The following is a 56622-nucleotide window of genomic DNA, read 5'->3' on the forward strand; positions in this document are numbered from 1 at the left end:
AAGGAGACAAGCCGCATGACGAACACCTGGCTCATCACGAATGTCCGCCCGCATGCGGGCCCGCGCGCCGATGGCTGCGTCGATGTGTCGATCGCCGCTGGGCGGATCGCCGCGATCGGCCCCAACCTGCCGCGCGAGCCGGGTGTGACCGTCGAGGACGGCGCGGGTGCATTGCTGCTGCCGGGTTTCGTCGAAGGCCATACGCATCTGGACAAAACCCTGTGGGGGATGGACTGGTATCGCAACGAGGTCGGACCGAAGCTGACCGACCGGATCGAGAACGAGCGACGCTACCGCGCCGAAAGCGGCCACGATGCGGGCGCGCAATCGCTCGCGCTGGCTCGCGCGTTCCTGCAGGCGGGCACGACGCGCCTGCGGACCCATGTGGATATCGACACCGACGCTGGCCTGCGCTATCTGGACGGTGTGCTGGCAACGCGCGATGCGTTGCGCGACGTGCTCGACATGCAGATCGTCGCGTTTCCGCAATCCGGGGTGCTGCGCCGTCCGGGCACCGACGCGCTGCTCGCCCGTGCGTTGCAGGCGGGCGCCGACGTGCTCGGCGCGCTCGATCCGGCCTTGATCGACGGCGACCCGGTGGCGTCGCTCAACCTGAGTTTCGAGCTCGCGCAGCGCTACGACAAGCCGATCGACATCCATCTGCACGAGCCGGGCGAACTGGGCGCGTTCACGCTGGGACTTCTGCTCGACCGCGTCGAGGCGCTCGGCATGCAGGGCCGCGTGGTGGTGAGTCACGCGTTCTGTCTGGGCGCGCTGCCCGAGCCTGCACGCGATGCGCTGCTGGAGCGCCTCGCCGATCTGCGCGTGGCGCTGCTGACCACCGCGCCGTCATCCACCCCCGTGCCGCCGCTCAAAGCTTGCCTGCAAAGAGGCGTCACGCTGTTTGGCGGCAACGACGGGATTCGCGACACATGGACGCCTTACGGCTCACCGGACATGCTCGAACGCGCGATGCTGATCGCGATGCGCTACGGCCTGCGTCGCGACGACGATCTGGCGCTCGCGTTCGACTGCGTGAGCAGCGTCGCCGCCCACGCCTGCGGCTTCAGCGAATACGGCTTACACCAGGGCGCGCGCGCCGACCTCGTGCTGGTCGCCGCCGATACGCTGGCGCACGCGCTCGTCGCGAGGCCGCCGCGCAAGCTGGTGGTCGCGCATGGACGGATCGTCGCGCGCGATGGCGTATGCGTCGAAGACCTGATCGAGCACTGAGTTGACACCCGGATCGCCCGCCACGCTGCTTGGGCAGCGGCGCCGCAAGCCCTGCCGCGCAATGCGCGTTTCACGTCATCGGCCATAACGAACACGTTTTTTCTTTCACATGATCAATCTCTTCCAGGCCATGCAGGCTTTCGTCAAGGTCGCCGACGCGGGCAGCTTCGCGCAGGCCGCCGCGAATCTCGGGGTGTCGACGTCGGTCGTGACGCGCCATGTATCGAGCCTCGAACAGCATCTCGGCATCCGCCTGTTCCAGCGCACCACGCGCAAGGTCGTACTGACTGAAGCCGGCGCCGACTACGCCGGCGGCTGCCGGGTCCTGCTCGCCGAGCTCGAAGAAGTCGAGATGCGTGCGACCACCACGTCGAAGGAAGTCGCGGGCGATCTGCGCATCGTGGCACTCGGCAGCTTCTCGCTGTTTCGCCTCACCCCGCTATTCGCCGACTATCAGACCCGCTTTCCGCAAGTAAATCTGCGGGTCACGCTGACCGAAAAACGGGTCGATCTGCTGGAGGGCGGCTTCGATGTGGGCATCGTGACCGAGCACATGATCCGCTCGGAATCGCTAGTGGTGCGTCGGCTGATCAACTCGCATGCAGTGCCGGTGGCGGCGCCCGCATATCTCGCGCAGGCCAGCCATCCGCACCTACCCGCCGATCTGGCGCGGCACCGCGTGATTGCCGCGCCGCTCGACACCAGTCCGCACACGTGGGTGTTCAGCAAAGACTCGGGCGGCGACGAAAGCATCGCGCTGGATGCGTCGTTCACCGTGAACAGCATGATCATGCAGAAGCAGGCGGCGCTGGGTGCGATGGGGATTGCGTTGCTGCCGCTCGAAATGGTCGCCGACGAATTGCAGGCCGGCACGCTGCAACGCGTGCTCGGCGACTATGCGGTGCTCAATGGCGATGTCGCTGTGTCGCTGGTTTATCCGAGCCGGGAGTTCGTGCCGCGCAAAGTGCGCGAGTTCATCGATCTGGCGGTGGGCTATTTCAAATGAACTCGCGGACCGGGTCTGCGCGGCGTTTTTTCAAACCGCAGCGTAGACGCCGGCCATCGTAGTGAATCCTTCGACACGCTTGAGTCGCGTGCTCCAGCGTGACAGCGCCGGATAGTCGATCGATTCGATCTCCGCTTCGTCGAGCAACGCGACCGGCACGAAACACGCGACGTCGGCGATCGTCGGCGCTGAAGTCCCGCAGACGAATGGCGTGCCCGACGCTTCGTTGAACCAGCAGGTTTCGTCGAGGATTCGTAGCCGCTGTCTGGCTTCTTTCCTCGCTTCGTGAGACGGCTTCGGGTCTCGCGATTGCGCGCCCTGCAGTACCCGTGCCCGCGCTGCAAACACCACGCCGCTTAATTGCGCAGCGAAATCGAGCCACATCTGAATCTGCGCGAATTGCAGCGGATCGTCTGAAGGCAACCAGTGCAGGTGTTTCTCGCGGTTCCCTGCATAGCGTCGCGCAACGTACACGAGAATGGCGTGCGCACCGTGCAGCAGTACTCCGTCGGCGTCGAGCACCGGTAAGGTGCCGAGGGGATTCATCGCGAGAAAGCGGCGTGTGCGGTTCTGTTTCGACGGATAAAGCTCGATACGTACCCTCTCGTATTCCACATCGAGCAGGCCGAGCATCAGCCGGACCTTGTAGCTTTCTCCGCACAACTCGTCGTCGTAAAGTTTGAGCATCGCGGCCTCACAGATCCAGGGTCAGCGCTGCGCCGGCCGCACGCGACACGCACACCAGCATGCAGTCACCGGCGGCGCGTTCCTGCGGTGTCAGGAAGTCGTCGCGATGCAGCGGCGTTCCTTCCAGCACGCGTGTACGGCATGTACCGCAGACGCCCTGCTCGCAGGAAGTCGGCACGTCGACGTGATGGTCTCGCAAGGTTTGCAGCAGGTTTGCGTTGGCGGGCACGGTCAGCGTTTTTTCACTACGCGCCAGATGTACCGTGAACGCGTGATCTTCGACCTCGTCTGCCGTGGCGGAAATCACGAAACCCGCTGTCAATGGTCGAGCGGGAGACACGGGTCTGGATGCCGCCGGCTGGAAGAAAACCGGCTTTTCGCTTAGAAGCGCCGCAGGAATCGAAGGCGTTGGCTGACTCGTCACAGTGTCACTGCAGGGTGGCTCAACCTGCTTTTCCAGCGCATCGCGCAGCGCGTTAAGACGCTGTTGATGATGCCGCTGGACAGCCAGTCTCTCGCTACCATTGCGCGCCGACACCCCAAGCGCGACACCATGCAAACAGGTTCGCCCTTCACGCGTGGGCTGCACCAGAAACACCACACCTTGCTGCGCATCGTCCAGTTGCGTAACAACGACCGCGTGGGGGCCTGCATCGAACGCAACGCAACCGGTGTTGCTCCACGGGTCGAGCGTGACATGGTCGAATTCATACCCGGCAAGCGCACGTTGGACGGTTTCGCTGCACGCATCGATAGCGACCGTGCGCAAGCGAATCTGCTGACTCACGTCCACTTCGTTGTCGAGTTCATGGACGGGCGTGAACGGTGGCAATCCTTCATCCGGTTTCGCCAGCGCGGTCCACACAAAACCATGCCGCACTTCAACCGGCCACCTCTTCACCGACACCGCCGGCGGCGCCGCATCGGGATGCGCAGGCACGAAGCGGCACGCGCCGTCACCCGAACCGAATTGCCAGCCGTGATACTGACATTGCAACGCGTCGCCGCGATGATGTCCCATCGACAGCCGCACGCCGCGATGCGGACAACGGTTTTCCCACACGTTGATGGCACCGTCTTGCGCTCGCCACACCACGAGTTCATTGCCGGACAGTTCGGTGTGATAGATCGCGCGCTCACCCAGTTGATCGACATCGCACAGCGCAAACCAGCCGGATTCGATCGAGCTGTTATCGGCCATGAGTGGTTCCATAAGTAATGTGCTGGGCCGACAACCAGCGGCGATACGCGACCGACATCGCATCGGCCCGCACCGGATGTTCGATATCCGTGCCGAGCGGCAAACGCCTGGGCACCTGGTTCACCAGGATCTTGATGTCCTGCGCGAAGATGGTTTGCTGGAAGCCGCGCAATTCGTCATCGCTGCTGGCGTCGTCGAGATAGCTCATCACGGTGTGCGCGATGCACCAGTCTTCGTCGACCGGTTGCACGAACAACGCGATCACGTCGAAGCGTTCGGGTTGTGGCGGGCACGTCTTGTACAGAATCGCGCAATACGGACGCGCGACGCGATACACATACTGAACGTCGAGCGCGGCACCTGCGGTCATGGCTGCGCGCGGCTGATAGAAGCGGCAGTCGTGCGCGTACAGCTCGTCGTTGATCTCGTCGCGCTCGATGCGATAGGGCGCGACTTCCGTGTACGGTTCAACGCCGAGATAACCGGTATGCACGAACGGAAAATGCCCCATGTCGAGGAAGTTTTCGACCGCGCGCAAACCGCTCACATGCACGCGGAACGCCCCCGCGTGCAGCAGGCGGCGATCGGGTTCGTCGGCCTCGGGAATCGCGAGCAGATCGCGGCGCGGTTCGCCGAGACAGACCCACAGCACGCCGTAACGCGCGTGTGCACGGCAGGCAGTGAGTGTGTCGAGCCGCCATACGCGATACTGTTCCGGCGCACTGTGGCTGAGATTCACACCGGCTCGGCGAGGCTCGCTGCGGCGCTCGACGCCAACGCCGATATCGACGCCTAGCAGCCGCGTAGTCAACACCGCCGGTGACGCGCCCGGCGGGTCGAACGCATCGAGCGAATCGAACGAATCGAACGAATCGAGCGCCGCCACCGGATGCCAGTCATTCCACACGACCGGATCACGCATCGCGTCGTCCGTGGCCACTGCGTCCACTGCGCCCACCGCGCCCACTACCGTTGCCTCACTCATAGCCAGCGCTCCGTTATTGCGCGACGCTGCCCTGCACGCCGTCGACAAACCAGTTTATCCGGTTCGTATCGTCGGCGGACAGCACGGTGCCCGCGGGCACTCGCAGCTTGCCGCTCTGATCCTTCAGCGGACCCGCAAACGGATCGAGCCTGCCGGCCACCAGCGCCGCGCGCTTCTCGGCGAGCGCACGCTGCGCGTCCGCCGGCACCGCCGACGTGTTCACATGGACGAGGTCGGTAATGCCCTCCTTCACGCCCCAGTACACCGGCTGGTTGGTCCACGTGCCGCGTTTCACCTGGTCGATCACCTTGCTGTAATAGATGCCCCAGTCATACGCGACCGACCCGAGATGCGCATGCGGTCCCCACTGGCTCATATCCGAATCCCAACCGAATGCGTGCACCTTGTGCTGTTCGGCGACGGCCATTGTCGCGGTCGAATCGGTGTTCTGCATCAGCACATCGGCGCCGAGACCGATCAGGGTTTCAGCGGCCTGCCGCTCCTTGCCCGGATCGAACCAGCTATTGACCCACACCACCTTCACGGTCGTCTGCGGCGCGACCGACTTTGCGCCGAGCGCGAACGCGTCGATATTGCGAACCACTTCGGGAATCGGTACCGAGCCGACAAAGCCGAGCGTATGCGACTTCGACACGTAACCGGCGACCACCCCCGCCAGATAGGCGGACTCATACACCTTGCCGTTGAAGTTGCCCAGGTTAGGCGCGCTCTTGTAGCCGGAGCAATGCAGGAATACCGTGTCCGGATAGTCGTGCGCGACCTTCATCATCGAGTCCATGTAACCGAACGAGGTGCCGATCACGATCTTGTCGCCCTTCGCGGCGCGATCGCGGAACACGCGCGCCGCGTCTGCGTTTTCGGGGACGTCGTCGATTCGCGTCACCTTGATCTGCGAGCCAAGCTGTTTTTCCGCCGCGCCGATGCCGAGGTCATGCGCGTGGGTCCAGCCCGCGTCGCCAGGGTTGCCGAGGTAGACGATCGAGACGTCGAGCGGCGCAGCGGTGGCGGCGGCCGCTACGCCGCCAGACGTGGCGAACGTGCCGCATAAAGCCAGCAGCAGCGTGCCGCTTGCCAGCCGCGCCACGCGTGCGGACAAGCCTGCTGAAGGACCTGCGGAGAAAAATCGGCCAGCGCGAGGGAGTCGGGTCATGACGAGGTTCCAGTGGTGAGCGAAGGGAAAAGCGTGGTTCTTCATCATCGCGGCGGGCGCGACGCGGGGGTGTCACCGTCACCGCCGATGCCGATGCCGATTTCGGCCAGCGCATCGCACACCAGCGTCGCCAGTTCGGCGGGACGCGCGAGTTGCGGGACATGACCGCAATCGATCGAACGCACCAGCGCGCCGGGCACGAGCGCCTGCATCTTGCGTTGCAACGGCAGCAGCACCGACCGGTCGCGCAACGCTTCGACATAAATGCGCGGTATGCGGCCGAAACGCGCGGCGCTTAGCGTGGTCACCAGCGCCCGGCCGCTTTCCCGTTGCGGCGTGAGTTTCGCAGCGGCCTGCCCGGCCGCTTCATGCGGGCAATCGTGTAGAAAAATGTCCAGCGCGGCGGCGGCGGGTACGGCGGTGGTCGTGCCGTTGTCACGCCATTGCAGATACGGCGCGATGCCTGCGGCGTTGGGCACGTCGGCGGCGCTGGCGTCGACCAGCTCTGCGTAACCCATCCCCGCGGGCAGCATCATCCCGGCCACGTAGATAAGGCAGGCGACGCGCTCGGGCAACGTTTCGGCGAGTTGCGACGCAGGCACGCCCGCGCCGCTGTGCGCAACGACGACGACTGGCCCATCGAACGCGTTGATCGCTTCGCTCAGCGCATCGACATAGGTCTGCAGCGTGATTTCAACGCCCGCATCGCGTTCGGGATTCGCGCCATTGCCAGGCAGATCGACCGCGTTGCAGGTCCAGCCGCGCGCGGTCATTTCCGGCAGCCAGGCATCCCACGCCCAACTGCCCTGCCACGCGCCGTGAATCAGCAGCATGCCGGCCGCGCGAGTGGTGACAGCAGGAGCGGCGCTCATCCGTAGGTTCTCCGGTAGCACGCTTCGAGATGACCAGCGACCGAGATCGGCGGGTACTTCGGCCTCTCGCCGGGTTCGGTGCAGCCTGGCAGACACTCGACCACGTAATCCGGCCGTCCGGTGAAAAAGAACGGGATCGAGTAGCGCTCGCGGCCCGACGCATTGACCACGCGATGCATCGTCGAGCGATACCGGCCATTGGTCCAGCGCGCGATCATGTCGCCGAGATTCACGACGAAGCTGCCGGCGAGCGGCGGCACGTGAACCCAGCCACGGTCGCCGTCCTGAACCTGCAGGCCGCCGTTGCCGTCCTGCCAGAGCAACGTCAGGCAGCCGAAGTCGGTATGGGCGCCGCAGCCCTTCTGGTCCGGCAACGCCTGCGCCGGTTGCGGCGGATAGTGCAGCAGGCGCAACGTGGCCATGGCGTCGTCGCAGAACGCATCGAAATGATCTTCGGGCAGACCGAGCGACAGCGCGAGACCGCGCGTCAGTCGGATAGACAGGTCGTAGAGCGCGGCGAAATATGCGTCCATCGCCGGACGAAAACCCAGCGGCTGCGGCGGCCACTGGTTCGGCCCGCAATTGAACGCGCGAGCCACCACGTGCGGATGATCGAGCGGCAATTCGTTGCCGATATATAAACCTTCCTTCAGGTCGGGCGGCGTGCCCGCCTCCAGCACCTGTCCGCGCAACGGCTCGTAACCGCGATTACAGAACGACTTGGCTTTGTCGACGAGGCGCTTGTCCGCGTCGTCCAGTGCAAAAAAATGCTCGGATGCGGTGCGGGCCGCGTCGATCAGCGCGTCGCCGACGCCGTGATTGACGATATAGAAAAACCCTTTGTCGACACAGGCGGCGTGCAACGCAGCGCCCACCGCCGCGCGCTGCCGCGGATCTGCCGACGCCAGCCCGGCGACGTCGATGACGGGCAGGCTCGTATGCGGCACTGCTTTGGCTGATAGCACTTCGGACATTGCGCCTCCTTTGAACCGGCTGATTCCGTTTCAATCCAGTCTGGAGGATCGCGGGTGTCCAATAAAGCGCAGAAAAAAGTGCAGGCTGATGCCGAAACGGCATCAGGGCGACTGCGGGCGTTTCAGTTCAGATCGCATCGCCGCGCGCGCCCGCTCCGGTAGACTACGCTCACGCCAGAACTTGCCGCGACAGCATGGACACCCAGCTTTTAATCATTTGCGCGCTGACCTTCATCATTCATGTGATCGCGACGTTGGCCTACGCCGTGCGGATCGCGGGTGTACGCACGCGCCGTATCGCGGTGTCGTTTTCGTTATTCGGAATCATCGCGCTGGTATCGCGGACGGCAAACTCATTTCAGGGACCTTTCATCGCCAAGCGGGTCGAGCTGGATATCGCGAAGCACCTCGAGGGCGGCCTACTCGGCGACTTTCGGCTTTTCCTGCTGACGGCGACTGTGGCAACTGCCGTTGGAACATTTTTGATCCCGACGTTCCAGCGTTATTTCAGCCGGGCGGTCGAACACTTTCAGGTCAATCGCTCGATACCCCGTCTGCTTCTTCACGTCTTCAGTCGCGGCGGCGTCAACTACATCCGCGACGGCGCAAGGATTCCCTCCCGACAGAACGTCACGCAACTGACAAGCGGCGCTGGCGTTTCCTGGAAGGTCATCGCGCTGAACGTCATCGCGATGTCGATCTGGACAGTCGGCGTTTTTGCGTCACTTTATGCGGGCTACCTGAAGCCGGATTTGCGGGTGACGTGTGCGAATCTGTCGTCGGTCATTAATGGCTTTGCGACCGTCGTCCTCGCGGTCGTCATCGATCCCCAGGTGTCGGTGATGACGGACGATGTCATCGAAGGTCGAATTTCCGAGAACAGCTTCCGGCGCGCGATTACTACGCTGGCCGGCGCACGCGTTATAGGAACCCTGTGTGCGCAGGCCGTGCTGGTTCCAGCGGCGTTGATTATTGTCCGCGTCGCCGAACTGATATAGCGCGGGCTTCCGGGTCTGATGCGCATTTAAAAGGCAACCCGTTGCCCGTCATTGGACTGGCCGATCGCTTCCTGCCGCAAGACCTCGCATGCGTGAATTCTGCGCGCTCAGATCGCCGGTTCATCGTCCTCCCGGCCCGCCAGCGCTTCGGCGAGCAATCTGACGAAAGCGTCCAACGCGGGTGTCAACGTCCGCCCCGCCCGCGCGTAAGCGCCCAGTTCCGACACCAGCGGACGCGGCGAGCGCAGCGGAATATGCTTCAACGTGCCGTCGGCCAGATCGCGCTCCAACCCGAGTCGCGTCTGGAACCCAACGCCGCGTCCCCGAGCCGCCATACGCCGCATCAATTCGATCGAATCGCTTTCAAGCACCGTTTGCAGCGGCTTCGCGTAATACCGGATGAGCGGTTCGAGTAATCCGCTGATCGACAATTGCGCGTTACCCAGAATCAACGGATAGCGCGCGCACTGCGCGAACGTCACGCTGGACTCACCCGCAAGCGGATGATCGGCGGCAACGATAGCGCCTAACTGGAAACGTCCCACTGCAAGCTGCTGCAGATCACTGGTGCGCGGCAATGAAAACGCGAGACCGAGGTCGGCATCGCCATCGAGAATCGTGCGGGCAATCGTCGCCGATCCCGCCGTATGCACCTGAAAACGTATCGCCGGATATCGCGTTAGCATCCGTTCGACCAGATCCGGCAGAAAACTCGAATTGAGTCCTTCGACCGTCACGATACTGATCTCGCCGCGCCGAATCCCGCGCAGCGCATCCATTTCGCTTTCGAAACGGCGCGCGTCCTGCAGCACGGTAATCACATGCCGCGCGAAGACTTCACCCGCTGCGGTCAACGCCAGCCCCGACGAGAGCCGCTCGAACAGCGGTGTGCCGACTTCCGCTTCGAGCTTCAGCAATTGCCGGTTCACCGCCGACGACGCCACATGCATCTGACGCGCCGCTTCCCGGATCGAACCGCAGCGGCGGATAGCATCGAAATAGCGCAGCGACCGTGCGTGGATGTGCCAGGCGAGAGCAGCGGCGACGGTAGGTTTCGGCATGGTGGGTCGTGCAGTGGGTTGAATGGCTGATTAAGGTGCCGATGACGAACTGAACCTGCCGGCATGGCTGATTCATCGGCCCGACAGGATAGTACGTTTGCGCCAGCAACAAAAAAGCGCACGGTCAGATGACCTGTGCGCTTTTGCCAAACAACCATCACGTCAACCCTCGCGTTGACCTTTACGCGATCACGGCCGCTCACCGCGCGCGAGCCGCGCCTCGATGTCATACACCACCGGCATCAGATCAGCCACACTGTCGATCACATAATGCGCGCCCGCCGCCTGCAACTTGCTGATCGCCGCCTGGCGGCGCGCTGCGAACTCATCCGCCGACAGCGCCTTGACGTCCGCCTCGGCCATCCCGAACGCGTTGCCGCTGACCGCGACACCGACCGTCCACGTGCCGCCGTTAATGCCTTCCTCGATTCCGACCTCGGTGTCGTCGACCTTGATCGCATCGCGCGCGCGCCAGACGCCGAGCTCCGGCAACGCCTTGTAGATCATGTACGGCGACGGACGCCCCTCCGGCGTATCGCCGGTGCACACGATGCTGTCGGGCGAGAAACCCTGCGCCGCCGCGCCCGGCACGATCTCGGCCATGATTTCGCGGGTGTAGCCGGTGGTCGTGCCGATCCGGATATCGTCGTGACGCAGCGCGCTCGCGACCTCTGCGACACCCGGGATCACCGAGCTATAGCTCGCGGCCACGGCGATATTCTTCGGGACGAACACGTCATAGATCGCATCGATATCGGCTTCGCCAGGCACATGACCATACTTGTCGGCCCACGCCCGCGCCACCCGCGGCAGCGCCATCAGCGCCGCGATATGCGGGCGTTTGGCCATGCCCATCGGGCCGCGCGCTTCGTCGATCGTGATCGACACGCCGAACTGTTCGAAGGTCTCGACAAACGCCCCCATCGGCGCGAGCGAACCGTAGTCGACCACCGTGCCGGCCCAGTCGAAAATCACCGCTTTTACGTGTTTCATTGAGTTCGATCCTCAAGAGATTCAACAGCTCGCGCGATTGATCGCACGCTAGCATTCCTTCGTGACAGCTTGCAGGGTCCGCCGATGAACCTTTTTCAGGCCGCCTGCGCCAGCGTTTTGCGTTCTTCGAGCGCGGCTTGCGGCGGCGTAGCGTGCGCCACGCCCATCGCTTCGAGCGATTGGGCGCACGCGTTGACGACCCGCTGCATCACGTCCTGATCCACCTGACCGATGCAGCCGATACGGAAGCTATCCACCACCGTCAGCTTGCCCGGATAGATGATGAAACCCTGCTGCTTCATCAATTCATAGAAGCGCTCGAACCTGAACGACGGATGAGCGGGTGCAAAAAACGTCACGATGATCGGCGAGCGCCAACGCGCGTTCAGTAGCGGCTCGAAGCCGAGTTCATGCATGCCGGCCACCAGCACATCGCGGTTGTTCGCATAACGAGCGAGCCGCCCAGCCTGGCCGCCTTCGAGTTGATGCAGACGCAGCGCTTCGATAAACGCGGCCACCGTGTGCGTGGGCGGCGTAAAGCGCCACTGACCGGTGCGGTTCATCACGTCCCATTGATCGTAGACATCGAGCGCGAGCGAATGACTGCGGCCCTTCGCTTCACGCAACGCGCTCTTGCGGGCGATCACGAAGCCGAAACCGGGCACACCCTCGATGCATTTATTCGCCGACGACACAAAAGCTTCGCAAACGATCTCGCGGACATCGAGCGGCACCGCGCCGAATGCGCTCATCGAATCGATCAGCAGCTTGCGGCCCTTCTTTGCGGTGGCAGCGGCGATTTCCTCGATGGGATTCAGAATCCCCGAACTGGTCTCGCAATGCACGGCGATCACATGGGTGATGCCCGGATCGGCGTCCAGCATCCGTTCGACTTCGGCGCCACGCGGCGGCAGGTAGTCGCCTTTGTCGAGCACCGTGCAGGTTCGGCCCAGATAACCGAGCGTGGTCGCGATGCGCTTGCCATACGCGCCATTGGCGAGCACCAGCGCGTGACCATCGCGCGGCATCAGGCTGCCGAGCATCGCTTCGACGCAATAGCTGCCGCTGCCCTGCAACGGCACACAGTCGTAGTCGCCGGCGGTGTCGCCCGCGATGTCCAGCAGACTGCGGCGCAGATGCGCGGTCATCGCACGGAAATCGCCGTCCCATGAGCCCCAGTCGCGCAGCATCGCTTCTTTGGTCGAGAACGCGGTGGTCAGCGGCCCCGGCGTCAGCAGATACGGCTCGCCTTTGGCGGGCGCAGCGCAGCGCACGCTTGTCGAGGCCGCCACAGAGGTGGCCGGAGAGCAGTCGACCGCGTTTTCCGTCGTGCTATCCATCGCGTTTGCCATCGCGTTTGCCATGTTCAGAACCCCGATATCGCTATGTCGATGCGGTACACAGTACAGAAAGGTCGTCCATCGGTAAAATCGATATAATCGATGACGGTATCGCTAAAACTTATCGCTAACGACGAAGCGAGGCACACGTGCAATACGCGCAATTGCGGGCGTTCCATGCGGTCGCCGAACACGGCGGTTTCTCCAAGGCCGCGCAGGCGTTATCGCTGACGCAGCCCGCGGTGTCCGACCACGTGCGGCGGCTGGAACAGGATTACGGGGTCAAGTTATTCGAACGCGGGCCGCGTGGCGTCGAAACGACCGAACTGGGCCTGCGCCTGTTCAGCGTGACGCGTCATATGCTCAGTTGCGAGCGCGACGCGCGGCAGTTGCTGGAATCGGCGGGGGGACTCGAATCCGGCTCGCTGTCGCTGGTCGCGGACGCGCCCGACCTCGCCGTCACGCTGATCGGCGCGTTTCGCAAGCTGCATCCGGGCATCGTCGTGACGCTGTCCATCGCCAATGCCGCCGATTGCATGCAGCGCGTGCTGTCGAGCGCGGTAGACGCGGCCATTACCGCCGCGCCGCAAGTCCACAGCCGGCTCGAATCGCGCGTTTTGCGGCGCGACCCGTTGGTGGCCATGGTCCCGGTGGGCTATCCGGTCGCGAAGAAGCGCAAGCTGAGCTACGCCGAACTGGTCAGGCAGCCGATGATTTTTCGCGAGCCGCAGTCGGTCACGCAGCAGTTGCTCGAAATCGAACTGGTGCGCGAATCGTTGCAGGTGGAACCGGTGATGTATGTCGACGGACGCGAAGCGCTCGAGGAAGCGGTCGCGCAAGGGATGGGGGTCGGCGTAATTGCACGCGCCGAATTCAACGAGTCGCGGCGAATCAGGATGATTCCGCTACAGGACTGCCGGGTGCAGATGATCGAATCGCTGACACGGCTTGCCGAGCGGCCGGGATCGAATCTGCTGGATGCGTTGTTTGCGGTCGACTTGCCGACGGCGCCCGCTGCGGTCATCGCCGAATAAACACAAGCCGCCCAGCAGGCATTACCTGACGGGCGGCTTGGTTTCTTTCTGTTTCAACGTGGCGTTATGTGTTGCGACGCCATTTGCGACAGCCTTTCAGCGCAGATGAACCAAAGACGCTCTGCGGGTAGAAAGTCTTAACGCGACCCACCGCTTGCAATCAGGCTTTCGCCGGTCAGCCAGCGCGAGTCTTCGGACGCGAGGAACACGGCGACATCCGCGATATCGTCGGGTTGACCGATGCGCCCGAGCGGCGTCGTGCTAATGGCCCACTTTTCGAAATCCGAGCCGATGATGCCCGCGCTATGCGTGCCTTCCGTCGCGATCATGCCGGGGTTCACCGAGTTCACGCGAATCTTGCGCGGACCCAACTCCTTGGCCAGCACACCGGTGATCGCATCCACCGCGCCCTTGGTCGCCGTATAAACGGAGCTTCCAGCCGGCGTGATACGGCTGACCACCGAACTCACGTTGACAATGCTGCCGCCTTCGCCGAGATGTTTGGCCGCTGCCTGCGTGGCCAGCAGCAGACCCAGCACATTCACATTGAAGTGCTTATGGAAGTGCTCTTCGGTGATTTCTTCGATTGTGCCGAATTCGTACACGCCCGAGTTGTTCACGAGAATGTCGAGACGGCCATAGGTTTCGACTGCCGTGTCGATGATGCCCTTCGCGTCCGCTGTTTTGGACACGTCGCCGGCCACGGCCACTGCCTTGCCGCCTGCAGCGGTGATCGCATCGACCACGCTATCGGCGCCTGCCTTGCTCGACGCATAGTTCACTACCACCGACGCGCCCTGGGCCGCCAGCGCCTTCGCAATAGCCGCGCCAATACCTTTCGATGCGCCGGTTACAACAGCAACTTTACCTGTGAGCTTGCTCATGATCGTATCCTTTCAATTGGGGTTTCGCGCCGACGCGTGTTCGCGATGATTCGCGGAACTGGCGTCGATGAAGCGGAAAATGCAGTGGCGCTGTCACTGGACACAATGTAGGGATGTCAGCGAGATGGATAAAGCGGCTGAAGGCGAATAGATACGTCGGTTGAGACGAACAATCGCGGTGTGAGGGAAATGGGTGGGGAAGGTCTGGGGACAGGTCGCGCGCGAATTTGCAGCAATGAGGCTATTGATCGTGTTTAGCCGCAGGCTTGCCTGAGCGCGCCGTTCATTCAGCTTTTACGTATCAAGGCAATCTGGGCGGCCACACTCGCGAGCACCGCCAATGCGCCTAACGTATCGAGAATAATGGGCCACATGGTTTCGCTCCCGTTGATCGCGTCCATCACATTGTCGTTAAACGAATGCGCGCGCGATCAATTGAATGCCGAGCGCCAGCAGACAGATAAAGAACCAGCGTCGAAAGCTTTCTGGACTGATACGTCCGCGCACACGTTGTCCAATGAACATGCCGATGAGGGCAGGAATCACCGCGAAAAGCGATTCACGCAGATCGCGAATAGCGAATGCGTTTTCACTCACGAGTCCAATGGCAAGTGCAATCGTGGATACGGTAAACGACAAACCGAGCGCCTGAACCAGATCCTCTTTTTTTAAAGCAAGTCCTTGCAGATAAGGCACGGCCGGAATCACGAACACCCCCGTGCCGCCAGTGACCACACCGGTCACGGCACCGATCGCCGGCGACAACCAGCGCTCGTAACGCGGCGGAACCGAGAAGCGCCACGCCATCAAACCGGCCAATGCATACAAAGTCAACGCGACACCGAGGCCGGCAACCGCCCGCACGCCTCCGCCGCCCGCAATGAACGACGCCGCAGCCAGCGTGCCGACGACGATCCCCGCCATCATCGGCCACAGCCGCTTCGCCAAAGCTCTCACACCCGGCCCCGCGAACAGTTGCCACACGTTCGTGATGAACGATGGCAACAGCAGCACGGCGGCGGCCTGCGCGGGCAGCATCAAGGTGCCGAGAATGCCCATCGCGACGGTCGGCAAGCCCATGCCGGTCATGCCCTTGACGAAGCCTGCCACGACGAAAGTCGCGGCAATGATGCCGGTACGCAGCACGAACGGAGAAATCATCGGAGAGCTTGTGCATTTGGAATGATGTCGACGATTCTGCTTCTGACGTGCGCAGTCCACAATGCGTAAGATACTGACTGTGGCTTAGGCTGCGGCTAAGGCTAAAGCCTTTTCGCCGTATTCGCGTTTCATCTGGATGATGCTCCATGCGCTTCGACCTGATCGACCTCCGGCTGTTCTTGCATATTCTCGATACCGGCAGCATTACCCACGGCGCGGCGCGCGCGAATATGTCGCTGCCGTCCGCCAGTGCACGCTTACGCGGTATGGAAGACAGGTTGGGCATGCCGCTGCTCGAACGCGGCCGACGCGGCGTCGAGACCACCCCGACCGGCGATACGCTCGCGCATCACGCGCGGCTCGTACTCGGGCAGATCGAGCGGATGCAAGGCGAGTTGGGCGATCACCAGCAGGGACGCAAAGCGTGCATTTGCCTGTGGACCAATACTGCGGCGATGACGGAGTTTCTGCCGTCGGCGATCGGTCTGTTTCTGCGCGATCACCCGAACGTGCAGATCGATATGAAAGAGCGGCAAAGTACCGAAACCGTCAAGGCGGTGCTGACGGACGTCGCCCGGATCGGCATCATTTCCGATGCGGTCGAACATGGCTCGCTGCAAACACTGCCCTTTGCGGTCGATAAACTGGTGCTGATTACGAGCCGTGACGACGCGCTCGCCATGCGCCGACGGGTGATGCTGTCCGACGTGGTCAATCGGGAGTTTATTGGTCTTGATGCCGACAGCGCTTTGCAAGCGTATCTCGCGGAGCGGGCACTGCTTGCCGGTCACGCTCTGAGCTTTCGAACCCGTGTGCGTACGTTCGACAGTATTTGCTGCATGGTCGAGCAAGGGGCCGGGTTGGGGATCGTGCCGGCTACGGCGGCCAGGCGCTATCGCGGCACGTCGGGCATTCGCGTGATCGGGTTGGCCGATAGTTGGGCCACGCGGCAATTGCTGATCTGTATGCGCGATCTGAATGGGATGACGCGCACGGAGAAGGCGTTGGTGCGGGATCTGGTGGGGAGTCGGGGCTGAGGTTCCAGAAAGGCCAAGGGGCAAATGCCGATGCAAACCACCATCGCGCATCACCCCTCGTTCAATGGCGGAAGACCGCTCTGCCTCTCTTTACGCGCACCCCACCACCGCCACCTCCGCCCCCAGCGAACCCGAAACCGCACACGCTGCCCATCAGCGGCCCCTTGCACATAGTGCTGCTGCACGGCATCCGCGAGCGGCTTGAGCTGCGGATCGTCGATCATCGCGACCCGCGCTGGGCGCGCAAAGCGCGTACTGGCATCCATCCATCGATAGAGCGCCGGCACTATCCGTTGCATCGCGCCCGATTGCGCCGCAGCACGCAGCCCGCGCCACGCGGCGAACTCGCCCTCCGCGCGACGCTTTCTCCACGCAGACCATGATCGCGAAAGACGTCCCGTCCAGCCACGCACACGGGGATAAAACGCCACCCCCGCGACGATGCACGCGAGTACGACGCCCGCCAGCACGAGGTCCCCTGTCTTCAGGAAGATCACCGTATGGCGCGCCGCCCCCGCCAGCGCATCGGCGGGAATCGCCCACAGCGGCTTTTCCCGGGCGGCTCGCGCGGTGAACGTGATGGCCGGCAGATGGACGATCTCGCGCTGCCGGGTCGCGGTGTTCCACCATTCGACATCGAGCGGCGGCAGCGTGTAGTGCCCACGCCGGTTCACGACATACGTCGCTGTGTCGACGCGCTCGCCCGCGATCAGTCCGCCCCGGCCATCGGCAATAGTGCGCGTCGCAGGCGCTTTGGCGTAGCGGCGCAGGCCGTCGATCTCGCCGAACGTCACCGGTGGAATCAGCATGGGTTCGGTCGCTTCCGCGCGCTGGGTGACGATGCGCGAGATCGTCCCGCCAACTTCGAGCCGGCCGTCCGTCGGCTCGATCGTCTGCGTCACCGTGAGTTTCGGCGCAGGAAAAAACGACGCCATGTTTTCCGCACCCGGCGGCAGCGTGGCCGCAAAGTGCAGCACCGGCGTCTGCAGGGTGACCGCCGTGGCGGAGCCGCCCGGATGCAACGTAATACCGAACGAAGGCACCTCGAAGGTACCGGACGTGCGCGGCACGATGTGATACTCGCGACTCACACCAAACCACTTCGCACCGTCGATCGTCTCGTTCAGGTTCTGCGCGCTATCGTCGGGCAGCGTGACAAACGCGTCGTGCAGATCGAACAGCGGCCAGTCGGGTGCGGCGGAGAAATACGTGGTCGTGAGCACGTCGACGACGAGTGTCACCGCACTGCCTGCCACCACCGGCCCGGCAGGGTCGAGATGCGCGCGCAGCATCGTGCGCGGCGCATCGTCGTCGGCGTACGCCGGCGCGGCCGTGAACAGGCACGCGAGCAGGATCGCAAGGAAGCGCGTGATCATGGTGCGCCCGGCGCCTCCTGTGCGAAACGCCGCTGCAAAAACGCCGCTGGCGACGTGTTGAGATTGCGCATCCATGTGTCTTCCGAAGGTCTCTGCTGCTGCACGAGCACAGGCTTGCCCTCCTTGCTCTTTTTCTTCTGCTGGTCGATCTGGTCCGGCTTCACGGTGGTGGGCTCGTCGCCTTCGTCGGGCTTGTCCTTGCTGAGTTTCGCCACCAGCTCGCGATTTGCGCGGGCTTCCGCGAAATCGGCGCGTTTCGCGAGCGCGCTGTCATACGCTGTCAACGCGCCCGCATAGTCCTTCAAATGGGCGAGCGCATTGCCGCTATAAAAGTATGCCTGCGCGGAATCGATCCCCGAGAAGGTGTCGAGCGCGCCTGCATAATCGCCCGCGAGATATTGCGCGCGCCCTTTCCACATCGGATCGTCGAAGCGCGCCGCCGCCTGCGCGTAATCGCCATGCTCGAAACACCATCGTCCCTGCTGATCGTGCGTGGCGAACAGATCGAGCCAGTCGAACGACATCGCGCGGGCTTCCTTCGGTGCGAACAGTGCCGCCGACGTAATCAACAGAACAGGCAGCCACTTCACGGTCCAGCCGCGCCGGAAGCTGTAAAGCGCGATCAGCAGGATCGGCAGCACGAGCCAGTAGCCCGATTCTTTCCAGCGCGGCACGACCTTCGATTCCTGCGCCGCTTCCAGGTAGACCTGCGCACGGCGCTGCACCCATTCGATGTCATCGTCGTCGGCGCGTACGCTCGCGAGCGGGATCGACGCGGCCTGGGTGATTTTGCGGATCGCCGCCGCGTCGAACGAACCGGTGATGGGGCGGCCTGCATCGTCGGTCGCGATGTCGCCTTTCTCGTTGCGAACCGGGCCACCGTTTGCGGTGCCCACCGCCAGCCACAACAGTTGGTGTTTCGTCTCCTTCGCAATACGCAAAAACGCATCCGTGCCGCTCTCGTCGAAGCCATCGCTGATGAACACAATGGTCCCGGCGGCTTCGTCTTTTTGCAGCATCTGCTCGGCAATCGCGAGACCCGCCGCGGCGTTTTTACCATCGCGAGGCATCAACTCGGGGGCCAGTGCGGGCACGTACAGGTCGAGCATCGCGGGATCTTCAGTCGGCGGCACGACCAGATGCGCGCTCGACGCAAACACGACCAGCCCGGTGCGCGCCCCCTTTCGCGCAGCCGCGAGATCGAGCACTTTCTGCTTCGCGCGCTCGATGCGACTCGGCGCGATATCGACCGCCCCCATCGATCGCGCGAGTTCGAGCACGACGACCAGCGGTGCCTTGTCCTGATCGAACGGCGGCCGCTCTTCCTGCCAGGTCGGACCGGCGGCGGCCAGCGCGCCGAGCGCGATCAGCGCGGCGAGCGTGTGCACGGGCCGCACGCCGCGCTGCGTCTTCTCGCCGACAATCAGATGTTCGAGCAGGTCCGGCGCGATGATGGCGCGCCAGCGCGCACGCACATCGTTGCGTCGCAACCAGGCGAACGGCAACAGCACGGCCGGTATCAGCAGCAAAAGCCAAAGCGGCCGCAGAAAATGGAACGCGGTGACATCGATCGTCATTTCACGCCTCCGTCGTGTCTGTCGACACGCGACGCGGCGCGCGCAGCCACGCGATCAGATACGCCAGCACGTGATACAGCGTGAGCAGCGACACCGCGAGCGCGAGCGGCACCCAGTAGAACTCGCGCTGCGGCCGGTACACCTCGCGCTTGATCTTCTCCGGCGTCATTCTGTCGATCGCCGAATACACCGCTGCCAGATCCTCTTCGCGACCGAGCGCGTGAAACGCGTGCCCCCCCGTTATCTGGGCAATCCGCGCGAGCGCGTCGAGATCGACCTTGTCTTCACCTTCAGTTTGCGGATCGCCGATGCCGATCGTGTGCACCACGATGCCGTGCCGCTTCGCGATCCGCGCCGCCTGCTCGGGCGGGATCGCACTCGCGGTGTCGTTGCCGTCGGTCAGCAGGATCAGCACCTTCTCCTGCGCGGGCGTGTTCTCCATCAGCCTGACCGCGAGGCCGAGCGCGTCGCCGATCGCCGTGCGCGGTCCCGCCATGCCGATCCGCATCGCGTCGAGCAGTACCAGCACGCTGTCATGATCGAGCGTCAACGGCGCTTGAGGATAAGCGCCGTCGCCGAATACCACGAGACCGATGCGATCGCCTTTGCGCCTGGCGATGAAATCCTTGACCACGTGTTTGACCGCGGTGAGCCGGTCCATCCGCTCACCCGTCGCACCGTCGACAAAATCCCGCTCGCTCATCGATTGCGACAGGTCGATCGCCAGCAGCAGATCGCGCGCCGGCATGTCGCGCGTGACGGGCGCTTCGACGAACACGGGACGCGCCGCCGCGACCAGTAGCAATAGCCAGAGAAAAGGCATCAACAGACGTTGCAGCCAGTTGCTGCGCAGACGGACGCCGCCGGGCGCGGGCCGCTCGCCGGTGACGTCGGCCATTTCCTGGAAGAACGGCATGCGCACGGCGGACGCCGTGGTGCGATAGGCGGGCACGAGCCACCACACCAGCGCGGGCAGCGGCAGCAGCGCCAGCATCCACGGAAAGTCAAACTTCCACATGATGGCTTTCGATCCAGCCACGCGCCGCCTGCGCGAGACGCTGCGCCTGTTGCGGCGAGATCGTCGCGATGCGTGCCGCCGGTGCATAGCTCGCGGTGTAAAGAAGCGCACCGCTTTCGTCGTCGAACCCGCCGTGCGTGCGCAGGTAATCGAGCCACGCTGCGCCGCTCAGCGACGCCACCTGCGCGCGCGGCGCAGCGGCGAGCGCCGTGCGTTTGATGAGCGGACCGATCCCGGCAAGCGCGGCGCCACGAGTAGCGTCGTCGTTCAGCTTCGCTTCGAGACGGCCGAGCTCCGCGAGCGCTTCCCGCCGATACCGTGCACGTTCGTAACGGCGCCACGCGCGCCATGCGAGCGCGAGCATCAACCCAATCAGCAGCAGCGCGACGAACAGCCAGCCGATGGTTTGCGGCGCGTAAGAAACGGCGTCCGGTAACGGCAGTTCGCGCAACGACTGCAACGCGGCCGGTGTATCGGGCGGCACCAGGGGTGCTGCGGGCGCTGCGCTCATATTCCGCTCCCGGCTACGTGACGCGGCCGCTCGCCAAACAGACGACGCACCTGATCGACCACCGGCTCGGCGGTCGAGAGTGCCATCAACGGCACGCCGCTCGCGCGCAGCAACTCGGCGATCTCGGCAGCGCGCCCGCTGAAGAGGCTCGCAAGCGGCGCGCGCACGCGTTCGTTGTCGATGCGCAATTCCACCTGAAGATGCCCTTCGCTGACGACGAGCGCACGGTGTGCCGGCATCCGCTGCCACAAAGGATCGTAGACGAGCGTGGCGATCACGTCGTTGTGCGCGGCGAGCTGGCGCAACAGCGCGCGCGTGCGTTCGTCCGCGCCCGCGAAATCACTGATGATGCAGACCAGGAAATCGTGGCTCGCGATCTGCAACACGCCTTCGAGAGCGGCGTTCAGTTGCAGGTAGTGGGTGCGCGCGGGACTGTCGGCGACGAGCGACCCATTCATCCGCGCGATCGCGTTGAACAGCATGTCGATGCGGCTTCGGCTGCGCAGCGGTCGCACGCGCACGATGTCAGCGTCGCCGAACACCACGCCGCCGACCCGATCGCCAGCGGCAAAGCCCATCCATACAGCAAGTGCAGCCGCTTCGGCCGCGACAACCGACTTGAACGCGCGGCTCGAGCCGAAAAACATGCTCATGCGTTGATCGACGACGACGATCAGCGGACGGTCGCGTTCTTCGGTGTAGACCCGCACATGCGGCTTGCCGGTGCGCAGACTGACGCGCCAGTCGAGATGACGGATGTCGTCGCCGGGCAGGTAGCCGCGCAGTTCCTCGAAGTTAAGCCCGCGTCCGCGCATACGCGAGGCCTGACGTCCCGACAGAATGCTCGATACCGGCGCAGGGGCCACGAAGCTCAGGCCGCGCGCGCGCAACTCGAGCCGCGCGAGATGCGCGGCGTCGACATACACGCTTCCAATCGATCCTTCCACGTTCGGCATCATGGCCTCCGTGCTACGCAGGCACCGCGACCTTCTCCACCAGCCGGTCGATCACATGGTCCGCGCTGACGTTGTCCGCGTTCGCGTCATACGACAGCAGCAGACGGTGACGCAGCACCGGATGAATCACCGCGCGCACGTCGTCGGGCGTGACGAAATCGCGGGCATCCAGCCACGCATGCACGCGGCTCGCACGATCGAGCCCGATCGCGCCGCGCGGACTCGCGCCCACTTCGATCCACTTGCCGAGATCCGCGTCGAGCGCAGCGCCGTGCCGCGTCGCATTGACGAGCGACACAATGTATTCGTCGATGGCCGGCGCCACCGCAATGCGCCGCGCTGCATCGCGCGCGGCGAACACAGTTTCCTGCGACAGCATGTCGAACGGCGTGACGGCACCGTCGCTCTCACGCCGCAGCAGGCGCAGCATCTCGCTTTCGTTTTGCGGCGACGGGTAGCCGATCAGCACCTTCAGAAGGAAGCGGTCCATCTGCGCTTCGGGCAGCGGATACGTGCCTTCCTGTTCGATCGGATTCTGTGTCGCCATCACGAGAAATAGCCCGGGCATCGGATGGGTTTCACCGGCCACCGAGATCTGCCGTTCTTCCATCGCCTCGAGCAACGCGGACTGCACCTTGGCTGGCGCGCGGTTGATTTCGTCGGCGAGAATCAGGTTGCCGAAAATCGGGCCCGGCTGAAACCGCAGCGTGCGCTCGCTGCCCGATTGCAGCAGTGTTTCGCCGCCGGTGATATCCGACGGCAGCAGATCGGGCGTGAACTGGATGCGCTTCATCGTCACCGCGAGGCGCGCGGCAATCGCTTTCACGGTGCGCGTTTTGGCCAGACCCGGCAGGCTTTCGAGCAGCACGTGACCGTCGGCAAGCAGCGCGATCAGGATTTGCCGCACCACCGCTTCCTGACCGATGACCGCTTCCCCGATGCTCGCTTCGAAACGAAGAATAGTGTCGCGCATGGCTCACTCGCTGTCGATGATTCGCTTTTATCTTGCCCACCGGATTCCGTCATGGCGGAATGTGACGCACAAGTTACTGGAGTCAGTTGCTTTCGTCAAAGCATCGTAGACCTCAGTAATCGACGAAAAAAGACGCTACGGCAAGCGTTTTTCCGGCTTTTTTTCGCACGAAAAAATTGATTGCATTCGCCAGTTCGTTCGTATATTGGTGGATAGATTGGACAAAAGGCAGTCGCATTTCGACTCTACCGAGGAAGCGGAATTGACGGACAAATCGAGGCAGCGCCAACCGCCGCCACCGCGCGCGGAGGTCCCCGCATCCGGCGCATCGTCGCGTGACGGGCAGCGTCGCGTCGCCTCGCGTGTTCAACGCATCGCACTGTGGGCAGTACTGCTTCTGCTGTGTCCGGCGCTGGTGGGCTACGCGGTCAGCCGCGCGATGACCGAGCGCACCGCGACCCCGTTTCACCCTGTACTCGGTGACGGCACGAAAGGGCCGAACGGCATGGCGTGGGTGCCGGGCGGCGACTTCCTGATGGGCAGCGACAGCAAGCTCGCCCAACCCAACGAGCGCCCAGCCCACAAGGTCCGCGTGCGCGGTTTCTGGATGGACGAGCATCACGTGACCAACGCGGAGTTCCGCCGATTCGTCGAGGCGACCGGCTACGTCACCACGGCAGAAAAGAAGCCCGACTGGAAAACGCTCGAAGTGCAACTGCCGCCGGGCACCCCACGGCCGCCCGACAGCGCGCTGCAGGCCGGCGCGATGGTGTTCGTCGGCACCCAGCAACAGGTATCGCTACAGGACTATTCGCGCTGGTGGCGCTTTGTGCCGGGTGCAAACTGGCGGCATCCGCTCGGCCCGGCGAGCAATATCGACGGCAAGGACGATCACCCCGTCGTGCAGGTGTCTTACGAAGATGCCGAGGCTTATGCGAAATGGGTCGGCAAGCGACTGCCGACCGAAGCCGAATGGGAGTTCGCCGCGCGTGGCGGACTCGATCAGGCAACCTACGCGTGGGGCAATCAGTTCGCGCCGGACGGCAAGCAGATGGCCAATGTCTGGCAGGGCCAGGAAGCGCAGCCATTTCCGGTGGTCAATGCGAAGGCGGGCGGAGCCGTGGGCACGAGCCCGGTCGGCAGCTTTCCCGCCAACGGCTATGGTCTGTTCGATATGACTGGCAATGCGTGGCAATGGGTGGCGGACTGGTATCGCGCGGATCAGTTCCGGCGCGAGGCGGCGACCGACGGCGTGATCGACGAGCCGGTGGGGCCGGTCAGTTCATGGGACCCGGCCGATCCCGGCGTGCCGGTCGAAGCACCCAAGCGGGTTACGCGAGGCGGCTCGTTTCTCTGTAACGAGGCTTACTGTTTGAGCTATCGCCCGAGCGCGCGACGCGGCACCGACCCTTACAACAGCATGTCGCATCTCGGTTTCCGGCTGGTGATGGACAAGGACGTCTGGGCCAAAAACCACGGCAACGATGTGACGACCGCTGCGCGCTGACGGTGCGCGCCGGTTCGATCGGGTGAGGTTTCCATGATGACGATCGATCACGCAGCGAACCAGCGGATTTCATTCATTGCGATACACCACGCATCACATATCACGTATCGCCCGTGCAAACAGCGGTCTGTTTTTCAGCACGCCGGGCACGCAGCACAGCAGAACACGATTGATCTGACGAACGCGCGTCGATAAGAGACAAAGCGCACTCGCACGGACGGGCAACCGCCCGCGTCGGGAACACTCCTCGGGAGAACAACGATGACGGCAAGCAAACTTCGACGCATCCGTTACATCACAGGAGCACTCGTTGCTGTCGCGGCGGTCTGTGTGCTGATCATCCCACCGGCGATCTCCACGGCCCAGACGACCAACGGCGCCAAACCGGCCGCGCCCGCCGCGTCCGCGAAACCTGCCCCTGCCGCTACCGCCCCGCAGAACACCACCAAAGCCGCAGGCAAGCCAAACATCCTGGTGATCTTCGGCGACGACATCGGGCAAACCAACATCAGCGCTTACGGCAAAGGCGTGGTGGGCTACGAGACACCGAATATCGATCGCATCGCCAACGAGGGCATGCTTTTCACCGACTACTACGCAGAAAATAGCTGCACGGCGGGACGCTCGACGTTCATCACGGGCGAAGTGACGTTGCGCACCGGGCTTTCGAAGGTCGGCATTCCCGGCTCGAACATCGGCTTGCAGGCGCAGAACATCACCATCGCGGAAGCGCTCAAGCCGCTCGGTTATGCAACCGGTCAGTTCGGCAAGAACCACCTCGGCGATCGCAACGAATATCTGCCCACCAAACACGGCTTCGATGAATTTTTCGGCAACCTGTATCACCTGAACGCCGAGGAAGAGCCCGAGCGCCCGTACTATCCGAAGAACGATACAGCGTGGGTCAAGGCGAACGCACCACGTGGTGTGATTCATTCGTTCGCGGATGGCCGCGTCCAGGACACGGGCCCGCTGAACACCAAACGCATGGAAACGATCGACGACGAAACCACCCAGGCGGCTATCGACTTCATGCAGAGGCAGGCGAAAGCGAACAAGCCGTTCTTCGTGTGGATGAACACCACGCGCATGCACCTGTTCACGCACGTGCGAGCGTCGATGCAAGGTCAGAGCGGCATGCCCGGCAACGAATACGCGGACGGCATGATCGAGCATGACGGCGACGTGGGCAAACTGCTGAAAGCACTCGACGATCTCAAGCTGACCGACAACACCATCGTCGTCTACACCACCGACAACGGACCGAACCAGTTCTCGTGGCCCGATGCCGCGACCACGCCGTTCCGCAGCGAGAAAGACACCAACTGGGAAGGCGCATTCCGGGTTCCGGCGATAATCCGCTGGCCCGGCAAGATCAAGCCGAACACCGTGTCGCGCCAGATGATGTCGGGCCTCGACTGGTTCCCCACCCTGCTGGCCGCAGCGGGTGACACGAACATCAGCGATCGCCTGCTGAAAGGCAGCGCGATTGGCGGCAAGAACTTCAAGGTGCATCTGGACGGCTACAACTTCCTGCCCTACCTCACCGGCCAGGCGAAGGAAGCGCCGCGTCACGAGTTCTACTACTTCAACGACGACGGCATGCTCGTCGCGATGCGCTATAACGACTGGAAATTCGTTTTCTGCGAGCAGCGTGACCCGGGCGGCTTCCAGGTGTGGGCCAACCCGTTCACGTGCCTGCGCGTGCCGAAGATGTTCAACCTGCGCATGGACCCGTACGAGCGAGCGGACATCGTGTCGGACCAGTATTACGACTGGAGTACCAAGAACGTCTATCTGTCGCAGTACGCGGTCGCGAAGGTCGCGCCGTTCCTCGCGACGTTCAAGCAATATCCGCCGAGCCAGCGTCCAGCCAGCTTCAGCATCGACCAGATGACCGAAGCGCTCACGAAAAGCATCGAGAGTCCCGGTAAATAACGAAGGAGTGCAATCCGCACGATGATCGATCCCGGCGCCGCCATCAAGGCTGAACGCAGCGCAAGCCGCCACAGCAAGCGGGTGCGCAGCGAAGCGCCGCCCGCCCCCGCATGGCGCCTCGCGTGGCCCGCGCTGCTGCTGTTCGCGTCGGGCAGCGCGGCACTGGTTTATCAGGTGTTGTGGATTCGACTGCTGACGCTCGTCGTCGGTATCGAAGTGCAGGCGGTGACGGCCGGCATCAGCGCGTTCTTCGCGGGTCTCGCGCTGGGCGGGTGGATCTTCGGCAAGCTCGCCGACCGCAGCACGCGCCCGCTGTTGCTGTACGCGGCGCTGGAACTCGCCGTGCTGATTCTCGGCATCGGCGCGACTCACGCGCTCGCGCAGTCGGATTCGATCTTCGCCGGATTGCAACGCAGCGTCGGCGCACTGGCGTGGCTGTGGCCATTCGTGCTGGTCGGCGTGCCCGCTATCGCGATGGGCGGCACGCTGCCCGTGCTGATGCGGGTGCTCGCGCCGTGGCGGCGGGACATCGGCGGTGCGGGCGGACGGCTTTACGCGGCCAGTACGGCTGGCGCGATCGTCGGCGCGCTGCTGCCCGCGTTCGTGCTGATTCCGCTTGTCGGCGTCAAGGGCAGCGCTTACGTTGCAGCGGGCCTCAACGCGATGGCAGCGCTCGGCGCAATGCTGCTCGCACGCTACGCTGACCTATCCGCATCCGCACCGGCCGATTCGCGCGATGAACCCGCCACGCACGCCCTCGCCCTCGCCGACGCCGGACGCGCGCGCGTCGCGATCGCGCTGTATGCGGTAGCGGGCGGCATCGCGCTCGGCTATGAGGTGATCTGGTCGCAGGCGCTCGGGCAATTCATCAGCACGCGCAGCTTCGCCTTTTCCATCGTGCTCGCGACTTATCTTCTCGGGCTCGCCCTTGGCAGCGCTGTCGCGGCACGTTACGTGGGACGCGTGCGCGACCCCTGGTGCGTCTTCGGCGTGCTGATCGCGCTCGCCGGACTTGCCGCGTTCGCCGGTGTCGCGTGCGCGGGCGGCTGGCTGACGCTCGCCCAGCGCCACGCAGCTGACTTCGTGCTAGGGCTGACCGGCAACCTGCTCGCGTCGATGTGTGCGGGCTTTGCAGTCGCCGCAGGCGCGCTCGTGCTGCTACCGACCCTGCTGCTCGGCGCCGCGTTTCCGTTCGCGCTCGCGATGATGACCGGCAGCGATCAACCCGCGCCCGGGCTGGCGAGCCAGGTGGGGCGCCTCGTCGCGTTGAACACGGCAGGCGGAATCGCCGGAACCCTGTTCGCGGGATTCGTGCTGATACCGTCGCTCGGGCTGATCCGCTCGCTCGGCGTGCTGGCGGTCGCGGCCAGTCTGATCGGTCTGTCGGCGACCTTGAGCGGGCGAATCGTGCAGAAGGCCGCGTTGCTGACGAGCGTCGGCATCGCCGCGCTGGTGGTCGTGTTCGTGATCGTGGTGCCGTCGAACCGGCTTGGCCTGCTGCTCGCCGATGCGCATCGCGGCAATCTCGTCTACTACGAGGAAAGCACGGGCGGCACCGTCGCCGTGCTCGAACAGGGTCCCGACGCGCAGCGCTTTCGGCGCCTCTATATTCAGGGCGTGTCGAATTCGGGCGACGCGATGACGTCGCTGCGCTACATGCGCATGCAGGCGCTGGTGCCGCTGATCGTGCATGACGGCACGCCGCGCTCCGCGCTCGTCATTGGACTGGGCACGGGCATTACAGGGGGCGCGTTACTCGCGTGGCCGGATCTCGACCGGCGCGTGATTGCGGAACTGCTGCCGGCGGTAGTGCGTGCGTCGCCGGCCTTTGCCGGCAATCACGAGCTGAGTGCCGATCCGCGCATCGACATCCGTATCGCGGACGGGCGGCGTGAGTTGCTCTCGCGTGCCGATCGCTACGACCTCGTGACGCTGGAGCCGCCGCCGCCGTCGGCTGCGGGCGTCGTCAATCTGTATTCGACGGACTTCTACCGGCTCGCGGCCGCGCGATTGAACCCGCGTGGCATCGTCGCGCAATGGCTGCCGCTCGCGACCCAGAACGAGCCGGAGACGCGCTCGCTGATCCAGAGCTTCCTGCAGGTGTTTCCGTACGCGACCCTCTGGACCACCGAGTTCCACGAAATGATGCTGGTCGGCTCGCAGCAACCGCTGACTCTCGACGTCCCCCAAATCCGCGCGCGGTTCGCCCAGCCCGAGGTTGCCCGCGAGCTGAACGAAGTGGGCATCGCGTCGCCGGAAGCGCTGCTGTCGACGTGGATCGCGGACCGTCCTGCGCTCGCCTACTACGCAGCCGATGCGCGCCCCGTTACCGACGACGATCCGCGTATCGACTACGCGCCGTGGGTGAATCCCGCAGAGTTTCCGTCGACGCTCGCGCGACTCCTCGCGTTGCAGATGGAGCCGCCGCTCATCCACGCGGACGAAACCTTCAGGTTCGGGCTGCGCGCCGAGCGGGATACCTTGCACGCGTTTTATCGCGCGGGGCTCGATGCGTATCGTGGTGACCGCAATGCGTGGGCACAGGAAATCCGCACGGTTCTGGGTGCCGATGATGCGAATCCGTATTACCGCTGGGTTTTCGGGTCATCGAACTGATCGGGCATCTGGGTCCCAGCCAGTCCAGCCACCCCAGCGGATTTCCTTCGCGGCCTTTCAACCATTACCTGAAGCGGCGGACACTTATCGAAGCGTGCTCACCGCACGTTCTTTGGCTCGATTAGCAACGTACGCCGGCAACGGCGGCCCGCATTTGAGCGGGCCGTTCCGGTCATTCCTTATCTGACTTGTTATCCGCCCCGCTCAAGTGCTGGCTGTCCCATACGCGAAGCTCAATAGCACGTTGGAGCATTGCGACGGTCAACGGGATACTCTGCCAGTTGTTCCGTCGTCCCGTGTCGCGAACGGATAACGAGCGGCCATGCACCCCACAACACAGCGCCCCCCCGCTCCGCCGTATTACTTCACATCGAACGAATAATCACCATGCGTTCGATGCCCGTCCGACGCCACTGCCACCCAGTTGACCTTGTAGTGCCCCGCTGATAGCGTCGGCAGCGCGACCGTCATCACCGCCGCGTCGTGCTGATCGACCGCGGACTTCTCCGTGTTCACCTGCTTGCCGCTGGCATCGGTCACGGTCAGCGAACTGAACGCCGGCTCCAGCGGCCCGTCGAAAATCACGCGCACCTGAGCAGGCGACGTCACCGTCGCGCCCGCACCGGGCTCCTGCTTCTGTGGAAACACATGCGCCCATGCCGCACCTGCCAGCGCGAATCCCGCGACAAGCGTCGTCAGTTTCGCGACGCCACGCAGACCTAGATTGCCGAAAACTTTTTTCATCTCATCTCTCCTGCTTTACTGGAACAGCGGTTTGCCAATCGTGGTCAGTGCAACGTCGTCGAAGAAGATATGCGCCTGCACGAGAATGCCCACATGCGACCCACTCGCGCGATTAATCGGAACCTGCGCCTCGACCCCGAACTGCCCATAACGGTTCAGCCAGATAAAGCCCGGATTGATCGTGCCGGTTGTCTGCCCCTGGCTTCGCGAGAGTGGAATTTCGACCAGCGGAATCAGACTCGCCAGCGGCTGCGGCAAACCCACGTCGTGCACGTGTTGCTGCAGGTACGGCAGGCTGTACTGCACCGTCACGCCGTAGTTGAACGCGTTCGGCTGACCCGCGCCGGTGGTGAGCGCGGGCCCGGCTTCGGCAGTGATGGCAACCGGCCGCAAATAGGCAAGCGAATCCGGCAGATCCCCCATGCCCTTGCCGGCGTATACGGTCGGCGAAATCGTCGAAAAGTTGTCGGCGATCGCACGGCTTCCGGTGCCGCCCAGTTCGGCGTCCACGCCAACCGACGTCATGAATTCATGCGCATCGTTGACGTAAAGCAGGTATTTCAGCCCCACGCCGAAGTTGTCGAAACCGCGCGCCCGCGGATTGTTTTGCATCGCATACGTCCCGTCGACGGACACCGCCAGCCTCGGCGTGATCAGCTTGTCGTATTCGAAGTCGAAGGTGTTGATGCTCTGATCGCCGTTATCGCCCGGCACGCGTTGATGGCCGTATTCCAGGTTGGCTTCGTCGCCGACGCCGGGGTCGTCGACGGCCATCGTCGACGGAAAGACGCGGTCGCCCGCAATCGCGTGTGCGTTCGCCAGCGACGGCGCGGCTAGCGCGAGGCCGGCCGCGACGAGCGACGCCGCGCGCAGCGTGCGAGCGCTGCGTACTGATGGTTTCTGCATGGTTCATCCTGTTTGATCGGTCGTGACAATGCCGGCACGCACGCCCCGAATAGACGCGCGGACGTGCGGCAGCCGCCGCGATGCGCCGGAGCGCATCGGGCAATGAGAACCCGGATCAGACGATGAACGGAGGGGCGCGTGGTTGCGCGAAGGTGAGCGGTTCGACGCGGCGAACGCTCTCGAAGCGGGTGGCGACGACATGCTGACGGGTCCGCACAGCGGCGACGAACAGCGTCTCGACGCCCGGCATGACCGGCAGGTGCGCGAGCAGGCTGCAATAGCCGCACGCGTCGCCATTGGACATCTGCGTGTGCTTGCCGGCGGAATCGTCAGCGGCGGACGCTGCGTGAGAGGTGTCGTCAGCCGGGTCGCCGTGCATGGACGCCATCGACTCCATCTGCGGCATGGCGTCCATTGACTGCATCGACGCCATGTCGCAATGCGCGTCCGGCATCGCACGTGGATCGCTGTGCGCCGCGAGTGTTTGCGAAATCGTCGGAGCGAGCGTGGCCATCAGGATCGCGAGCAATCCCAGCCAACTGCCGATCTTCCGATAGAAACGACTCAAGATTCGCCCGGTGACACGATGAGAAGCTGTCGCGGATTATGCCACGGTCAATAGAGCAAACTGCCGACGGCAAACACGCGCCGGACAGTGGACAATGCATCATTCAGGCCCCCCACGGACCGCCCATGAAAGCGCAGCGCCCGCATCCCCCGCATTTTCCCGGCGGTCACCATGTCGAGTGGCGCGACCACACAGTGCCCTACCTGATCGTCGCCGCACTGATCCTGCTGACGATCACGCTGGTCATCTGGCTGGTCGATCCGGCGCCGCCGAAGACCATCACCATCAGCGCGGGTTCGCGCGACAGTTCATTTTTTGTGGCCGCCAATCAGTACAAGAAGATCCTGGCTCGCAATGGCGTGCGGCTGAACGTGCTGGAATCGGATGGCTCGGTGCAGAACCTGCAACGTCTGCTGGACCCGAAACAGCATGTCGATCTTGCGCTCGTGCAGGGGGGCGTCGCCGAAGGAATCGACACGTCGTCGCTGATGTCGCTCGGCAGCGTTTTCTATATCCCGGTGGTGGTGTTTTATCGGGGCACGGGCTTGACGCAGCTTTCGCAACTGGAAGGTAAAAGGATCGCGATAGGCCGCGAAGGCAGCGGCACGCGCCTGCTCTCGCTCGCGTTGCTGGCGGCCAACGGCATCGGGCCGGGCGGCAGCACCACGCTGGTGCCGAGCGACGGGTTGCAGGCGGCCACGCAACTGGTGTCGGGCGAAGTGGACGCAGCGATCCTGAACGGCGACTCGGCAACCCGCCCGCTAATGTTGCGACTGCTCAAAGTGCCCGGCATTTCCGTGATGAATTTCGACGAAGCCAGCGCGTATACGCGCCTCTTCCCCTATCTGGCCGACATCACACTGCCCGCTGGCGTGCTGGATCTGAAGTACAGGATTCCGCCTGAAACGGTGCATCTGATCAGCCCGACCGCCGAACTCGTCGCGCGAACCAATCTGCATCCGGCCATCTCCGATCTGCTGATCGAAGCCGCGCAGGAAGTGCATGGGATGCCGGGGCTACTGCAACACGGTGGGGAATTTCCAAATCCGGTCGCCCGCGAATATCAGATCAGCGAGGACGCGCAGCGTTACTACAGGACGGGTAAAAGTTTTCTGTACCGGACGCTGCCGTTCTGGCTGGCGAGCATCGGCGACCGCACGCTGGTTCTGCTGCTGCCGATGGCCGTGCTGCTCTTTCCGACCATGCGCCTGATTCCAGCGCTCTACCGGTGGCGGGTGCGCTCGCGCATCTATCGGTACTACGGCTCATTGATTGCGATCGAGCGCGGCGCCCTGGCCCAACTCACCCACGACGAACGCAAGCAGCTCTTCGCGCAACTGGATGAGATCGAGGCGTCGCTGAACCGGCTGCGGATGCCGTTAGCCTATGCCGATGCGTTTTACGTGCTGCGTGAGCATGTGGGATTTGTGCGCGGCCGGCTGACGGCCGCGGCGCAGGCGAGCCACCCGTAGGCGGGCTGGCTCGCTTCAGGCTTCTTCAGACTTCTTCAGGCTTCGGGTTGAGCCGGCGGAGTGTCGGTCGGGCTTGCCGGAGCGGCAGTGGCTTCGTTGCTGACCGGTGCGTCTGGCGAGCCGGCTTGCGGCGCGCTGACCGGTTCGGCCGCTGCCGGTTCTGCCGGTGCCGCTGCATCCGCCGTATCCGCTGCCTGCGCTGCGGTCGCCGTCGCGGCGGCGGTTTTCGCTGCGCTCCGGTTCGCCCGGTGCGCCTGCAAACGCTGCGCGCCCGCCGCTTCCTGCGCGGTGACCTGGCCGGCCTCGGCGCCCGTCAGATCGACGCGTGCCGCGCCTTCGACGAGAGATTTCCAGTAGCGGCTGCCACGGCACCATGTCTTGATCGCGTCGCGCAACTCCGCTTCGCTCAACGACAGATCTTTCGCATGCACGACGAGGTCTTCGAAAATACCGACCTTGAGCGGCAATTTAGGCGCCGGATTCTTCGGGAACGCAATCGGGAAACGCTTTTGCAGCCGCCCAATCGACTTCACCACCGGGTCTACCGGTTTGGCCTCGACCGCCGGTTTGGCGTCGACGGCGGCCGGGTTCGCGTCGCGACGCGGATGCGCCGGCTTGCGCGCAGGCCTCGCGCCGGGCTGGGAAGCCGCCTTGGCGCCTGGCTTGGAAGCCGGGTTAGAAGCAGCATTGGAGGCATGCTTTGAAGCGGGCTTGGCACCGGTTTTGGCGGCAGGCGCAGCTTCGGCACGTGCCGCAGCCAGTTGCTTCTTCAGTTCAGCGAGTTGTTCGAAACCCATAGCGCACAATCGATTGAGAAAGACGAGATTGTAGCAGCGTGCGCAAACGCACTTGTGACAACGCTGCCAGGCGGAATGGCGTGACATCGCCATGTTGCTAAAAGAGTAGGATTTTTGCGGCGTTTTTGTAGTTTCAGGCGTTTGAATTGTCGATTGATCGACAGCGAAATGATAGCTTCCGATGATCTTGACTGCGTCGGAAATCATGACTTCACGAACCGTGAACCTTCATCACGGTCTGACGGGCGCCCCCACGTCGTCGTGCTGCGCCTTCAACCCCGATACCGTAACGCACAAACCCGGCCGGCCGACGTTATTGCGCAGCAAAACGTCGAGCTGATGCCGCCCCGCTATGCGCGACACAATCGCGAGACCAAGCCCGCTGCCGTCTCCCTGCGCGTTCTCGCCGCGATAAAACCGGTCGAAAACCCGGTCGAGTTCGGCCTCCCCAATGCCCGAGCCGCTATCGACCACCGCCAGCCCGACGCCCCCGCCCTCCATGCGCCGGAGGATCACATCGACACGGCCGCCCCGAGGCGTGTGGCGAATCGCGTTGTTGACCAGATTCGCCAGCAGGACGTTCATGCCGTGCGGCTCGGCCAGCACCGTGTACGCGTCGTCAGCCGTTTGGGCGCCCTCACATTCGAGACCGAGGTCGATCTCCTTCGCCTCCGCCAGCAGCGAAAAATCGCCGACGACCTGCTCGCCGATCCGGCGCAGGCTGACCGGCGTCATCGACGTCACCAGGTGCGCGTCTTCGCGCGCCAGTGTCAGGAGTTGCTGTACCAGATGGATGATCCGGTTGACGCGCCCTTCGACACGCTCGAGTGCCTGCCCCTCGCCCTTTAACGAGCCGTCACGCGAGGCCGCCTGGAGTTGCAACTTCAGCGCGGCAAGCGGAGAACGCAATTCATGCGCGGCATCCGCGATAAACGTGCGCTGCGCCTGCGACGCCGTGTGCAGCCGTTGCAACAGATCATTGAGTGCGTCGACCAGCGGCCTGATCTCGACCGGCACCGTGCCGTCCAGACGCAGCGGCTCCAGCGAATCGATTGAACGGGTTGTCAGCGCGCGCGACAGGCCGCCAATCGGTCCGAGTCCGCGCGCGACCACCAGCAGCACCAGCACGATCGTCACCGGCACCAGCAATGCGAGCGGCCAGAGCGTATGCAACGCGAGTTGCATCGCGAGATCCTCGCGCACCGAGACGGGCTGCGCGACCTGCACGTAGCGCCCTTTCTGTTCGGCCGCGAACGTGCGCCAGTGATGGCGGCCACGTTCCACCGTGCTGAACCCCGGCGGCTGACGCGCGAACACCGGCTCCTGGCTCGAGTGATAAATGAGTGCGCCGTCGCCGTTCCAGATCTGGATGACGATGCGGTCGTCGGCCAGATCGCCGAGATCCGGATCGTGATGCTCGCCGTTGCCGATGCCTGTCAGGTTCGACGGTAACGACAGCGCGACGGTACGCAGTTCGTAATCGAAAAGCTCGCTGGCTTCGTGTCGCGCCGTATGAAAGATGCCGTAACCGGCGACGCCCGACGCCGCTGCCATGCCGAAAATCAGCCAGCCCAGCAGCCAGCGGCGAATCGACGTCATCCACACCTCTTCAGGCGATAGCCCACGCCGCGCACGGTCACGACCTGCTCCGCACCGATCTTGCGACGCAAGCTGTGCACATGCACTTCGATCGTGTTGCTGCCGACTTCCTCGCCCCAGCCATATAGCTTCTCTTCGAGTTCGGCCTTCGTGAAGACCCGCGTAGGCTGTTCGATCAGCGCCTGCAGCAACGCGAACTCGCGTGGCACGAGCGGCAGTGCCGCGCCGTTCAGCGTGACTTCGTGCGCGGCAGGATCGAGCGTGAGCTCAGCGTGTGTGTACACCGGCTGTTTCTGTCCGGTGCGCCGCCTCGACAGCGCGCGCACGCGTGCGGCCAGTTCGTCGAGGTCGAAGGGTTTGATCAGATAGTCGTCTGCGCCAGCGTCGAGGCCGCGAATCCGCTCGTCTACCGCGTCCCGCGCGGTCAGGATGATGACCGGCGCGTCACCGCCGTTTTTGCGGTAGGCATTGAGAACCTCGATACCGTCTTTCTTCGGCAGACCGAGATCGAGCAGTACGAGGTCGTACACACCGTTTCCCAGCGACAACTCCGCCGCACGACCGTCTTCGGCCCAATCGATCGCATAGCCGGCGCGGCGCATCGCACCGAGCACCGTCTCGGCAATCATGTCGTCGTCTTCAACCAGTAGTAGACGCATGGCCCTCTCCTCTATCCAGTTGGCCCGCATTGTCGTGTGAGCGAGCTTAACGTTTCCTTAACACCTGCGGCGAATCATCCGCGATAACAGCACGCGGATAAAATCATTTTCGCTGCCGGCACGAGGCATCGGCCGGCGTCAATATCACCATGCTGCCCATCCATTCAGAGCAACGAAATTGACGTTAAGTGATTCCGCGACAGCGGCTACACCCACGGCCATATCAAGCGCGATCCGTGCGTCGCTGCGATCGCGCAACCCGTGCGGGCTTTCGGAAGCGCCTGTTGCCGGGCGGCGTGTACTACGAGCTAGGCGGCTTGTACCAGCAACAGCAGATCGCATTCAAAGGCTTGCTAACCGTGTTCGGCGCGGCGATTGCTCTCGTATTCGGCTTGTTGCTGTTTCTATACGAACGCTTTCGCGTCGCGCTGGCGGTAATGGCCATGCCACTGCTCGCAGCGGGCGCCGTATTCATCGGTTTATGGATGACCGGCATTGAACGGAATATCTTCGCGATGATGGGCATGACGATGATTATCGGTATCGTCACCGAAGTCGCGATCTTCTGCGTGTCGGAGTTGCAGGCGCTGGTGCGGGACGACGAGATGCCGTTCGAAGAGGCGCTGTTGAGCGCGGGCCGCAATCGTCTGCGCCCTATCGCGATGACGACGATCGCCGCCATTCTGGCGTTATTGCCGCTGGCATTCGCGCTTGGACAAGGTTCGGCGATGCAGCAGCCGCTGGCGATTGCGATCATCTCGGGGTTGATCGTTCAGTTGCCGCTGGTGCTGGTGCTGGTGCTGCCGGTGTTGCTAAGTTGCTGATGAAGAAGCAGGCTATCTAAAGCAGGTTCCGTTCGTCTCACCTGCGCAGACGAACGTGAAGTTTGCGACCGGTACGCGATGGTATGGAGAAGAGAAGAAGAATGCGCCCGTCGGTAGGAGCCCTGGCGGTGCGCGTCGCGATTGCCCGCTTCCGTCAATGCCCGGCCAGCACGAACGGCTTACCCGACAGCCGCAAATGAAGAACGACCAGCCAGCGCCGCGGACAATCCGCTTCCACCGCGAATTCAACCGGCCACGCGGACCGGTTGACCGGCATTGCGTGATGTTTTTCGATAGCGGATTCAAACGCAGCCTGCGCGAATTCGCGCGCGACGATCACGCCGCCCACGATCACCGCCATCGCAAACAACCTGAACGATGCCGAGCTGAAGAACGCCTGGGTGACCGGCAATACCAGCAACGCGACGCAGACCAGCGCCTCGGCGCCCGCGGCAGTGAGCGAGGCGACCAGCAGATGAGCTCGCAGCATGTCGACGGTGACTGTTTTCATGACGTAGTCTCGCGACCTGACGGGATGCAACGCGCGCTTCTGCAACGCGTTTCACCGATGAATTTCATTCCATCGATGTGCTTACAGATACGCCGCGACAACCTGACAAAACACCTGCTTTCATCGGCTCGTCAAGGCCATGCGACTGTGGTCTGTCGAGTGGCGATAGTATCGATTCAAGCTGAAGGAAACCTTAAGCATTGGCGTGATAAAACGCTGATTGAACAGTACGGTTCAACTTCGACTGCACCAGACGGAACTTGCATAAAAGCGCCCACCGTTGTGCAATAAACATCAAAACGGAATTCCCCATGCGCGTACTTCTCGTAGAAGACGACGACCTGATCGGCTACGGTGTCGAAGCAGGTCTGCGTCAAGCCGGCTTCACCGTCGACTGGACCCGTGACGGCCACAAGGCCGGACTCGCGCTCGACACCACGGCTTACGCTCTGGTCATTCTCGACCTCGGTCTGCCCCGCGTGTCGGGCATGGCACTGCTCAGACGTTTGCGCGATGCCGGCAAGGACGTGCCGGTGCTCGTGCTGACCGCGAGAGGCACGGTGGTCGACCGGGTCGGCGGACTCGAAGCCGGCGCTGACGACTACCTCGGCAAGCCCTTCGATCTGACCGAACTGATCGCACGTTGCCGCGCGCTGCTGCGTCGCGCGCAGGGCCGCAGCATCGAGCTGATCCGCTATCAGGATCTGACCGTCAATCCGGCTGCGCAGACGGTCGACGTGTCCGGTACGCGCGTGCCGCTCACGTCGCGCGAATGGGCGATCCTGATGCAGTTGCTGACCCATCAGGGGATTCCGCAGTCGCGCTCGCAGCTCGAAGAAAGCCTGTATGGCTGGCAGGAAGAAATCGAAAGCAATGCTATCGAGGTCCATATCTCCAACCTGCGTAAAAAACTCGGTGCGGCCTTGATCAAAACGGTGCGCAATATCGGCTACGTCGTGGAGAAAATGTAATGGGCGCGTCGATCCGCCGGCGCCTCGTGTTGCTGGTACTCGCCAGCATCGTGCTGTGCTGGGGTATTGCGTTGACCTCGAGCTATCGTCAGGCCACGCACGAACTCGGCGAATGGGAAGATGCACGCCTCGCCGAACTCGCTCAGATTCTCGCGTTGCTCGACCAGCGCAATCTGACCACGCTCGCGAATGCGCGCATCGACGTGCGTGAAGAAGAACAAGGCGGCGAACCCGGCGCCAACGATCTCGATGACGACGACGCGCTGCCGCGCGACGCGCTTTTCCAGGTGCGCAATGCCAACGGCGAGGTGCTGGCAGGCAGTCCGCCATTGCATGCGCTGAACGCGTGGAGTCTGCCGGTTCCGCCAGTGAGCGGCGCGCAGGACATCATGCTTGGTGGCCAGATGTATCACTCGTTCACGTTGCGCGACACAGCGCTCGGTCATACCGTACGCGTGTTCGAACCCGCCAATACGCGCAGCGACCTGGTGAGCGGTGTCGCGAGCCGGATTGCCCGGCCCACGCTGATTGCGTTACCGTTGCTCGCGGTGCTGGTGTGGTTCAGCATCGGCTGGAGCCTCGCGCCGCTGAAGGTGCTGTCCGACGCCATCGGCTCACGCGATATTCATCGGATGGAGCCTGTCGACATTGGCCGCGCGCCCATTGAAGTACGGCCGCTCGTCGACGCAATCAATCTGATGCTGTCGCGTCTGCTGAACGCGCTGGAACGCGAACGCGCGTTCACCGCCGACGCCGCGCATGAACTGAAGACGCCGCTCGCCGCCATCAAGGTCCAGGCGCAGGTCGCGCTTGCGGAACCGGACACCGCGTTGCAGCGGCTCGCCATGCAGCGTGTGGTGCAAGGCGTGGATCGCAGCGCGCGGCTCGCGGAACAATTGCTGCTGCTCGCGCGTTTGGATGTGCAGGAGAAATTGTCGGCTGTGCCGCTCAAGCCTGCGTTAGTGGCGAAGAACGCGCTGCTCGCCAATCAGCGCAATGCGCAGCAGAAAAACATCAGCGTGATGCTGATGGGCGACCTGCGCGCCGAAATCAATGCGGAGCCGGTGCTGATCGGCATTCTTCTCGACAATCTGCTCGATAACGCCATCAAGTATGGGCGCGCGGGCGGCAGTGTCGAGGTCGCGATCCAGCATACGGACGACCGCGTGCAGGTCACCGTGCGCGATGACGGTCCAGGTGTTGCGCCCGACGATCTCGCCCGTCTGACCAATCGCTTTTTTCGCGCGACGGGCAATCAGGCCACCGGCAGTGGTCTGGGGCTGTCGATCGTCTCGCGTATTGCGGAGCATTTTGGCGCGAGCCTGCGTTTGGGAACCGGGATTGGCGATCGGGGTCTGGCGGTTGAAGTGACATTTCCGGCGTATGCACAGGCGCAATAACCGGGTTGAACGCTACGCACTGACTGCCACCGCTTGTCGCGTATGCCGTGCGCGCCCGGCATTTTTCAGTGCCGATGCGTGTCGCCGGCCACCACGCGCCCGTCTCTCTGCCCCCCTGCAGGTGCACGGTTCGACGACTCGAAGAACTGCCATGCAACGAGCCCCGGCACGAACATCAGCAGATCGCGAATGCGCCGCGCGCCCGCCAGCGCGAGACAGGTTGGCGCGTCGAGTCCGAGCGCGCCACCAATCAGGATAAAGCCGCCTTCCTGAACGCCGAGACCGCCCGGCACGAAGAAGGCCGCGCTGCTGATGGCCTGGATCAGCGATTCGATTACCACCGCTTCGACGAGCGTCACAGGTGCGCCGAGAAAATACAGCGCGAGCCAGATTTCCAGCGACGTCAGAAAACTTTGCAGAGGCTGCCAGAAGAACAGATAGCGCAGTACCACTGCACGACGGCGCCAGATCAGCCTGATCGCCTGATCGATCTGCGCCGACTGCCCGACGAGCGCTGCGAGCTTGCCGCTCGTCATCCGGTTGAGCACGCGCGTGATGCGTTCGAACGGACTCGCGTGCTGCACGAGTGCGAACAGCACCAGCAATGGCGTCAGCACCACCACGCCCCATGCGAGTTGCCCGGCCAGTCGCAACGTGTCGGACTGCGCATGAGCAAACAGAAAGCCGATGCCCACCATCGTGAACAGCAACTGGCTGATCACGGTGAGTTGCATGTCGACGACGATACTGCCCACCGCCGTCGACGGCTTCACGCCCCAGCGCCGGAGCATCCGGAACGACACCACTTCGCCGCCAATCCGCGCGACCGGCAGCATGCTGTTGACCGACTCGCGCACCCACACCAGATGCAGCATCCTGCCGACGCCGGGCCGGTTCGCGCCGCGAATCAGCGAACGCCAGTCGAAGGCGTTGGCGAGCATCGGCAACACGTGAACGAGAGCGGCCAGCACGAGGCCCGCGCCAGCGGCGCGCAGTGCGCCGAGTACCGCGCCGGGATTGCTCTGCCACACCAGCCACAGCGATAACAGCAGACCGGCAAGCGCGGCGAAGCGGCCAAGATGTTTCATCACGCCGACACCTCGCGCGCGTGATGCATTGCGATTGCCGCTACCGTCGCTGCGGAAAGCGGTCTTTCAGAAAACCCACCCGTCATTGCCGATCCAGCCTGCCATTCATATCTGTTCCACCTGTTCTTCCTGCGTCGCTGAAAGCAGACCGTCGCCATCCACCTTGAAACTGAAGCCTCGCCAGATCACGCGTGACGACCAGAAGCTCGCAACGAAAATTGCAAACGATACGACATCCCACAGCGGCAGCAGCCACAGATCGCGATGCGCTTGCCGCAATGCGCGGTCGATCAGCAACTTTAGCGTGAGCCGTGCGCACATCGCGGCGAACGCTAGCTGCCACGCCCATATCGCGCCACCCGAAAACGCGACGGCAAGCAGCGCAAACGCCAATGGATGGATCAACGCCGAGCCGAAATGACCGAGCGGATCGATACGTCGAATCGTGCGGCTCCAGCGCAGTTCATGCGCGATCAGTTGTGTCGCGCTCGATTCGACACACGCATGCGTGATCGTGAACGGCGGAATCACCACTTTCTCGCCGATCATGCGCACGGCCTCGCCGATGGCATGATCGTCGGCCAGATGGCGCACGAACGGCATGAAGCCGCCGATCCGGTCGAGCGTGTCGCGCCGCATCGCAACCGTCTGTCCGAAACAGGGACGCGCGAGTCCGAGCGCGAGGCCGGTCACGACGCTCGGTAGAAACTGATAGTTGGTAGCCTTGGCCGACATCCTCGGCCAGAAGCCTGGATCGGGTTGGCCGCGATACACGCAGGTGACGAGACCCACGCCCGGCTTCTGCAATTCGCCGATCACGTTGCGCAGGTAATCGGCAGCGACACTGACGTCGCTGTCGGCGAACACCAGCACGTCGTACTGCGCACGCGGCAGCATATTGACGATATTGCTGATCTTGCGATTCGGGCCGTAGAGGCGCGCATCAGCAACCACGCTGATATCCGCTTCGGGATATAGCCGCCGCAGTTCATCGACGGCTTGCAGCGCGGGGTCGGTTGAATCGTGCACCCCAAACAGAAATTGCACGGGACCCGGATAATCCTGCTGACAGAAACTCGCGAGATTAGCGAGCAGCGCCCACTCGGTACCATGCAACGGCTTGACGATCGTAACCGCTGGATAGCTCGCCGGCTGCGCCACCGGCCGCCTGAAAAAACGCCCGATCAGCACACCGGTCAGCACGGTGTACCCGAGCCCGAAGACCGCGCCCGCTGCGCACGCGTACCCCAGCGTGACGGCGAGCAGGTGCGTGGCGTTCACGCCTCGTGCGCACGCAGGAAACGGAAGAATTCGACGCCTTCACGCAAGCGCCGCTTCATCATGTCCCAACTCGTCAACATCTCGCGAAGGATTTCCCAGATCTTCGACGGACGAAAATAGAAACGTTTATAAAAGTTTTCGAGCTGGTGATACATCTCGTCACGCGACAGATCCGGGTAGCCGATCGCCGCCAGTTGCACGCCTTTCTTGCTGACGAGATTGATGACCTTGTTCTCTTCGAGCCAACCGCTTTCCACCGCCTGTTTATACAGCGTGGTGCCTGGATAAGGCGCGGCGAGCGACACCTGGATGGTCAGCGGGTTGATCTCTTTCGCGTACTCGATCGTCTTCCTGATCGTTTCCTGGGTCTCGCCCGGCAGACCAAGAATGAACGTGCCGTGAACCTTGATACCGAGGGTGCGGCAGTCTTTCGCAAAGCGCCGCGCGATGTCGGTGCGCAAGCCCTTTTTCACGTTCAGCAGAATCTGGTCGTCGCCCGATTCATAGCCGACGAGCAGAAGGCGCAGGCCATTCTCCTTCATGATCTTGAGTGTCGCGTAGGGCACGTTCGCCTTCGCGTTGCAGGACCACGTCACTCCCAGTTTGCCCATGCCGCGCGCGATTTCTTCAGCACGTGGCTTGAAGTCGGTGAACGTGTCGTCGTCGAACATGATCTCCTTGACTTCGGGCATGTTGTCGCGAATCCACTTCACTTCTTCCAGCACGTTCTCGACCGAGCGCACCCGGTAGCGATGGCCGCCAACGGTTTGCGGCCACAGGCAGAACGTGCATTTCGAACGGCAGCCGCGGCCCGTATAAAGCGAGATATACGGGTGCTTCAGATAACCGTTGAAGTAGTTCTTGATAGTCAGATCGCGCTTGTAAATCGGCGCTACAAACGGCAGCTCGTCCATGTTCTCCAGAATGGGACGCGCTTCGTTATGCTCGATCGAGCCGTCGGCGTTGCGATAGCTCAGGCCTTTGATCTGCGGGAACGGTTTGCCTTCGGAGACTTCCTTGCACGTGAAGTCGAATTCTTCGCGGCCCACGAAGTCGATGGCGTCGCTCGCGGTCAGCGAATTATGCGGATCGACTGCGACCTTCGCGCCAACCATGCCGAGTAGCAGCGATGGCTTGCGTTTTTTCAGGTCTTCGGCAAATAAAGCGTCGGTGGGAAAAGATGGCGTGCTGGTGTGAATGATTACCAGATCGTATTGCTGTGCGATATCTAGTGTTTCTTCGACGGACAGGCCGTCTGCAGTGGCGTCGAGTACGCGGCTGTCGGCGATGAGTGCGGCGGGCTGCGCAAGCCATGTGGGATACCAGAACGAGCGCACTTCACGCTTGGCCTGATAGCGCGAACCCGCACCACCGTCGAAGCCGTCATACGACGGCGCCTGCAAGAACAGAGTTTTCATGGACGCTCCAGCAAGCCTGTTAGGCGCTTTCAGTTTTCTAGGGGAAAAACTTTCGAAACTATTGCCCCGCATGGGTGCGAGTGGTCGCGCAAATAGTACGGAGCGAAGCTGAAGGAAACCTTAACAATCATACTGCGTTCCCGCTTCAAACGGCATTGTTCCAACGCTGCGTTTTTAGCGGCCGATTCATGCTGTGGTCATATTAGTAACCGCCAAAATAAATGCCGCTATACCTCGATGAATGAAATGCCGGCAAAAAGATTCGTGCCTGCTCGCGTTTACCACTACGCCAGCGGCGGCATGAATGAGCGCGTGCCTTCTCCTTTCAAATAGCCCAGGCGTTTCGCCCAATTCCGCCATAGCGTCCAATCTGCTTTGATTGTGAGTTTTTATTCGTTCAGTTTCGCTTACGTATTCACTACATTGATCGGTCACTACTCAATGACAGACCAGGACCGTTCAATGATCTTCTCGCGGGGCACGGCACGCTTGCCGCATTTTTCTTCGAGTACTTCGGGTACTTCAGGTACTTCGGGTACTTCGCGTGCGCCGAAAGCGGGCCGCTTCGGTGCGGACTTCGGTCAAGGCTTTCGCGCTGGCTTCACGTCTCTTCTGATTGCCGCCACTGCTACGGTCGCCCTTTTTGCACCGGCTATCGTGCGCGCGGCGCCCCCTGCGGAATTGAAACTGGACTACGCGTACTATTCGCCAGAAAGTCTCGTGATCAAACGCAATGGCTGGCTTGAACAGGCACTCGCGCCGCAGCATACGGAAGTCAAATGGGTACTGAGTCTCGGTAGCAATCGCGCGCTGGAGTACCTGAATAGCGGTGCAATCGACATTGGTTCGACAGCCGGACTTGCTGCGGTACTGGCAAAAGCGAATGGCAATCCGATTCGCTCGGTGTATGTTTTTTCGCGCCCCGAGTGGACCGCACTAGTGGTACGCAAAGATTCGCCGATCAAAACGCTCGCGGACCTCAAAGGCAAAAAGATCGCCGCGACCAAAGGCACCGATCCGTTCCTCTTCACACTGCGTGCGTTGCATACGGCGGGCCTCTCACGCGACGACGTGGAAATCGTCAATCTTCAGCATCCCGATGGCCGCACCGCACTGGCCAATGGCCAGGTCGACGCGTGGGCCGGACTCGATCCGCATATGGCCGCGGCCCAGGTCGACGATGGTGCAAAGCTGATCTATCGCAATGTCGATTTCAACACGTGGGGGCTGCTCGATGCGCGTGAAGACTTCATTCATGACCATCCCGAAACCCTCGTGCAAGTATTGAAGGTCTATGAAAAGGCGCGCGTGTGGATCGCTGCGCATCCGGATGAAACCGCGAAGATCATCGCGGAGGAATCGAAGGTGTCGTTACCGGTCGCGAAGCTGCAATTGAGCCGCAACGATTTCAGTCATCCACAGCCGGGGCCGCAGCAACTCGCAGCGCTCAAGGAAGCCGCGCCGATTCTCGTCCAGGAGCAACTGGTGAAGCCGGGTACGGATCTGAATCAGGTGATCGACGCGCTGATCGATGTGAAAGCGGCACAACCCGTGATTGCGCAAAATGCCGCGGCAAATGGACAAAACGGCCAATGAGGCCTGTGTGTGCCGCTGCTTCGATCATCTGCACCTGACTCACTGACTCACTGACTCACTGATTCACTGATTCCCCGACTGAACGACACCCGCTCATGGCTACCGACGAATCGCTCGCCCTCAACCGCCTCGCGCACGCCGCTGCCGGACAGCGTGCCACGCCGACGCGCGACCCGCTCAGGCGCTGGCGCATTGCCGGCCTGATCCTGCCGCTGGCATTTCTCGCGCTGATCGAAGCGCTGGTGCGTGCATCGGTGTTGCCCGAGCATCTGGTGCCGGCACCGAGTTCGATCGTCGAGACGCTCTGGCAACTCGGCGCCGGACGGCTCGGCCGTCATATCGGCGCGAGCACGCTGCGCGTGTTCGCAGGCTTTGGAATAGGCGCCGCGCTCGCGTTGCTGGTCGGCGCGCTGATGGGCCTGAGCCGCCGCTTCGATGCGCTGCTCGATCCCGCGTTTCAGGCACTGCGCGCCATTCCGTCGCTTGCGTGGGTGCCGATTCTGCTGCTGTGGATGGGGATCGACGAAGCGCCGAAAATCGCGCTTGTCGCGATCGGTGCGTTCTTTCCGGTGCAGTTGAGCGTGGTGGCAGGAATTCGCGGCGTCGACCGCAAGCTGATCGAACTCGGCGAGGTCAACGGTTTGAGCCGACGGGCGCTGTTCACGCGCGTTCTGCTGCCAGCGTCGTTGCCGCATATTTTCACCGGCTTGCGCACGGGGCTGAGCCTCGCGTGGATGTTCATGGTGGCCGCCGAACTGATCGCCGCCACGCGCGGCCTGGGTTATCTGCTGAGCGACGGACGCGAGACGGGCCGGCCCGATCTCGTGTTCGGTGCGATCCTGCTGCTCGCGTTGCTCGGCAAGCTGAGCGACAGCGTGCTCAAGGCGATCGAAACGCATGTGCTGTCGTGGCGCGATACCGCGGATCGCGATGTAGCGTCGGGAGGTGAGCGATGAACCTGGCTGCTGGAGACGCCAACGTGGCCGAAATGATTGACGTGTCTGCCGTGACCAACGCGGCGGAGACGATCCACACCCCGCCGCTTCTCGAAGTCCGTGCGGTCAGCAAGCGCTACGAAACACGAAACGTACTCGAGCGCGTGAGCTTCACGCTGGGGCGTGGCGAAATCGTCAGCCTTGTCGGTCCGAGCGGATGCGGCAAGAGCACGTTGCTGCGCGTACTGGCCGGACTCGATCGTGATTTCGACGGCGAACTTCTACTCGACGGCCTGGTTCGACGCGGCCCCTCGCCGCGCGTCGGTGTGATCTTTCAGGAGCCACGTCTGCTGCCCTGGCTGAGCGTGGCCGACAACGTCGCATTTTCCGCAGGACCACGCCAGGGCAGCGACCCGCGCGTCGCACGCCTGCTCGACGAGGTGGGTCTTGCCGGCATCGGCGCGGCGCTGCCGAAGCAGCTATCGGGCGGCATGGCGCAGCGCGCCGCGCTCGCCCGGGGTCTTTTCTCCCAGCCCGACCTGCTGCTGCTCGACGAACCGTTCAGCGCCGTCGACGCAATGACGCGCATGCGTCTGCAAAATCTGCTGCTGTCGCTGACGCGCGCACACGGCACTGCCGCGCTGATCGTCACGCATGACCTGGATGAAGCGTTATATCTGTCCGACCGGGTGCTGCTGCTCAATACAACGGGACCCCATGGCGCGGGACGTCTGGTGCGCGATATCGCCGTGAGCGGTCCGCATCCGCGCGACCGGCGCGATGCGTCGCTTGGCGATCTGCGGGAGGCGTTGCTCGAGGGGATCGGTGCGGGGCTGACGGCGGGTTGAAAGGCCGGGTTGAAAGGCCGGATTGAAAGGCGGATTGAACGACGGGTTGAAAGGCGGGCTGAGAAGCCGGCAAAAAAACACCCGGAAAACCGGGCTAAAAATCGTCCGCGCAAGAGCCCAGAGCCCATGCACCGGATTCGCGCATCGGATGAAATCGTCCCTGTGCGCACCGCACCGGGACAACCGCCATCGCCATCAAGCAAATCGCGGCCGGCCCGTACCTCTATAAGCACGAACCGGCCGCCGCCCGCGTCACACCGGCTTGATATCCGCCGCCTGCTTGCCTTTGGGCCCTTGCTTGATTTCAAAACTGACTTTCTGGTTTTCCTGCAACGACTTGAATCCCTCGGAACGAATCTCCGAGAAATGGGCAAAAAGATCTTCCCCGCCGTCGTCGGGGGTAATGAATCCAAAGCCTTTAGCGTCGTTGAACCATTTCACTGTACCGGTTGGCATGTCAATTCCTCGTTTGCATCTGGGTTGATTGGGCGGTATTCGCCGTCTCTTGACTACTGACTGCTACTTCCGAACCTTTGCCGCGCCGGTCCTGCGTGTATCCGACACCGTTCAAGGCCGCGGGCCCGCGCCCGCTCATACCACTGCCACTGCCGCCTGACTTTACGCCAGTTTGCGCGACGCCGCTTCGACCTGTTTTCCGGCGCCGCCGCAGCCCTCACGCAAGACGCATGCCGCGCACCAGGACTGGGCGGCCCGCCGATGCGATTGCCCGCAATCAGATAAAATCATTGGAATCGGCAGTCCATCCAGAGCCGCGCTAGTCCGGTTGCAGCCCTCGCCCGACCGCACGGTCTGTCGTTTTTTCCCGTTTCTCCCACTAACAGGAACCCAGCATGGCCACCTCGACCTATACCGATACCCGACTTCTGATCAACGGCGAATGGTGCGATGCCGCCAGCGGCAAGACTCTCGACGTCATCAACCCGGCCACCGGCCAGGCCATCGGCAAAGTGGCGCACGCCGGCATCGCCGATCTGGACCGCGCACTGGAAGCCGCGCAACGCGGTTTCAACGCATGGCGCAAGATTCCGGCCAACGAGCGCGCTACGACGATGCGCAAAGCCGCTGCGCTGGTGCGCGAGCGCGCTGCCGACATCGGCCGTCTGATGACGCAGGAACAAGGCAAGCCGTTCGCCGAAGCGCGCGTCGAAGTGCTGGCTGCTGCAGACATCATCGAATGGTTCGCGGACGAAGGCCGCCGCGTCTACGGCCGGATCGTGCCGTCGCGTAACCTGTCCGCGCAGCAACTGGTGTTGAAGGAGCCGATCGGCCCGGTCGCGGCATTCACGCCGTGGAACTTCCCGGTCAACCAGATCGTGCGCAAGTTGAGCGCGGCGCTGGCCAGTGGCTGCTCGTTCCTCGTCAAGGCACCCGAAGAAACCCCGGCGTCGCCGGCAGCGCTGCTGCAGGCTTTCGTCGAAGCCGGCGTGCCGGCTGGCACGGTCGGTCTGGTGTTCGGCGATCCGGCTGAAATTTCGAGCTACCTGATTCCGCATCCGGTGATCCGCAAGGTCACGTTCACCGGCTCGACGCCGGTCGGCAAGCAACTGGCCGCGATGGCCGGCCAGCACATGAAGCGCGCCACGATGGAACTGGGCGGTCACGCGCCGGTGATCGTCGCGGAAGACGCGGACGTGGCGCTCGCCGTCAAGGCAGCCGGTGGCGCGAAGTTCCGCAATGCCGGCCAGGTCTGCATTTCGCCAACACGTTTCCTCGTGCACAACAGCATCCGCGAAGAGTTCGCTGCGGCGCTGGTCAAGCACGCTGAAAGCCTGAAGCTCGGCGACGGCCTCGCCGAAGGCACGACCCTCGGGCCGCTCGCCAACGCTCGCCGCCTGGGCGCGATGAGCAAGGTGATCGACGACGCGCGCAAGACCGGCGCGAAGATCGAAACCGGCGGCGAACGCGTGGGTTCGGAAGGCAACTTCTTCGCGCCGACCGTGCTGACCAACGTGTCGCTCGAATCGGACGTGTTCAACAACGAGCCGTTCGGCCCGATCGCGGCAATTCGCGGCTTCGACAAGCTCGAAGAAGCAATCTCCGAAGCGAACCGTCTGCCGTACGGCCTGGCAGGCTATGCGTTCACGAAGTCGTTCAGCAACGTGCATTTGCTGTCGCAACAACTCGAAGTCGGCATGCTGTGGATCAACCAGCCTGCTACGCCGTCGCCGGAAATGCCGTTTGGCGGCGTGAAGGATTCGGGCTACGGCTCGGAAGGCGGTCCGGAAGCCATGGAAGGCTACCTGGTCACCAAGGCCGTGTCGGTGATGGCGGCTTAAGGCTCGTGGCTTGACATTGGTATTGGATAGCTGGGGCGTTCGTTGCGCTCCAGCGTTCCTGCGATGCACCACACCGGGTCCGCGAGCCTTCGCTCGCGGACCTTTTTTATTGTGTCTGTTTTCTTTCTGATCATCGCCATCAACTCATGCAGCCCACGCTGACTGGTAAGACTGTCGAACTCCGCCCGCTTCAGCAGGAACACGCGCAAGCGCTGCTCGGCGCCGCCGCAGATGGACACTTGTGGAATATGAAGCTGACCGTGGTGCCGGGGCCTGAAACCATCGGTGGCTATATCGCGACCGCGCTCGAAGGCCGCGCTGCCGGCACCGTGATGCCGTTTGTGATCGTGTTGCGGGAAACCGGCGCGGTTGTCGGCAGCACCCGCTTCTGGAAGATCGACCGGAGCAACCGCAAGCTCGAAATCGGCCATACGTGGCTGGGCCAATCCATGCAGCGCTCGGCGGTGAATACCGAAGCGAAGTATCTGCTGCTGAGCCACGCGTTCGACGTGATGCAGTGTGTGCGTGTGCAATTCACGACCGACGAACTCAACGAAAAATCGCGCGCGGCGATTCTGCGGATCGGCGCGAAACAGGAAGGCGTGGTAAGGCACGAACGGATCATGCCGGATGGACGCAAGCGCAATTCAGTGCGCTTTAGCATCATCGATGATGAATGGGCCGAGGTGAAAGCGATGCTGGAGGCGAAGCTTCGGCGCTAGGCCCTACGCTGGGAGCGATGGCGCGCTGGGCGGCCTTCGGAGCCGGGAAGGAGCGCGCCCGCTAAGCCGCCTAAGTCCCGCTGTCATCAATAGGCTGATGGCCCGTTCGCGCCACGATGATGCGCAAACCGGCCACCCAGCGCATCTCAAACGTGCGCGTCCTGCTCACTCAGCGGTGCGGCCTGCGCGGCAACAAACTCTTCGCGCAACGCATCGCGCGCGTGGTGCCGGCGGACCCAGAGCGCCGTCAGAATCGGCACCAGAATCGCAGTGACCAGGCAAGCCGTCGCGACCATCGCGGTCGCGGCCGGCACTAACGGTTTAAAGCTCGGAATCATGTCGGCGATGATCGCCGGGTTCGCCACCGCCGCCCCGGCCGTCGACGACGCCGCCAGCCCAGCCGCGCCGTTGCCGCCCGCCAGCCAGCGGTCCGAGAGAATCAACGGAATACCGGTCACCACGATCACGGCGAGGCCCAGCACGACGCCGGGCAAGCCACTGGTAACGATCACGTTCAGATCGATGCCATTACCCAGCGCGAAGCCAAAAAACGGAATCAGCGGATGCACGCAACGGCCGAACAACTCGCGCAGATCGCTGTCGAGATTGCCGAGCGTGAAGCCGATCAGAAACGGCAGCACCGCGCCAACAAAGAGGCGCGGCTCGAAGAATGCGACGCCCGTCGCGCCCAGAATGATCATACTGACGAGCGGCCCGGATTCGATCGACATCAGCACGAATGCGCCGGCTTCTTCCTTGGTTCCGTACTGCTGCATCACCGCGGCGTAGAGGCCGCCGTTGGTCATGTCCATCGACGTGGTGATGGCGAGCATCGAAAGGCCGGCGAACAAGCCGGTCTTGATGCCGTCGACGGGAATAAAGCGGGCGGCGATCAGCGTGACGATCCACGCCACCAGCATCTTGGTCGCGAGCAACGTGCCCGATTTACGCAGAACGACGCCGGTCGCCCGCAAGTCGATCGTCGCGCCCATGCAGAAGAACCACACTGCCAGAATCGGCACGGTGCCAGTTATCAGACCATTGGTGAACGAGCCGAAATATTTTCCGGCGCCTGGCGCGAACGTATGAACACACGCGCCGAGTAGCAGCGGCACCAGCATCAGGCCGCCAGGAATGCGGTCCAGAGCCTTCTTGAGCTTCATGCCTCCTCCATGGACTTGACGTCCCGTTGCCGGGTGGATCACCCGGTATCTGGATTAGTGGTCCGGTCTGATGTCGGACTTCTTCCCTTTCGGCGCAATATATCATCGTGAAAGGAAGCGGATTCCGATTCAGTTTCGATTTTTGGTCATCGTTTACCCGGGACTGGCTCGCAACGCCTGCCAGCTCTGATACGCGTGGTGCTGGCGCCGGGCGGCTCCACAGCCGGGCACCACGTCATCAGATTCACCCCGACACTATCGGCTTCAGCGTCGGCCTCATCAAGCCAGAATTTCCGGCTCTCTACAGGATCAACGACGCGTGGAAAAACCTAGCGCGATCCGCCAGGCCCACCAGATTTATCACGTCGTGAGCCAATTTTTTGCGGCGCGAGTGAATCATTCATGCGCCACTAAGCAAAGCTCAATGGCAATCCATAGCGCGTGATCCTTTTCCTGCGGGTGCATTCACCAGCATCGGGACGAGCGCCGTGAGCGCGTGCAAGCGCACTCGCCGCGTGGCATCGCGTCGCCAGTCTGCAACTGAATGTATCCGCACGGCATAGAAGCGGTGAAACACGATGTCAGCCACTTATCGACAGTTGATGTGTTTGCCATCGGCTGCATCCACACCCACGGCACTCCCGCCTATAGCGTTTTTTTCATAGCGCGTTCAATAGCTTGCCTGCGGTTTTGTCATCGCTTACCGGCCTGCCGTTTCACTCAGCGTTGGTCTTCTCTCCCCGCCACACGCTCTGTCGATACGTATTGCCATCGACACGTCCTGTTACACACAAACACAACGATATTTTCGCCGCTCAGTAGAGTTCGGTTCACAAGCAAAAAGGGAGCAACGTCATGAAACGAATTTTCGCGCTGGCCATTCTCGCAGCAACGCTCGGCGCCACATTGAGCGGCTGTATCGTGGTCCCCGACGGCGGTTATCACGATCATCCGCACTATCACGACCATTACTAGGCTAGGCGCGTCGGCGCAGCCACCTCCACTCTTAATCGCAGAACCCGAGAATAAAACATGAACACTTCACGAAACCGCTGGATGTCGCTGGCGATCGTTGCAGGCCTGGGGATTGGTGCATCGTCGGCCGCTATGGCTCACGTCGATGTCGGTGTGAACATCGGCGTACCCGGTGTCGTGGTCGCGGCGCCCGAGCCGGTCTATGCACCGCCGCCACCACCGGTCTATGCACCGGCGCCAGTCGTCGTGGTGAGCCCCGGCTGGCACGGCGATCGTTACTACGACGGCCATCGTTACTGGGAACGCCGCGATTGGGACGCACATCACCACGATGGACGCGAGTGGCATGACGCGCGCGGCCCGCATGGCCATGGTGACGACCGCGACCGCGGCTATCACTAATGCATCGGCTGGAGCGGCTTCGATCAGGAAGCCGTTCCGCGCCCGCATTCGCGTCACTCACTTTGCAGGAGCGACGATATGCTACGCAGCGATCCACGACGAGTAACGGCGCAGGTCGACGGCACGCTCATCTGCGCTGAATATAGCGAGCAGACCGGGCAATTGTGTTTGCGACAGGACGGCACGCTATTGCGCGAATGGTTTCCGCCGCACTCGTGGATGGCGATCGCTTCAGTGGCGGGTGCGCGACATTGGGGCACGCGGCCTAGTGATGATGATCTGATGGCGCTACTGCGCAACGAGCTGGTGTTGTTGCGAGTACTCTGAGAATAGATATGCAAAAGCGCGCGGCGAGCTCAATGCTCGTCGCGCGCTTTTTTTCTTTCCGGTGGACTGCTTCGTTATGCGCCTACGTTGATAAATAACGCTTAACGTGCGTTGTAAATCGGCGGGGAATACGAGCTGACCGTCGTGCTGCCGCCGCGGCCGGATTGCCATGTGCCGTGGCTGCCTGAACCATAACCGCTATCGGCTTGGGCTTTATTCTGCTGACCGGACACCTGAGCTTGCGTGGTCTGCGATTCTTGTGATTCGGGTTGATTTGCCGACTGCGCAAACGATGCAACCGGCGCGGCAAGAACGACAGCGATAGCAACAGCTTGAATGAGCGACTTCATGAAACCACCTCCACGGATTGTCTGCGTGCGGGCTGCCGGTGCAACTTGTGCGACAGCGATGGAGCCAGTGTAAGTGCCGCGCAGTAACGGATAAATCCATCAATCATGAATTCACTGTTGTGTTTGGCACGACAATGAAAAACGGCCGCCCTCAGCCGCCGTCATAAGAGCGACCGCTTTTGCAACGCAGCAATCATTTCACCGCAATAGCCGCAACCGTGCGTTCCGACGCAGATTTATCGTCGGGTACACGTCGCATCATCAGATACACACCGCTGGCCGCGATGACCGCCGGCACGCAAAGCAGGCTGAACACCGCGCCGAATTGCCAGCCAAGCCCCATTAGCGCCGCGCCAACCAGCGCCCCTGCCACACCGCCAATGCGGCCGACCCCCAACATCCACGCAACGCCTGTTGCCCGCGCGTGCGTCGGATAGAAACTCGCGGCGAGCGCCGACATCGACGTGACTGCGCTGGTAGCCACGGTTCCCGTGAGGAAAATCAGTGTGCCGAGCCAGATGTGATGGCCGACGCCTTGCCCCACCAGCAAGACGAGTAAGCCCACGAGTACATAAGTCAATGCCACGACTCGGTGTCCGACGAAGCGGTCCATGATCCAGCCGACGCACAGGTTGCCGAGTACGCCACCGAGTGGAAATAGCGATGTCATCAATGCCGCTTTTTCACTGGAAAAACCGGTGTCTTTGAACAGCGTCGGCAGCCAGTTGGTGAGCAGATAGTAGATCAGCAGACCCATGAAATACGCGAGCCACAGCATCAACGTGCCAAAGCGGTAGCGCGATGAGAGGACGACTGCGAGTGCCCATTGAGCGCGTGTACCAGGGCCGCCGCGTTCCTTCGCATCAGAAGCGTGGGTCACAGTGTCCGCTTTGGTCGCGTGCGCTCCGCGATCTTCCTGTGCAACGAAGCGGCATCCGTCCAGACTGAGATGCGGCGCAATGCGCTGCAAAATCCGCGCGATACGTTGGTCCGCTTGCCTGCGCACGGCGAGAAACTGCGCTGACTCCGGCAGCAACAGAATCAGCAGCACAGTCAGCGCGATCGGCCCTACGCCGCCCGCCACGAGCACACCAGGCCAGCCGAAATGAGGAATCAGCCATGCGGACGCGAGACCGCCAATCGCGAGTCCGCATGAAAAGCCGCAGAACATCGCATTGACCGCCATCGCGCGAATCCTTGCCGGTGCATATTCGGACATGAGTGTGACGGCGTTCGGCATCGCCGCGCCAAGACCGAGTCCGGTGAAAAAGCGCAACACCGTGAGTGATTCAATCGAGCTCGCGCGCGCCGCAGCGAGGCTCCAGATGCCGAAGAAGAATACCGACAACACCAATACCGTTTTTCGGCCGACACGGTCCGCAAACGGGCCGGCGGCGAGCGCGCCGATGCCGAGCCCGACGAGTGCCGCGCTCATCACCGGCCCAAGCGAACTCCTCGAGATGCCCCACTGCTGCACCAGTGAAGGTGCGATAAAGCCGATTGCGGCGGTATCGAAACCATCGGCCGCAACGACCAGAAAACACAGGATGAGGATCGTCCATTGAAACGGCGAGAAGCGTTGTTCGTCGATAAAGGCCTGAACATCCACCCGGCGATTCGAGCTTGTCATAGCGCGCCTCCGTGCCCGGCAATCTCCTGCGCGAAATGGGTATCAGGATTGTGCAGACGTAGAACGTCCGCCCTGCGTAGTCGAGGCTTTTTCATTGCGGTGTCTCCGTGATATGACGGGGTAATTTTTATTATTCGAAATGTTATTGAAGAGGCTATGTCCAGTAGGTGAATCGCACGCGTCTACCCAGCCGCTCCATATGCATGCCAGCCACCGTCCACGATGAGCGTCGTTCCGGTGATATAGCTCGCAGCGTCGGAAGCAAGAAAGCCGATCGCCCGCGCGATTTCATCAGGCTGTGCCAACCGGCCCATCGGCGTGCGCCGCTCGATTGCCTGGAGATCCATCTGGCCATTCAGTTTGAGCGTCTCCACCAGTTCGGTGGCGACGTAGCCCGGTGCCACGGCATTCACGCGAATGCCTTCGCGCGCCCATTCGCAGGCGAGCGAGCGCGTCATCGCTGCGATGCCGGCTTTCGCGGCGCCGTATGCGTTGCGCTGCGGGATACCAGCGAGACCGGCTATCGAAGCAAGGTTGACGATCGCGCCGCTACGCTGCGTGAGCATCACTTTCGCCGCCTCGCGGCAAGCGAGAAAAGTGCCGCGCAGATGAATGTCGATCAGCCGGTCGAACGCGTCGATGTTCTGTTCGATGGTCGGATACGGCTGATCGCTATTGCCCGCATTATTGACGAGTACATCGAGCCGGCCGAAACGTTCGACACACGCGTTGATAAGCGCAATCACGTCCACTTCGACAGCAACATCGGCCCGTATGCCGACGTGATCCGCACCTAACGCTTCCGCGCGTTGCTGCGCATGCTGGGCGCGCAAATCGGCAACCACCACGCGATATCCTTCCTGTGCGAAGCGCTGCGCAGTGGCCCAACCAATGCCGTTGGCGCCGCCGGTCACGATCGCAACCCGTCCTGTCTGATTAGTCATGTCTGTCTCCTCCAGAATCGCACCGTTACACGATCAAACCCTCACGCTGCTAGCGAAGCATGGCGAGGCTCCTGAAATCGACGCGTCTGATAATCCGGCTTTCCTGCGCAACGATCAGATGCGCCGAAGCCTGTAGATAAGCGGGCCATTCAGGGTCGGCATCGCGCGCGGTGCGGCGCAGGTCGTAATCGGCGATGCTCTCGTAACCCCACAGATGCACCACCTGATTCAACGCGCCGATGTCGCTCATATAAAAGCCAACCGGCGCACCGAGATACTCCACCTGGATCGGCATCGCGAGCCGATCGAATACGTCGATGAATTCCGCCATCCCACGCGGCCGGATCGTATAAATACGATGGTCGACAAATGCTTTGCCGCTACTCATGTGCCTGTCCTCAATACTGTTTCGGATCCTTCAGCGTTATGTCGTGTGGGCGCAGCGGTGCCGCTCACACCGGCAAGATGGCGGCCGGTGAGATAGCCGAAGGTCATGATCGGTCCGAGCGTGATGCCCGCGCCCGGATAGTTGCCGCCCATCACGCTCGCCCGATCGTTGCCGACGGCGTACAAGCCGGCAATCGGCGCACCGGCTTCGTCGAGTACTTCGCCGGTGACTTTGGTCGAGATTCCGTCGAAGGTACCGAGGTCGCCCATCAGCACTTTCAGCGCGTAATACGGGCCATCGCCGATTGGCGCGACGCATGGATTAGGCCTCTGTTCCGGGTCTGCCAGATAACGATTGAACGAAGTGGTGCCTCGTCCAAACTCGGGATCATCACCACGCGCCGCGCCGACGTTGTAGTGCTTCACCGTCGCTTCAAGTGCTTCGCCGTCGAGACCCGCATTGCGCGCGAGTTCAGCAAGCGTGCGTCCGGTATTCAGATAGCCGTTGCGCAGCAACGGCCCGAGCGGCACTGGCGCGGGCTTCGCGAAGCCCAGCCCATATTTGCGGATGGTCGCGTGATCGCAGATCAACCACATCGCCGTTTCCCGCTCGCTCGCGCAGGCTTCGATCATTGCCGCGCCCACGTCGTGATAGGAATTCGCTTCGTTCGTGAAGCGCTTGCCCGCACGCGTGACGCC

53 protein-coding genes (1 of these 53 running past the window's edge) are annotated in these 56622 nt (G+C 62.7%); 19 read left to right on the plus strand and 34 right to left on the minus strand.

The window, feature by feature from the left end; all coding sequences use genetic code 11:
* Positions 1-15: 15 nt before the first annotated feature.
* Complete coding sequence (locus LMG28727_RS02680) at positions 16-1233, plus strand: amidohydrolase family protein (protein WP_201640747.1); 1218 nt, start codon at positions 16-18, stop codon at positions 1231-1233.
* A 109-nt stretch (positions 1234-1342) separates the two neighbouring features.
* Entirely contained in the window at positions 1343-2239 is an 897-nt protein-coding gene (locus LMG28727_RS02685; protein WP_201640748.1) for a LysR family transcriptional regulator, read from the plus strand.
* A 30-nt stretch (positions 2240-2269) separates the two neighbouring features.
* On the opposite strand, the gene LMG28727_RS02690 is transcribed toward LMG28727_RS02685, so the two are convergent.
* Genes LMG28727_RS02690 through LMG28727_RS02715 form a run of 6 tightly spaced genes read right to left on the minus strand, consistent with a single transcriptional unit; the run spans position 2270 to position 8129 of the window.
* Complete coding sequence (locus LMG28727_RS02690) at positions 2270-2926, minus strand: glutathione S-transferase family protein (RefSeq protein WP_201640749.1); 657 nt, start codon at positions 2924-2926, stop codon at positions 2270-2272.
* Positions 2927-2933: 7 nt separating this feature from the next.
* Entirely contained in the window at positions 2934-4127 is a 1194-nt protein-coding gene (locus LMG28727_RS02695) for a Rieske 2Fe-2S domain-containing protein (protein ID WP_236591566.1), read from the minus strand.
* Positions 4117-5112, minus strand: a complete 996-nt coding sequence (locus LMG28727_RS02700) for an aromatic ring-hydroxylating oxygenase subunit alpha (protein ID WP_201640750.1) — start codon at positions 5110-5112, stop codon at positions 4117-4119. Before LMG28727_RS02700 ends, LMG28727_RS02695 begins: the two co-directional genes overlap by 11 nt.
* A 13-nt stretch (positions 5113-5125) precedes the next feature.
* Entirely contained in the window at positions 5126-6283 is a 1158-nt protein-coding gene (locus LMG28727_RS02705; protein WP_201640751.1) for a BMP family ABC transporter substrate-binding protein, read from the minus strand.
* A 44-nt stretch (positions 6284-6327) separates the two neighbouring features.
* Positions 6328-7155: an alpha/beta fold hydrolase gene (locus tag LMG28727_RS02710; protein ID WP_201640752.1), complete on the minus strand. Its 828-nt coding sequence runs from the start codon at positions 7153-7155 to the stop codon at positions 6328-6330.
* Positions 7152-8129, minus strand: a complete 978-nt coding sequence (locus LMG28727_RS02715; protein WP_201640753.1) for an isopenicillin N synthase family dioxygenase — start codon at positions 8127-8129, stop codon at positions 7152-7154. Before LMG28727_RS02715 ends, LMG28727_RS02710 begins: the two co-directional genes overlap by 4 nt.
* Before the next feature lie 194 nt (positions 8130-8323).
* Here LMG28727_RS02715 and LMG28727_RS02720 point away from each other — a divergent pair, with 194 nt between their 5' ends.
* Positions 8324-9127: a lipid II flippase Amj family protein gene (locus LMG28727_RS02720; RefSeq protein WP_201640754.1), complete on the plus strand. Its 804-nt coding sequence runs from the start codon at positions 8324-8326 to the stop codon at positions 9125-9127.
* A 107-nt stretch (positions 9128-9234) separates the two neighbouring features.
* On the opposite strand, the gene LMG28727_RS02725 is transcribed toward LMG28727_RS02720, so the two are convergent.
* The 3 genes from LMG28727_RS02725 to LMG28727_RS02735 all read right to left on the minus strand — a co-directional run bounded on the left by LMG28727_RS02725 (position 9235) and on the right by LMG28727_RS02735 (position 12521).
* The gene (locus LMG28727_RS02725; protein WP_201640755.1) at positions 9235-10188 is read right to left on the minus strand and encodes a LysR family transcriptional regulator; all 954 of its coding nucleotides are present in this window, start codon (positions 10186-10188) and stop codon (positions 9235-9237) included.
* 189 nt (positions 10189-10377) lie between these two features.
* Positions 10378-11181, minus strand: a complete 804-nt coding sequence (gene phnX / locus LMG28727_RS02730; protein ID WP_201640756.1) for a phosphonoacetaldehyde hydrolase — start codon at positions 11179-11181, stop codon at positions 10378-10380.
* A gap of 95 nt (positions 11182-11276) precedes the next feature.
* Entirely contained in the window at positions 11277-12521 is a 1245-nt protein-coding gene (locus LMG28727_RS02735) for a 2-aminoethylphosphonate--pyruvate transaminase (protein ID WP_201640823.1), read from the minus strand.
* A gap of 149 nt (positions 12522-12670) precedes the next feature.
* Here LMG28727_RS02735 and LMG28727_RS02740 point away from each other — a divergent pair, with 149 nt between their 5' ends.
* A complete protein-coding gene (locus LMG28727_RS02740) occupies positions 12671-13555 on the plus strand; it encodes a LysR substrate-binding domain-containing protein (protein ID WP_201640757.1) in 885 nt (294 codons plus the stop codon).
* A 137-nt stretch (positions 13556-13692) separates the two neighbouring features.
* Here the strand turns inward: LMG28727_RS02740 and LMG28727_RS02745 are convergent, their stop codons facing one another.
* Both LMG28727_RS02745 and LMG28727_RS02750 read right to left on the minus strand, forming a co-directional pair.
* Positions 13693-14439 (minus strand): glucose 1-dehydrogenase, encoded by a 747-nt coding sequence (locus LMG28727_RS02745; RefSeq protein WP_201640758.1) that lies wholly within the window; start codon positions 14437-14439, stop codon positions 13693-13695.
* Between the two features lie 411 nt (positions 14440-14850).
* Positions 14851-15600, minus strand: coding sequence for a sulfite exporter TauE/SafE family protein (locus LMG28727_RS02750; protein WP_201640759.1), 750 nt, complete (start codon positions 15598-15600; stop codon positions 14851-14853).
* Between the two features lie 146 nt (positions 15601-15746).
* On the opposite strand from LMG28727_RS02750, the gene LMG28727_RS02755 reads away from it, so the two are divergent.
* Positions 15747-16637, plus strand: a complete 891-nt coding sequence (locus LMG28727_RS02755) for a LysR family transcriptional regulator (protein ID WP_201640760.1) — start codon at positions 15747-15749, stop codon at positions 16635-16637.
* A gap of 50 nt (positions 16638-16687) precedes the next feature.
* Here LMG28727_RS02755 and LMG28727_RS02760 read toward each other — a convergent pair whose 3' ends face one another.
* The 6 genes from LMG28727_RS02760 to LMG28727_RS02785 are packed head-to-tail and all read right to left on the minus strand — an operon-like array spanning position 16688 to position 23048.
* Positions 16688-18013: a BatD family protein gene (locus LMG28727_RS02760; protein ID WP_201640761.1), complete on the minus strand. Its 1326-nt coding sequence runs from the start codon at positions 18011-18013 to the stop codon at positions 16688-16690.
* Entirely contained in the window at positions 18010-19590 is a 1581-nt protein-coding gene (locus LMG28727_RS02765; RefSeq protein WP_201640762.1) for a vWA domain-containing protein, read from the minus strand. The genes LMG28727_RS02760 and LMG28727_RS02765 overlap by 4 nt, the downstream gene beginning before the upstream one ends.
* A 1-nt stretch (position 19591) precedes the next feature.
* Positions 19592-20608: a vWA domain-containing protein gene (locus LMG28727_RS02770; protein WP_236591567.1), complete on the minus strand. Its 1017-nt coding sequence runs from the start codon at positions 20606-20608 to the stop codon at positions 19592-19594.
* Entirely contained in the window at positions 20595-21119 is a 525-nt protein-coding gene (locus LMG28727_RS02775; protein WP_201640763.1) for a DUF4381 domain-containing protein, read from the minus strand. The genes LMG28727_RS02770 and LMG28727_RS02775 overlap by 14 nt, the downstream gene beginning before the upstream one ends.
* A complete protein-coding gene (locus tag LMG28727_RS02780; protein ID WP_407945820.1) occupies positions 21116-22075 on the minus strand; it encodes a DUF58 domain-containing protein in 960 nt (319 codons plus the stop codon). Before LMG28727_RS02780 ends, LMG28727_RS02775 begins: the two co-directional genes overlap by 4 nt.
* A 13-nt stretch (positions 22076-22088) precedes the next feature.
* Positions 22089-23048, minus strand: a complete 960-nt coding sequence (locus LMG28727_RS02785) for an AAA family ATPase (protein WP_201640765.1) — start codon at positions 23046-23048, stop codon at positions 22089-22091.
* A 439-nt stretch (positions 23049-23487) separates the two neighbouring features.
* On the opposite strand from LMG28727_RS02785, the gene LMG28727_RS02790 reads away from it, so the two are divergent.
* The 3 genes from LMG28727_RS02790 to LMG28727_RS02800 all read left to right on the plus strand — a co-directional run bounded on the left by LMG28727_RS02790 (position 23488) and on the right by LMG28727_RS02800 (position 29109).
* Positions 23488-24555, plus strand: a complete 1068-nt coding sequence (locus tag LMG28727_RS02790; RefSeq protein WP_201640825.1) for a formylglycine-generating enzyme family protein — start codon at positions 23488-23490, stop codon at positions 24553-24555.
* 261 nt (positions 24556-24816) lie between these two features.
* Entirely contained in the window at positions 24817-26493 is a 1677-nt protein-coding gene (locus tag LMG28727_RS02795) for an arylsulfatase (RefSeq protein ID WP_201640766.1), read from the plus strand.
* A gap of 21 nt (positions 26494-26514) precedes the next feature.
* Positions 26515-29109, plus strand: a complete 2595-nt coding sequence (locus LMG28727_RS02800) for a fused MFS/spermidine synthase (protein WP_201640767.1) — start codon at positions 26515-26517, stop codon at positions 29107-29109.
* Positions 29110-29469: 360 nt separating this feature from the next.
* Here the strand turns inward: LMG28727_RS02800 and LMG28727_RS02805 are convergent, their stop codons facing one another.
* The 3 genes from LMG28727_RS02805 to LMG28727_RS02815 all read right to left on the minus strand — a co-directional run bounded on the left by LMG28727_RS02805 (position 29470) and on the right by LMG28727_RS02815 (position 31330).
* Entirely contained in the window at positions 29470-29853 is a 384-nt protein-coding gene (locus LMG28727_RS02805; protein WP_201640768.1) for a copper resistance CopC family protein, read from the minus strand.
* A 15-nt stretch (positions 29854-29868) separates the two neighbouring features.
* Positions 29869-30759 (minus strand): hypothetical protein, encoded by an 891-nt coding sequence (locus LMG28727_RS02810; RefSeq protein ID WP_201640769.1) that lies wholly within the window; start codon positions 30757-30759, stop codon positions 29869-29871.
* A 115-nt stretch (positions 30760-30874) separates the two neighbouring features.
* Positions 30875-31330 (minus strand): DUF2946 domain-containing protein, encoded by a 456-nt coding sequence (locus LMG28727_RS02815; RefSeq protein ID WP_201640826.1) that lies wholly within the window; start codon positions 31328-31330, stop codon positions 30875-30877.
* Positions 31331-31452: 122 nt separating this feature from the next.
* Between LMG28727_RS02815 and LMG28727_RS02820 the strand changes: the two genes are divergently transcribed.
* A complete protein-coding gene (locus tag LMG28727_RS02820) occupies positions 31453-32799 on the plus strand; it encodes a TAXI family TRAP transporter solute-binding subunit (protein ID WP_201640770.1) in 1347 nt (448 codons plus the stop codon).
* A 35-nt stretch (positions 32800-32834) separates the two neighbouring features.
* On the opposite strand, the gene LMG28727_RS02825 is transcribed toward LMG28727_RS02820, so the two are convergent.
* The 3 genes from LMG28727_RS02825 to LMG28727_RS02835 form a co-directional block, all read right to left on the minus strand.
* Entirely contained in the window at positions 32835-33596 is a 762-nt protein-coding gene (locus LMG28727_RS02825; protein WP_201640771.1) for a ProQ/FinO family protein, read from the minus strand.
* Between the two features lie 231 nt (positions 33597-33827).
* Entirely contained in the window at positions 33828-35195 is a 1368-nt protein-coding gene (locus tag LMG28727_RS02830; protein ID WP_201640772.1) for an ATP-binding protein, read from the minus strand.
* On the minus strand, positions 35192-35854 hold the full coding sequence (locus LMG28727_RS02835) for a response regulator (protein ID WP_201640773.1): 663 nt from the start codon (positions 35852-35854) through the stop codon (positions 35192-35194). The genes LMG28727_RS02830 and LMG28727_RS02835 overlap by 4 nt, the downstream gene beginning before the upstream one ends.
* A 236-nt stretch (positions 35855-36090) precedes the next feature.
* Here LMG28727_RS02835 and LMG28727_RS02840 point away from each other — a divergent pair, with 236 nt between their 5' ends.
* Positions 36091-36678 carry an efflux RND transporter permease subunit gene (locus tag LMG28727_RS02840; RefSeq protein WP_236591568.1) on the plus strand — a complete coding sequence of 196 codons (588 nt, stop codon included), beginning with the start codon at positions 36091-36093 and terminating at the stop codon, positions 36676-36678.
* A 154-nt stretch (positions 36679-36832) separates the two neighbouring features.
* On the opposite strand, the gene LMG28727_RS02845 is transcribed toward LMG28727_RS02840, so the two are convergent.
* Complete coding sequence (locus LMG28727_RS02845) at positions 36833-37189, minus strand: hypothetical protein (protein WP_201640774.1); 357 nt, start codon at positions 37187-37189, stop codon at positions 36833-36835.
* Positions 37190-37500: 311 nt separating this feature from the next.
* On the opposite strand from LMG28727_RS02845, the gene LMG28727_RS02850 reads away from it, so the two are divergent.
* Positions 37501-38160 carry a response regulator gene (locus LMG28727_RS02850; RefSeq protein WP_201640775.1) on the plus strand — a complete coding sequence of 220 codons (660 nt, stop codon included), beginning with the start codon at positions 37501-37503 and terminating at the stop codon, positions 38158-38160.
* Complete coding sequence (locus tag LMG28727_RS02855; protein ID WP_201640776.1) at positions 38160-39560, plus strand: ATP-binding protein; 1401 nt, start codon at positions 38160-38162, stop codon at positions 39558-39560. The genes LMG28727_RS02850 and LMG28727_RS02855 overlap by 1 nt, the downstream gene beginning before the upstream one ends.
* Before the next feature lie 65 nt (positions 39561-39625).
* Here LMG28727_RS02855 and LMG28727_RS02860 read toward each other — a convergent pair whose 3' ends face one another.
* The 3 genes from LMG28727_RS02860 to hpnJ form a co-directional block, all read right to left on the minus strand.
* The gene (locus tag LMG28727_RS02860) at positions 39626-40648 is read right to left on the minus strand and encodes a lysylphosphatidylglycerol synthase domain-containing protein (protein WP_201640827.1); all 1023 of its coding nucleotides are present in this window, start codon (positions 40646-40648) and stop codon (positions 39626-39628) included.
* Positions 40649-40753: 105 nt separating this feature from the next.
* On the minus strand, positions 40754-41929 hold the full coding sequence (gene hpnI / locus LMG28727_RS02865; protein WP_201640777.1) for a bacteriohopanetetrol glucosamine biosynthesis glycosyltransferase HpnI: 1176 nt from the start codon (positions 41927-41929) through the stop codon (positions 40754-40756).
* On the minus strand, positions 41926-43347 hold the full coding sequence (gene hpnJ, locus LMG28727_RS02870; protein ID WP_201640778.1) for a hopanoid biosynthesis associated radical SAM protein HpnJ: 1422 nt from the start codon (positions 43345-43347) through the stop codon (positions 41926-41928). The genes hpnI and hpnJ overlap by 4 nt, the downstream gene beginning before the upstream one ends.
* Positions 43348-43809: 462 nt before the next feature.
* On the opposite strand from hpnJ, the gene LMG28727_RS02875 reads away from it, so the two are divergent.
* The 3 genes from LMG28727_RS02875 (at position 43810) to LMG28727_RS02885 (ending at position 46726) form a co-directional block, all read left to right on the plus strand.
* Positions 43810-44943 (plus strand): aliphatic sulfonate ABC transporter substrate-binding protein, encoded by a 1134-nt coding sequence (locus tag LMG28727_RS02875; RefSeq protein WP_236591569.1) that lies wholly within the window; start codon positions 43810-43812, stop codon positions 44941-44943.
* Positions 44944-45038: 95 nt separating this feature from the next.
* Positions 45039-45899, plus strand: coding sequence for an ABC transporter permease (locus tag LMG28727_RS02880; RefSeq protein WP_201640779.1), 861 nt, complete (start codon positions 45039-45041; stop codon positions 45897-45899).
* Positions 45900-45931: 32 nt separating this feature from the next.
* A complete protein-coding gene (locus tag LMG28727_RS02885; RefSeq protein ID WP_201640829.1) occupies positions 45932-46726 on the plus strand; it encodes an ABC transporter ATP-binding protein in 795 nt (264 codons plus the stop codon).
* Positions 46727-46978: 252 nt separating this feature from the next.
* On the opposite strand, the gene LMG28727_RS02890 is transcribed toward LMG28727_RS02885, so the two are convergent.
* Positions 46979-47182 carry a cold-shock protein gene (locus tag LMG28727_RS02890; protein WP_007181784.1) on the minus strand — a complete coding sequence of 68 codons (204 nt, stop codon included), beginning with the start codon at positions 47180-47182 and terminating at the stop codon, positions 46979-46981.
* Positions 47183-47577: 395 nt separating this feature from the next.
* Here LMG28727_RS02890 and LMG28727_RS02895 point away from each other — a divergent pair, with 395 nt between their 5' ends.
* Positions 47578-49023, plus strand: coding sequence for an NAD-dependent succinate-semialdehyde dehydrogenase (locus tag LMG28727_RS02895; protein ID WP_201640780.1), 1446 nt, complete (start codon positions 47578-47580; stop codon positions 49021-49023).
* A gap of 146 nt (positions 49024-49169) precedes the next feature.
* Positions 49170-49745, plus strand: coding sequence for a GNAT family N-acetyltransferase (locus tag LMG28727_RS02900; RefSeq protein ID WP_201640781.1), 576 nt, complete (start codon positions 49170-49172; stop codon positions 49743-49745).
* Positions 49746-49891: 146 nt separating this feature from the next.
* On the opposite strand, the gene kdgT is transcribed toward LMG28727_RS02900, so the two are convergent.
* On the minus strand, positions 49892-50908 hold the full coding sequence (gene kdgT, locus LMG28727_RS02905) for a 2-keto-3-deoxygluconate transporter (protein WP_201640782.1): 1017 nt from the start codon (positions 50906-50908) through the stop codon (positions 49892-49894).
* A 1032-nt stretch (positions 50909-51940) separates the two neighbouring features.
* Between kdgT and LMG28727_RS02910 the strand changes: the two genes are divergently transcribed.
* Positions 51941-52285: a hypothetical protein gene (locus LMG28727_RS02910; protein ID WP_201640783.1), complete on the plus strand. Its 345-nt coding sequence runs from the start codon at positions 51941-51943 to the stop codon at positions 52283-52285.
* A 78-nt stretch (positions 52286-52363) separates the two neighbouring features.
* Positions 52364-52612 (plus strand): hypothetical protein, encoded by a 249-nt coding sequence (locus LMG28727_RS02915; RefSeq protein ID WP_201640784.1) that lies wholly within the window; start codon positions 52364-52366, stop codon positions 52610-52612.
* A 101-nt stretch (positions 52613-52713) separates the two neighbouring features.
* Here the strand turns inward: LMG28727_RS02915 and LMG28727_RS02920 are convergent, their stop codons facing one another.
* From LMG28727_RS02920 to LMG28727_RS02940, 5 genes are all read right to left on the minus strand, one after another.
* A complete protein-coding gene (locus LMG28727_RS02920; protein ID WP_201640785.1) occupies positions 52714-52962 on the minus strand; it encodes a hypothetical protein in 249 nt (82 codons plus the stop codon).
* 193 nt (positions 52963-53155) lie between these two features.
* A complete protein-coding gene (locus tag LMG28727_RS02925; RefSeq protein WP_201640786.1) occupies positions 53156-54592 on the minus strand; it encodes an MFS transporter in 1437 nt (478 codons plus the stop codon).
* Positions 54593-54774: 182 nt separating this feature from the next.
* The gene (locus tag LMG28727_RS02930; RefSeq protein WP_201640787.1) at positions 54775-55536 is read right to left on the minus strand and encodes an SDR family NAD(P)-dependent oxidoreductase; all 762 of its coding nucleotides are present in this window, start codon (positions 55534-55536) and stop codon (positions 54775-54777) included.
* A gap of 49 nt (positions 55537-55585) precedes the next feature.
* A complete protein-coding gene (locus LMG28727_RS02935) occupies positions 55586-55924 on the minus strand; it encodes an NIPSNAP family protein (protein ID WP_201640788.1) in 339 nt (112 codons plus the stop codon).
* Positions 55921-56622, minus strand: the end of a protein-coding gene (locus tag LMG28727_RS02940) for an FAD-dependent oxidoreductase (RefSeq protein ID WP_201640789.1). It continues 1071 nt past the right edge of the window; the window shows 702 of its 1773 coding nt (coding positions 1072-1773); the start codon falls outside the window, past its right edge — the gene reads right to left on this strand; its stop codon occupies positions 55921-55923. The genes LMG28727_RS02935 and LMG28727_RS02940 overlap by 4 nt, the downstream gene beginning before the upstream one ends.

It is taken from the genome of Paraburkholderia metrosideri, from assembly GCF_904848625.1.
Classification (GTDB): Bacteria; Pseudomonadota; Gammaproteobacteria; order Burkholderiales; family Burkholderiaceae; genus Paraburkholderia; species Paraburkholderia metrosideri.

Bases quoted from the DNA above. Each gene is read 5' to 3' on its own strand.
- LMG28727_RS02680 (WP_201640747.1), top strand. From the start codon at position 16: ATGACGAACACCTGGCTCATCACGAATGTCCGCCCGCATGCGGGCCCG.
- LMG28727_RS02685 (WP_201640748.1), top strand. From the start codon at position 1,343: ATGATCAATCTCTTCCAGGCCATGCAGGCTTTCGTCAAGGTCGCCGAC.
- LMG28727_RS02690 (WP_201640749.1), bottom strand. From the start codon at position 2,926: ATGCTCAAACTTTACGACGACGAGTTGTGCGGAGAAAGCTACAAGGTC.
- LMG28727_RS02695 (WP_236591566.1), bottom strand. From the start codon at position 4,127: ATGGCCGATAACAGCTCGATCGAATCCGGCTGGTTTGCGCTGTGCGAT.
- LMG28727_RS02700 (WP_201640750.1), bottom strand. From the start codon at position 5,112: ATGAGTGAGGCAACGGTAGTGGGCGCGGTGGGCGCAGTGGACGCAGTG.
- LMG28727_RS02705 (WP_201640751.1), bottom strand. From the start codon at position 6,283: ATGACCCGACTCCCTCGCGCTGGCCGATTTTTCTCCGCAGGTCCTTCA.
- LMG28727_RS02710 (WP_201640752.1), bottom strand. From the start codon at position 7,155: ATGAGCGCCGCTCCTGCTGTCACCACTCGCGCGGCCGGCATGCTGCTG.
- LMG28727_RS02715 (WP_201640753.1), bottom strand. From the start codon at position 8,129: ATGTCCGAAGTGCTATCAGCCAAAGCAGTGCCGCATACGAGCCTGCCC.
- LMG28727_RS02720 (WP_201640754.1), top strand. From the start codon at position 8,324: ATGGACACCCAGCTTTTAATCATTTGCGCGCTGACCTTCATCATTCAT.
- LMG28727_RS02725 (WP_201640755.1), bottom strand. From the start codon at position 10,188: ATGCCGAAACCTACCGTCGCCGCTGCTCTCGCCTGGCACATCCACGCA.
- phnX (WP_201640756.1), bottom strand. From the start codon at position 11,181: ATGAAACACGTAAAAGCGGTGATTTTCGACTGGGCCGGCACGGTGGTC.
- LMG28727_RS02735 (WP_201640823.1), bottom strand. From the start codon at position 12,521: ATGGATAGCACGACGGAAAACGCGGTCGACTGCTCTCCGGCCACCTCT.
- LMG28727_RS02745 (WP_201640758.1), bottom strand. From the start codon at position 14,439: ATGAGCAAGCTCACAGGTAAAGTTGCTGTTGTAACCGGCGCATCGAAA.
- LMG28727_RS02750 (WP_201640759.1), bottom strand. From the start codon at position 15,600: ATGATTTCTCCGTTCGTGCTGCGTACCGGCATCATTGCCGCGACTTTC.
- LMG28727_RS02755 (WP_201640760.1), top strand. From the start codon at position 15,747: ATGCGCTTCGACCTGATCGACCTCCGGCTGTTCTTGCATATTCTCGAT.
- LMG28727_RS02760 (WP_201640761.1), bottom strand. From the start codon at position 18,013: ATGATCACGCGCTTCCTTGCGATCCTGCTCGCGTGCCTGTTCACGGCC.
- LMG28727_RS02765 (WP_201640762.1), bottom strand. From the start codon at position 19,590: ATGACGATCGATGTCACCGCGTTCCATTTTCTGCGGCCGCTTTGGCTT.
- LMG28727_RS02770 (WP_236591567.1), bottom strand. From the start codon at position 20,608: ATGTGGAAGTTTGACTTTCCGTGGATGCTGGCGCTGCTGCCGCTGCCC.
- LMG28727_RS02775 (WP_201640763.1), bottom strand. From the start codon at position 21,119: ATGAGCGCAGCGCCCGCAGCACCCCTGGTGCCGCCCGATACACCGGCC.
- LMG28727_RS02780 (WP_407945820.1), bottom strand. From the start codon at position 22,075: ATGCCGAACGTGGAAGGATCGATTGGAAGCGTGTATGTCGACGCCGCG.
- LMG28727_RS02785 (WP_201640765.1), bottom strand. From the start codon at position 23,048: ATGCGCGACACTATTCTTCGTTTCGAAGCGAGCATCGGGGAAGCGGTC.
- LMG28727_RS02790 (WP_201640825.1), top strand. From the start codon at position 23,488: ATGACCGAGCGCACCGCGACCCCGTTTCACCCTGTACTCGGTGACGGC.
- LMG28727_RS02795 (WP_201640766.1), top strand. From the start codon at position 24,817: ATGACGGCAAGCAAACTTCGACGCATCCGTTACATCACAGGAGCACTC.
- LMG28727_RS02800 (WP_201640767.1), top strand. From the start codon at position 26,515: ATGATCGATCCCGGCGCCGCCATCAAGGCTGAACGCAGCGCAAGCCGC.
- LMG28727_RS02805 (WP_201640768.1), bottom strand. From the start codon at position 29,853: ATGAAAAAAGTTTTCGGCAATCTAGGTCTGCGTGGCGTCGCGAAACTG.
- LMG28727_RS02810 (WP_201640769.1), bottom strand. From the start codon at position 30,759: ATGCAGAAACCATCAGTACGCAGCGCTCGCACGCTGCGCGCGGCGTCG.
- LMG28727_RS02820 (WP_201640770.1), top strand. From the start codon at position 31,453: ATGAAAGCGCAGCGCCCGCATCCCCCGCATTTTCCCGGCGGTCACCAT.
- LMG28727_RS02825 (WP_201640771.1), bottom strand. From the start codon at position 33,596: ATGGGTTTCGAACAACTCGCTGAACTGAAGAAGCAACTGGCTGCGGCA.
- LMG28727_RS02830 (WP_201640772.1), bottom strand. From the start codon at position 35,195: ATGACGTCGATTCGCCGCTGGCTGCTGGGCTGGCTGATTTTCGGCATG.
- LMG28727_RS02835 (WP_201640773.1), bottom strand. From the start codon at position 35,854: ATGCGTCTACTACTGGTTGAAGACGACGACATGATTGCCGAGACGGTG.
- LMG28727_RS02845 (WP_201640774.1), bottom strand. From the start codon at position 37,189: ATGAAAACAGTCACCGTCGACATGCTGCGAGCTCATCTGCTGGTCGCC.
- LMG28727_RS02850 (WP_201640775.1), top strand. From the start codon at position 37,501: ATGCGCGTACTTCTCGTAGAAGACGACGACCTGATCGGCTACGGTGTC.
- LMG28727_RS02855 (WP_201640776.1), top strand. From the start codon at position 38,160: ATGGGCGCGTCGATCCGCCGGCGCCTCGTGTTGCTGGTACTCGCCAGC.
- LMG28727_RS02860 (WP_201640827.1), bottom strand. From the start codon at position 40,648: ATGAAACATCTTGGCCGCTTCGCCGCGCTTGCCGGTCTGCTGTTATCG.
- hpnJ (WP_201640778.1), bottom strand. From the start codon at position 43,347: ATGAAAACTCTGTTCTTGCAGGCGCCGTCGTATGACGGCTTCGACGGT.
- LMG28727_RS02875 (WP_236591569.1), top strand. From the start codon at position 43,810: ATGATCTTCTCGCGGGGCACGGCACGCTTGCCGCATTTTTCTTCGAGT.
- LMG28727_RS02880 (WP_201640779.1), top strand. From the start codon at position 45,039: ATGGCTACCGACGAATCGCTCGCCCTCAACCGCCTCGCGCACGCCGCT.
- LMG28727_RS02885 (WP_201640829.1), top strand. From the start codon at position 45,932: ATGATTGACGTGTCTGCCGTGACCAACGCGGCGGAGACGATCCACACC.
- LMG28727_RS02890 (WP_007181784.1), bottom strand. From the start codon at position 47,182: ATGCCAACCGGTACAGTGAAATGGTTCAACGACGCTAAAGGCTTTGGA.
- LMG28727_RS02895 (WP_201640780.1), top strand. From the start codon at position 47,578: ATGGCCACCTCGACCTATACCGATACCCGACTTCTGATCAACGGCGAA.
- LMG28727_RS02900 (WP_201640781.1), top strand. From the start codon at position 49,170: ATGCAGCCCACGCTGACTGGTAAGACTGTCGAACTCCGCCCGCTTCAG.
- kdgT (WP_201640782.1), bottom strand. From the start codon at position 50,908: ATGAAGCTCAAGAAGGCTCTGGACCGCATTCCTGGCGGCCTGATGCTG.
- LMG28727_RS02910 (WP_201640783.1), top strand. From the start codon at position 51,941: ATGAACACTTCACGAAACCGCTGGATGTCGCTGGCGATCGTTGCAGGC.
- LMG28727_RS02915 (WP_201640784.1), top strand. From the start codon at position 52,364: ATGCTACGCAGCGATCCACGACGAGTAACGGCGCAGGTCGACGGCACG.
- LMG28727_RS02920 (WP_201640785.1), bottom strand. From the start codon at position 52,962: ATGAAGTCGCTCATTCAAGCTGTTGCTATCGCTGTCGTTCTTGCCGCG.
- LMG28727_RS02925 (WP_201640786.1), bottom strand. From the start codon at position 54,592: ATGACAAGCTCGAATCGCCGGGTGGATGTTCAGGCCTTTATCGACGAA.
- LMG28727_RS02930 (WP_201640787.1), bottom strand. From the start codon at position 55,536: ATGACTAATCAGACAGGACGGGTTGCGATCGTGACCGGCGGCGCCAAC.
- LMG28727_RS02935 (WP_201640788.1), bottom strand. From the start codon at position 55,924: ATGAGTAGCGGCAAAGCATTTGTCGACCATCGTATTTATACGATCCGG.